Here is a 57,671-nt window from a genome sequence, read left to right as displayed (position 1 = left end):
CACAATTGTGATGGGAATGGGGCTAACGTGGCAAGAAGGCTTAGCCGTCGTATTTGTATCTGGGATCTTATTTACTCTGATCGCATTTACTAAGCTTTCTGTCATTATTTCAGAATCTATTCCTCTTTCATTAAAAGAGGCGATTACGGTTGGTATTGGATTCTTTTTAACATTTATTGGATTGCAAAAGGGTGGAATTGTTGTTCTAAATAGTGAGACCTTTGTGGCGTTAGGTGATTTTAGCCAGCCCTCGGTTATTGTAACACTTTTGACATTAATTGTTACAGTTGGCTTATTTACAAGACAAGTACCTGGGAATTTTCTAATCAGTATTTTGGTTGGAACTGTTTTGGCTGCTTTCTTTGGTTTACTTGAATTCGATTTTTCCACTAAACCACTCGATGCTTTTACTGTATACAAGGATGTATTTTTCGCTATGTCCTTTAACCGTATAATGGATCTTGCATTTTGGACAGCGACATTCTCGTTGACGATGGTCATTGTATTTGAAAATATCGGACTTGTATTTGGTCAGGTTCATATGATTAATCGGCCTGAACGATATAATCGTTCTTTTCAAGCCAATGCCCTATCAACCATAACATCAGGGATTTTTGGCTCAAGTCCTACTGTTAGTACGGTTGAAACAGCTGCTGGAATAACTGCAGGTGGAAGAACGGGTTTAACGTCAATTACAACTGGTCTACTCTTTTTAAGCTCATTATTGTTTCTACCTATAATTAAAGTAATACCAGACAGTGCTATCGCACCAATTCTTATCTTAATTGGCAGTTTAATGATCCAAAATATTCAACATATTGATTTAAATGATTTTAGTGAAAGCTTCCCAGCTTTTCTTATCATTGCTTTAATTCCATTTACTTATAGTATTGTGGATGGTATGGCATTTGGTTTTATTATGTACCCAATATTAAAAGTTATCTTAAAAAGAAAACATGAAGTAAAACCTGCGCTCTATATCATCGCTTTGTTATTTTTATTAAATTTTGTTTTTCATACTCTTCATTAAGGCAGACAATCGTCTGCCTTTTCTTCTTGCATTGTTGCCTTCAACCTAAATATCTTTTGTATAAAATTCATTCTTTTTCACAAAATAAAGTTACTGTAAATATGCATAGTAGAGGTGAAATATGAAAAAGTATGCGATGTTCTTCTTTACATTGTACCTATTAACTGCATGTAATATCGTGGATGAGGATGAAGCAACAAATATAAACCAAGAAGAAGAGGGTTTACTTCAAACAGGGAATGATCACGTAAGAACAAATGATGATGTACTTGTAGAAGCACGGGAAGAGGTGAATTTTGACCAGGACCGTGAACCACTTCACCCCACACAAGCAGAAGAGTTAGTAAAAGAAAAACTGGGCGTAAAAAGAGATGAAAATACAATTGTGCAATATGATCATGTGGAAGATGGACATTATATCGTACATGTCTATTCACTTGAAGGAAATAGGGAAAAGAGTGAGGCATGGTATATGGTAGATTTACAAACAAAAACTGTTGAGACACTTATTCGTTAACATTTAATTATAAAGAACAGCTCTATTCACTGAGTTGTTCTTTTTTATGCAGCGTTCAAAACTTTAGAAAACCTATACATACAGGTAATCCTTAAATTAAATATGGACATTCACCTATTAAGAACATTTGCATAAAGTAAACGTGAAGGTTTTATGAGAGGAGATTTTACATGTATCCATATCCATACCATCGTCAGTTTACAATTCAAATACCGGGATTTCCGCCATTTGGTCCTCCTAGCGGCGGAGGTGATCAACCTCCATTCGGACCTCCAGGAGGAATTGGAGCTCCAGGTCAAGCTGGTCCGCCACTAGGACCACCACCAAGTGAGATTCCTCCCCTCCAATCTCAAAGTCAGATAGGAATATTTGCAGTTGATCCTGGAGGAATTCGTCCATGCCTATACCGCTTTACGTACATTCGCTTAAACAATGGCCGCAGCTTCTGGTATTATCCAATATTCGTTGGCCGTAATTCTATTGCGGGATATCGTTGGAGAAGACGTCAATTTCGTTGGGTTTACTTTGGTATTGACCTCAATGAAATCCGCTCATTTAGCTGCTATTAAAAAATTAAGAAGGAAAAAATTGTGAAAATAAGTATAGTTGCAAGACAAAAAAATGAACTAGGAGGTCATTGATATGACAAAACGTAATATTAAAACAAAATCTGGACTTCAAACAGCTAAAGCAATTACAGATCCTGAGATTTCTAAAGATCTTACATCGATTAATAAAAAAGCAAAAAAAACTCGTCCGCGAAATCAATAAATATTCGATGTAATAAGAGTATTAAAGGTAAATAAAGAGGTTCTCATTGACTTTTGTCTTGAGAACCCCTCTTTATTATAATTCATACACATGTTTTGTTAGAAACGCTTGTCTTCGTTTCGCTTGTGAAATAATTGTTTGAATTTCATTTTTATAGAATTTAATATGTGCGCTTGTAAGAGCAAATAGCATTTCACTTTCAAGCTTATCAATAAGCTCTTGTTCTTCTTTGGTTAATAATGGTTTTACTTCACTCATTATTATCACCTCAATAGTCTTAAAGTATTATATTAATACCTTTCGAAAGTTAGATAACATTTATGACCGTAATGATCATATATTCCCAATCTTATATCCAGGCTAGTCTTTTTACAGAAGGACAACGCAATATACGTCAGATTGATTTTAGAAAAAAAGATGACATGTTCTATAAAAATGGTAAAATTACTCCTATATGTTTATTTTAAGCTCATTTTAACATTTTAAAAATCGAAATGTTCAAAAGCAAATAGTTACATTTCGTACAATCATAGGAGGGCTTTAGCGATGGAACATTTAGTTAATTCTAAAGTAAAAGAAATAGAACTTTCAGGAATTAGAAAGTTCTTTAACCTTGTGGCAGATTATGATGATGTGATATCTCTTACAATTGGACAACCGGATTTTACAACACCTGATCATGTGAAAGAAGCAGGGATGAAGGCAATTGAAGATAATTTCACCACCTATACTCATAATGCTGGATTTATTGAATTACGAGAGGCTGCCAGCCAATTTGTGAATAAAAAATATGGACTTACTTATTCTCCAGTAAATGAAATCATTACGACAGTTGGTGCGAGTCAAGCAATTGACTGTACATTCCGTACAATATTAGAGGCTGGTAGTGAAGTGATCTTACCAAGTCCTGTTTACCCTGGATATGAGCCTCTAATTAAGCTTGCGGGAGGTGTTCCTGTCTATGTGGATACAACAAAAACTGATTTTAAGCTGACTGCTGAACTACTTGCTTCATACATAACTGAAAAGACGAGATGTATTGTTCTTCCTTACCCTTCCAACCCAACTGGTGTAACACTTAATAATGATGAATTAAGTGACATAGCAGATCTTGTAAGAGGAAAAGATATATTTATTTTATCAGATGAAATATATAGTGAGTTAGTTTATGAAGGAACCCATCATTCTATTGCTACACATTTAAGAGAACAAACAATTGTAATCAATGGCTTATCAAAATCGCATAGTATGACAGGTTGGAGGGTCGGCTTCCTATTTGCACCAGAGGTTATTGCCAAACATCTATTAAAAGTCCATCAATACAATGTCTCTTGTGCGACATCTATTTCTCAAAAAGCAGCTTTAGAAGCTTTAACAAATGGAATAAACGATGCCAATAATATGAAATCTTCCTATAAAGAACGATTAGATTATGTGTATGACCGATTAATTAAAATCGGATTTGAAGTGGTTAAACCAAATGGAGCCTTTTATTTATTTCCTAGCATCAGCCAATTTAATCAGACTTCTTTTGATTTTGCTTTGTCTCTAGTAAAAAATGCAGGTGTTGCTTTAGTACCAGGGGGTGCTTTTTCAGAATATGGAGAAGGTTATGTCCGATTATCATATGCTTACTCAATGGAGCAGTTAAAAGAAGCCATGGATCGAATTGAAAACTACATCATGAATCAAAAATGAATATGACTTTATCAATTCGTTAACACTCTGAAACAGCGGCATTAGCCGTTGTTCCAGTTTAACGATGATCTACTCACAAGGAAGTATGATTGTAAATGTACTTCCTTTTCCTACTTCACTTTCCACACACATATGACCTCTATGGTTTTCAATAATTTTATATGTGATCATTAAACCTAATCCATTCCCATTTTCTTTTGTCGTTATGAAAGGTTCACCAATTTTCTCCATAAATTCAGGAGGAATTCCTTCTCCTTCATCCTTTACAGTAATCTTAACTGATTGGTTAACTTGTTCTGTTTGCACAGTTACTTTCCCGCCATTAGGCATAGCATCTATTGCATTTTTGAATAAATTGATAAACACTTGTTTTAATTGGTTTTCATCACAGTTAACTTGTAGATCTGAAAAAGTATGTTCTTGTATTATCGAAACATTGTTCATATTTCCTTGCGTTTCCAAAAGGATCGCCACATCATTGAGTAATGTCACCATATTGGTTTTCCTAAATTTTGTTTCCTGCGGCTTTGCTAACATGAGAAGCTCACTTAAGATCAATTCTATTCTGTTTAGTTCAGAGAAAATGATATGAAAATATTGACTATGATTGGAAAGCTCTGGTTGCATGATTTGCAAAAATCCTTTGATTGCTGTTAATGGATTACGTATTTCATGTGCTATACCAGCAGCAAGTTGTCCAGCAATAGATAATTTTTCAGACTTTAGCATTAACTCTTCCGTGTTTTTACGGTATGAAATGTCTCGTAGAATTACCTGAACTGCTTTTTCCCCATAGTAAGTTGTTGGAATACAAACCATTTCTGTAAAAATTTTCGTGTTTTTAGAAATTATCCAAGATTGCTTTGTAAGCTGTACGTCTGAAGTCCCATCCAAAATACTTTTCAATGACTTTCTCATTGTTTGATGATCACCTGGATGTAAAAATTCATAAATATTTCGGCCTAACATTTCCGGATAATCCTCTGCCTTAAAAAGCTTTACACCTGATTCGTTCATAAACACCCATTTATCCTTATGAATAACCGCGATTGTATCGATAGAATTGTCGATAAGCCTTTGGTATCTTTCCCTGCTTTTTTGAAGTATTTTTTGAAAATTCCTTCTCGAAGAAATGTCATTCAAAACGACTAACTCTGCTGGCTCCCCTTTATATTTCGTCAATGCGGCCGTAATTTCCAAACTGATTTCACGACCATCGAGTGTGTGCCATATTTCTTCAATAATGCCGATTTTTTCCCCTTGATATAAACGGTATTCTCTATTTTTAATGACGTCATGAAATCCTTTATCAGTAAATTCAAAGGTATGTTTCCCTAGTAGTTGTTCTTTTGTATTTGCTCCTAATAATTCCTGAAATGCTTGATTGACAAAACAAAGCTTTCCTTTTTTAGAAATAAAAACTGGTGTTGGTAAATCTTCTAGGAGTGAACTTTCCTGAGGCTCAAATGCCGTTTCACTATTTAATGTTACTGTACCATCTTGTTCTCTTTCACTAGTGCTTGTAGATGATGCCTTTGTTAGTAATCTCATTTTGAGAATGATTTCTTGTTCAGTTTTTTTAACATTGCTTCGAATAAAGTCTAGATCAGCTTCAAACCAAACATATCGTCCTGATTTTGTAAAAAACCGGAATGAGCAAGGATGAAGGTGATGCTCATTATAAAAATAGCTTTCTACTAAAAATATATCCTCGATATGGATAAAATCCTTCATGAACTTCCCAATTAATTCAGAGCTTGAGTAGCCTATTAATTCTAATGAATTGGACGAAATATATTGAAAGCGGCCATTTGAAGAGACAACAGCATATAGTTCTAGAGACTGACTCACTTCCTTTTGACTTATTAAGCCTCTTTCCATTAGTTTCCCACCTTTTCCATGACCTCTATACTAGTTCATTAGTTTTATATAACGAACATATAAATCGTTTATTCTTAACTTAACCTATTCTATCAATATGGTAAAAAATCCTTTTTCTGATGAATATTTCTTTAAAATAAGTGTACCTTGTTATAAAAGTTTGTCAATCTATCAAATTTCATTATTCTAAACTGTTTTTACTTTTATTGATAAAAAATCAGATTCTCAAAAATTAACTTTAGTTTATCATTTTAAAAAAACTTGGCTTATCCGCCAAGTTTTATCCTTTATATTCTCCATTATTTTTAGATGCTTTTTCTTTTTTTGCCTTATCTTTATGGACTTTATTTGCTGCTGCACTTCCAAATTCATGACTGAATTCTGAATCAATGACACTTGAATCAAAGCCTTTTTTATTTTTTTGCTGAGGATCATTTTTTTTCGTACGTTTTGCCATTTACATCACTCCTTAAAGATGATCACCTTTATTTTGTGATGAGAGCAATGAATTATGTAATGAATCATTTAGCAGAAATAGACAAAAAAGAAGAGGCAATTATTCCTCTTCTTTTGATGTTTTTTCTTGATCAATTTCAGTTGTTGTAACATATTTCTTTTGAAGATCAATATAAGCTTTCACGATTCTGTTTGCGATATATTTATTTACCGCATCTGAGTCATTGCTTGCCCATGGCACGACAACACTAAATGCGATTTCTGGATTTTCGGATGGATAATATCCTACAAAGTTTAAGTTATTTGTTTGCTTACCCCAATATTCACGTTTTGGACCATAGTAATTTGTTTGTGATGTACCTGTTTTACCTGCTACATCATAATTAATGTATCTTGATGCAGTTCCACGAGCAGTTTGAACAACCATTTTAAATCCTTGTTGAACACGTTCAATCTCTTCAGGTGTATTATTTATACGGTTTAGCACTACTGGTGATTTATCTACTGCAATTGGTCCCAGCGTATTATCCTCTACAGGTGTATGAATGCTTGTTACAATTCTTGGTTGAACACGCGAACCGCCATTTGCAATAACAGAAACATATTGCGCTAATTGAAGCGGTGTATATGTGTCAAACTGCCCGATTGCAATGTCCAAAATTTTACCTGCTGTATCAGGTGTACTTTGTAAACCTGATGATTCCTGTGGTAAATCGATACCAGTTGGAACACCAAGACCAAATTGAGCAAAATAATTACGAAGCTTTTGGAAATCTTCTGTTGACACATTTAATGGTCCATTTTTCACATATGTTACATCAGCAATTTTTAAGGCAACATGAAACATATACACATTTGATGAAAGTTGTAAGGCGCTTAAATCTGTCATATAACCGAGATTTTTATAAGACCCTTTCGGAGGAGTACCTTTAAAATATAGCTTAGTATCATAAAATCCTTTCCCAATTGGCAAGCCATCTTGATAGCCTGAGAGGACGGTCGCTCCCTTTACGGTTGAACCTGCTTCATATTGAGTTGCAAAGGTTCCATAGGCAAAATCAAGCATTTCACCGTTTCGATTTTCAGGATCCAGCATCTTTCCAACCATTGTTAAAACGTCACCTTGATAAGGGTCCATCATCACAACAAAGGCACGGTCCATAAGGAAATGACTTCTAGATGCTTTTCGAAGTTCTTCTTCAACAATTTTTTCGACTTCCATTTGTAATTCCATATCAAACGATAGCTTTAGATCATATCCTCTTTGTCCCTCATCAACGACCTGCTCTGAAACAATGTTTCCACTTTTGTCTGAAATGTACTCCACTTTTGCTTTTCTAGGATTTAAATAGTCTTCATATTGATATTCGAGGTAACTTTTTCCAACTCGTTCATTTCTAGCATAACCTCTGGCACTGTAGTAATCCTGACGTGACTGGAGAATCCCTTGCTCAGGTGATGTCACCCCGCCAAAAATGGATTGAAGTGAATCATACGGATATTCACGTCCCCAATCAGTAATCACATCAACTCCAGGTAACTGTTCTAGATGCTCTGCAACTAGAGCAACCTCTTCATCTGTTAAATTTAATGATTTGACAACCTGTGGTTCATATTGGTAACCAGACGAAAAACGTGTATAAATATAAGCTAATTCCATTTCTTCCAAGCTATTTTGTATTTTTTTAATTTCAGCTTCCGGAACACGCTCTACTTGCAATTTATAGGTTTCAGATGGCTCTAAAGTCAATTCACTTTCAGATAATAGTTCTTTTGCTTCTGTCGGATTTGAAGCTAACCAATAATCTCGAATATCACGTTCCTTTAGCTCTTCTTCTAAGTATTCACGTTCATAGCTAATGTACTCCGCAAGCTTGATAGCCGTGTTGATTTTGTCTTCAGCTTTTGTCGTTTTATCTACGGTATAGGTAATCGCTGGTACCCTTTTGTTATCAACGACAACACGGTTATAACGGTCATACATTTTTCCCCTTGGAGCTGGGAGGCTTGCATAATCTGATTCCGTCCTAGAGACTTCCTTCGAAAATTCTTCCCCCTGAACAATTTGTACAACTCCTAACCGAACGATTAGAGCAACAAATAATAGAAAAACAACAAAAAAGAACACATTGGTCCTAATATATCTTGATTTTCTAAGCTTTCGCTGCTCTGATTTATTTGTATTACGTTCTGTCAAAGAACTCCCTCCTATCTACTGTTTTTTCTATATGAAAAATCATGATTATTTTAGGCTACCCTTTATTTTACCACTATTATGACAGAAGAGATAGATTTCATTTGACATTCATGTGAAAAACGAGAGGAAAAAATAAAGAAAAGTAGCTGTCCTTTTTTATTGGACAGCCACTTATTATTAGACGTTTTTTCATAGAAAAAGTTGTAAAAAAATCAACTTTCTTGCCATAATTTCACTAATGCTTGAGTACCTTTTTCTTCATATCCTGCTTTTGCTAATTGCTCATATAATTTATATGCTAGTTCTAATCCTGGAGTGTAAAGCTCCATAGCATTTGATTCTTCAAGCGCTATCCCCATATCTTTAATGAAGTGTTTAATATAGAATCCTGGTTCAAAATCATCTGATAGCATACGTGGAGCAAGATTGCTTAAAGACCAGCTGCCTGCTGCACCTGTCGTTATACTCTTTAATACATTTGCAGGGTCTAAGCCTGATTTTTTGGCATAGGAAATCGCTTCACAAACCCCGATCATTCCTGCCGCAATAGCGATTTGGTTACACATTTTCGTATGTTGCCCTGAACCAGCTTCACCTTGATAGACGATGTTTTGTCCCATTATTTCAAACAAAGGAAGACAGTGATCAAAGGCGTCTTTATCACCGCCAACCATAATAGCTAGTCGAGCTTCTCTTGCACCAATGTCCCCGCCAGATACGGGTGCGTCAAGCGACTGAATATTTTTCAGCTTTGCTTGTTCATATATTTTTTTAGCTAATGAAGGTTGTGAGGTAGTCATATCGATCACATATGTACCTGGTTTTGCTGAAGAAATGATACCATTCTCGCCTAAGTATACGTCTTCGACATCTTTAGGGTAGCCAATCATTGTAATAATAAATTCACATTCTTTGGATAGCTCGCTTATTGAGTTAATCCAAGTAGCACCTAATTGTATCAAACCTTTTGCTTTTTCCTTTGTTCTTGTATAAACATATAATGGATAGCCTGCTTGTAGGATATGTTTTGCCATGCTTTGCCCCATTACACCTATTCCTATAAATCCAACCTTTTGTTTCATCGGTTACTCCTCCTAAAAATTTATTAGATAAATGATTGTAAGATTAAGCCTTTGCCTTAAATTGACTTGACCATTCCCCCGTCAATTAAGAATGTTTGACCTGTCATAAAGCTATTATGATCAGACAAGAGAAACGCAACATAATTTGCGAATTCCTCAGGTAAGCCATATCTGCCAAGCGGAATCGTTTTTCTCATCTTTTCTTCGATTTCTTCCTTCGAAATCCCTTGATTTTTTGCCGCTGTTTCATCCAAGAAGGCTACTCGATCTGTAGCAATCCGACCAGGTGCTACTGTATTAATTAATATTTGATAAGGTGCCAGCTCAGTAGCTAGTGTTTTTGACAAACCGACAATTCCTGTTCGAAATGTATTTGATAAAATAAGACCAGGTATTGGCTCTTTTACTGATGAAGAGGCAATATTGACGATTTTTCCACCCTTTTGTTTCATATGTGGCAGTACCTCTCTTATCATACGAATATAGCTAAGAAGGTTTAATTCAAATGCATGCTGCCAATCTTCATCTGTCATTTGTTCAAATGTGCCCGCAGGTGGTCCTCCTGCATTATTAACTAACAGATCAATAGAGCCTAGTTCAGCTACTGTCTCTGAGACTAACTTTTCAATTTCTTGCTTATTTTTTATATCACAGGTTTGAAAAAAAATACGACCATTTCCATTCGTACTCTCAAGTTCTGTTTTTATTTTTTCTAATTTTGCTTGGTCACGGCTAGAAATCATTACATTCGCACCCTGTTCAAACAATTTCTCTGCGATTGCTTTCCCTAATCCTTGGCTTGAAGCAACTACTAAAGCATTTTTACCTTTTAAGTTAAGATCCATATTATCCACCCCTTATGTATTAATAACTTATTTTACCATTATTTATCTTCTATGATAAAATAAAAAAACCCATCATTTGATGGGAGCTACCTTGTTACGTAAAATATTCAACTTTTGCAAAAGGGAAATAATGATGAACATAGTCTTCAAGCGTATTTCTTAGTTCTTGTTCTTGATCTTTTTGATAAATATATTTTCCAATTCCATATCTTCCCCATTTGTATCTTCTTTCTTCCTCATTTAACTCAAGCTTTGTTTTAGGGTAGTTTTTTTGTATGACTCTTTTTGCAGGCTTTGTAAATCGATGTTGAATCATCTCAAAAGTAATATCATCTCGAACATCGGTTGGTAGAGATGCATTTAGCTTTTTAAATAATTCTCTATATCCCTCTTGCCATCCATCGTGTATATAAATTGGTGCAATAATAAAACCCAATGGATACTTTGCCTTTGCAACTTTACCTGCCGCCTCAATACGTAGATCTAGAGGCGAAGTTCCTGGTTCAAAATTTTTAATAACGTAATCAGCATTAATACTGAAACGAAATCGAGTTTTTCCATTATGTTTTGCATCCAGGAGATGATCAACATGATGAAACTTTGTAACAAACCTTAATCTTCCCAAATCAATTTGACCAAAAAATTCAATTGCTGATTTTAGAGAATGTGTCAGATGGTCGATTCCGACAATATCTGAAGTACAGGATGCTTCAAAACGGGTAACTTCTGGAGCTCTCTGTTTGATATACGTTTGAGCTTGTTCAAAAATCTCTTCAATATTCACATATGTGCGAATATAAGGTTTACTTCCCATTGTAGTTTGTAAATAACAATAATGACAATGCCCCATACAACCTGTTGCTAGTGGAATTGCATATTCTGCAGATGGCTTTGATGTATCAAATTCTAATGTCTTTCTTACACCTACAACTAAGGTTGATTTAGCATTTCGGTATTGTTGTAAGTGATTTTTTCCAGGAATATTACGAACTTGGTTATGTGATGTGGTTTCTCTTATTTCCAACCCCATTTTTTCAAATTTTTCTTTTAATTCTACCCCACGAGGATATTCTAAAGCTCTCGGTTCTATATAAACTAGTTGTGGAACAAATGGTTTAATCATGATTGTACCTTCCTTTATTGATATCAATAATAAGTACTATACTTCATTACATTTTGCATTTCGTTCCACTAGTAGTCACATAAATAATTTCCTATTTACAAAAGGCTTACATGCAAAAAGGACAGGCTATGGGCCTGTCCTTTTAAAATTAATCTAGTTGAAATGTTTCTTTTACAAAAGCAACAACTTCTTCTGTAGTATCCATTGATAAAACAGTTTCTTTGATGCTTTGTGCTTGTTCTTTAGATAATCCTTTAATTTGTGTACGTGCTGGAAGAATTGACGTAGCACTCATAGAGAATTCATCAAGACCTAAACCAAGAAGTAATGGAATTGCGATTGGATCGCCAGCCATTTCTCCACACATACCAGCCCATTTTCCTTCTTTATGTGCTGCATCAATAACCATTGAAACAAGACGTAAAATTGCTGGATTGTATGGTTGATATAAATATGATACGCGCTCATTCATACGATCTGCTGCCATTGTGTATTGAATTAAGTCATTTGTTCCGATACTAAAGAAATCTACTTCTTTCGCAAATTGATCAGCCATAACTGCAGTTGATGGAATTTCAACCATCATACCAATTTCGATCGAATCTGATACTTGAGTACCATTTGCAACAAGCTTTTCTTTTTCTTCTAAAAGAATCGCCTTTGCTTCTCTAAATTCAGTAAGTGTCGCAATCATAGGGAACATGATTTTTAAATTACCGTAACTGCTTGCACGTAATAGAGCTCTTAATTGAGTACGGAAGATGTCTTGTTCTTCCAAGCATAAACGGATTGCTCTAAATCCAAGGAATGGATTCATTTCTTTTGGAAGATGTAAGTATGGTAATTCTTTATCTCCACCGATGTCTAATGTACGAACTACAACTGGCTTATCTCCCATTCTCTCAAGAACTGTTTTATAAGCTTCAAATTGCTCTTCCTCAGTTGGAAGTTGATCTCTTCCCATGTATAAGAATTCTGTACGGTATAGACCTACACCTTCACCGCCATTTTCTAATACACCTTTAACATCATCAGGAGTTCCGATGTTTGCTGCAAGCTCAACATGTTGGCCATCTTTAGATACAGTTGGCTCGTTTACAAGTTTAGCCCATTCAGCTTTTTGAGCTTCAAATTTTGCTTTCTTTTCTTCGTACTGTGCGATCACATCTGAAGATGGATTGATAATAACATCTCCATCAAGACCATCAACTATTACCATTACGCCATTTTCAATTGAAGCTGTCGCTTGCTTTGTACCAACAACTGCTGGAATCTCCATTGAACGAGCCATAATAGCTGAGTGAGAAGTACGTCCGCCAATATCTGTTGTAAAACCTTTAACAAATTGACGGTTTAATTGGGCTGTATCAGAAGGAGTTAAATCTTCAGCAATGATCACGACTTCTTCTGAAATTAGACTTGGGTTAGGAATTTGCACACCTAACAAATGAGCGATAACACGCTTAGTAACATCGCGGATATCTGCTGCACGTTCCTTCATGTATTCATTGTCCATGGATTCAAACATTGAAACGAACATGTCTGCTGTTTCTTTCATAGCGAATTCAGCATTAACACCTTCTGTTTCAATTTTATCTTTGACAGGATTTAATAATTCTGGATCACTTAGGACAAGTAAATGAGCTGCAAAGATTTCTGCTTTATCTGCACCTAATTCACGATTAGCGTGCTCTTTAATCTTTTCAAGTTCTGATTTAGAAGTGTTAATGGCTTCTACAAATCGATTTTTCTCAGCTTCTTTATCTGTTACTGTTTTTTGTTCTATCTTTAATTCTGGTTCCTCTAAACGGTATGCTTTTGCAATCGCAATACCTGCAGAAGCTCCAATCCCTTTTAGGTTACTCATTATTCGCCTAGCCCTTCATTTTTGAATGTTTCTGCTAAACCTGCAACTGCTTCATCAGCATCTGAACCTGCAGCAATAATTTTAATTTGAGATCCTTTTGGAATACCTAAAGACATAACACCCATAATTGATTTTAAGTTAACTGTTTTACCATTATATTCAAGGTTTACATCTGAATCATATTTACTTGCAGCTTGTACCAAAACTGTAGCTGGACGAGCGTGAATTCCTGAATCTGCCGTTACTGTAAAAGTTTTTTCTGCCATTTTTCATCAATCTCCTTTAAAATTCTACATTTTTCTCAAGTTTTTATTTTATCAGCCACACTAGTCAAATGACAAGTGCGGCAGCTTTTTTGTAATTAAATTAATCTTCAATCGAAATCACATCAGCATCTTTTGCAGCTACATTTCCTTGTGCTTGCAGTTTAACTGATTGTCCTTCTTTCAAGTTTGTAAATACAATCGGTGTTATAACAGATGGTGCATTTTCTCTTACGAAATCAAGGTTTACTTCAAGAAGTTTTTGACCTTGTTCAACAATGTCACCTTCTTGTACAAATGCTTCAAAGCCTTCACCTTTTAAATTTACTGTATCAATACCAAAGTGAATCAAAATTTCTTTTCCACCATCAGATTGAATACCAATCGCATGTTTAGTAGGGAAAACATTTAGAATTTTACCATTTACAGGTGAAACAACTGTTCCATTTGTAGGGAGTATAGCAAAACCATCACCCATCATTTTTCCAGAGAATACTTGGTCAGGAACTTCTGTGATTTCTTTAATTTCACCAGTAAGCGGTGCTACAAATGTTTCGTCTACAACTTCGTTTTTGATTCCGTCAGCCACAACATCTTCCACTTGTTCTTGAACTTCTTGTTCTTGAGAATGTGTTTGAGTTGCTGCCGGACGCTTTCCTGACATAACGTCCTGAATTTGAGTTTTTAAGTTATCAGATTTAGGACCGAAAATCGCTTGAATATTATTTCCAACTTCAAGGACACCTGAAGCTCCTAATTTTTTCAGACGATCTTTATCAACATTCTTACTATCGTTAACTGTTACACGTAAACGTGTAATACATGCATCTAAGTGCTTAATATTACCTGAACCGCCCAGTGACTCTAATACTTGTGATGGAAGATCTCCTCCAGATGCTTTTGCTTTTCCTTCATCTGCAGTTTCAACATCCGCATCTTCACGACCAGGTGTCGCTAGATTCCATTTACGGATAGCAAAACGGAATCCGAAGTAGTAAATAACTGCAAATACTAAACCTACAGGGATTACTAACCACCAGTTTGTTTGTGGGTTTAAAACTCCAAATAGTAAGAAGTCAATTAATCCACCAGAGAATGTCATCCCAATTTTTACATCTAGGATATGCATAATCATAAATGATAAACCTGCAAATACAGCATGAATACCAAATAGTACTGGTGCTACGAATAAGAATGAGAACTCAAGTGGTTCTGTAATACCTGTTAAGAAAGAAGTTAATGCAGCAGAACCCATTAAACCTGCAACAACTTTTTTGTTTTCCGGCTTTGCTTCATGATAAATAGCAAGAGCCGCAGCTGGTAAACCAAACATCATGAATGGGAATTTACCTGTCATAAATGTACCTGCTGTTAAATCCTGAACACCATCACGAATTTGTGAAAAGAAAATAGTTTGGTCACCACGTACAGTTTCACCAGCAGCATTTACATAGCTGCCGAACTCAAACCAGAATGGCGAGTAGAAAATATGATGTAAACCAAACGGAATTAATGAACGTTCAATGACACCAAAGATAAATGCTGCTAGCGTTCTATTAGCATCTAATAAGTTCGTTGAGAAAGCATTTAAACCTGTTTGGATTGGAGGCCAAACAAAGTACATCACAACCCCTAATAATACTGTTGCAGCTGCTGTAATGATTGGAACGAAACGTTTCCCTGCAAAGAATCCTAAGTATGATGGTAATTCAATTGTAAAGAATCTATTGTACATTGCAGCAGCAATAATACCAACGATAATTCCACCAAACACCCCTGTCTGAAGTGTTGGAATCCCTAAAACATTTCCATAGGCAGCACTATTGTTGGCTAAGAACTCAGTTAGTTCTGCCCCGCCTCCAGGAATAATGTCTAATCCTTTTAAAATACTGCTCATCGTTACATTCATTATAAGGTAACCAATTAAAGCAGCAATACCTGCAACTCCATCACCATTGGCTAGTCCAATAGCAACACCTACAGCGAATAATACAGGTAAATTCGAAAAGACAATGTTCCCTGCGTTCTCCATCACACTAGCAATTAGCACAACCCAATCACTTGTTAAAAATGGAGCTATATCAGTTAGTGTTTGGTTTTGAAGAGCATTCCCTAATGCAAGAAGCAAACCTGCTGCTGGTAATAATGCAACTGGTAACATCAGGGCACGTCCAACTTTTTGTAAGACGCCAAATGCATTTTTAAACATGATTACAACCTCCTATTTTGTTCCTTAATTCAAGTAATAAAAGTTTGTGAAGCTAAAAAACACCCTGTATTAACCGTTTTCAATAATCCATTAATGGGGGATTACACACAAAAAAGGCATGGTGAACATGGTTTTCCTCTGCTATTAGGTATAGTTCCCCAAAATAGCAAATAAAAACACCTTGTTCACTCATGCCTGATCGAATCAGTAACACGTGAATAATATCGGTTACAATTATTTATTTGTTAATCGGTATAAGTGCATTGTCAGATAAACTGCTTCAGCTTCATAAACAGGCTTTTTTAGGACCTGTTGCATGACTTTTATCATTTTCCAAGAAGTATTGTAGCATAATGGATATTCCTTTTTCAACAAAAAAGATAATTTTTCTGGTTCAGAAACGGATTCCCCAGAATTAACCCTCTCAATAGTATAACGAAGATGGCGAATTAACCTTAAATAATTGACGCTGTCCCGGTCAACCTTCACCTTTAAGGAATCTTCAATTACCTCCGTTAAACGACTGATTAGCTGAGAATACTGATTCACTTCTGATAATGGTTTATTTGATATAGAGCTGTGAATATGAAGAGCGATAAAGCCTATTTCACCTTCCGGCAACTCTACAGATAACGCATTATTTAATAGCTGAATAACTTCTGTAGCTAACTCATATTCAAAAGGGTAAAGAGATTTTGTCTCTAATAAAAAGGGATTCTTCAGATCCATCCCTTGTTGCAACCGCTTTAAAGCAAATGTTATATGATCAGTAAGTGCAATATGAATATGCTCATTAAGCGGCTTTTCAACCCGTTCAAATATATACCGTATAGCATCTTGAACAACGTCAAGCATTTCTTCATCAACATCAGATAATAACATTTTATATTGCTCTTGTTCTTTTCGATTTGTAAGCACAAACATTTTTTCATAGCTCTGTTCTTGAATAATGTCTCCATGTTTTTTCCCAAAGCTTATGCCTTTACCAATTAAAACCACTTCACCGTAGGATTCATGTGAAGCGATTAATACATTGTTATTTAATGTCTTTATTATTTTAAAGGACTCCTTCACGAAATCCACAGCTCCTTTACATTCAATCTAACATATCGTACAAAAGTTAAGCATGGACGTCAATAAATTTGTCGATTTTTGTAGTAAAAAGTATATTCATTTTATTTCAGTACTTAAGAATCAGTCTTCTGATATAACTTTAAATCTAAACAAACCTAAATATTACCAATCAATACTCTTCAAAGATTAGGGAAACATTTTTCGATTTAGGAATAAATTTTAAGGATAGGGAAGGCTATAAAAAGAGGTGATCTAACTTGAGGAAAGTAATAGTATTTACACACCTAATTCTTTTTACCGGTATTATGCATTTAAATCATGTTCATGCTAACGGACATCAGGAAATAAAAATTTTAGACATAGAATCAAACAATATTATTCATGAAAAAAATAGTTCAGCCATAATTGATCATGAAGTAAAAAAAGCATTAAAAAGTATTAAAAACATTACTGTTCAAGCAAACCCGCTACCTCAGAAGGGATACCTTATTAAAATCCCTTTAACAACGTCAATTCATGTAAAAAACAAATGGCTCGAGGAATATATTACGGAGGTTTTATTCGTTTACAATATAGAAGACAACAATCAGTCTAGACTTATTCTATATAATGATGAAAACACCCCCCTCTTTTTTGACATTCAGTTTGATTTCACAACATTATTTAATGAATTAAAATTTGAGATAAACGAGTAATGGCTGGTACACAGATACTGCTTCTTCTTTCTCTTTGTGATATAATAATAATCGATTGACCGTGGATGTTGCAGCATCCACAGTCTGCAGTTTTCATTCGGATCAACACATTTAACTTTTGCAGGCCTCAGTGTGGGGTCTATTTTTTTTGCGAGAATGCCAAAATAGCGATGATTAAAGAGGCAAACGAAAACATTGATACTAAACTTTCATATATGGTCAACAAGCATCACCTCCTTTCAGAAGGGGCTTGTTCGATCCAATGAAACTGCAACCTAATTGTACCACATCAAACCCAAAAATAGAACAAGTGTTCCTATTTTAGTTATATTAGCCTACTCCACTTCTTTACACTCTTTTGATCACAACTGTCGGCTTTTTTACTTGTTCGATTGTGTTTGAAGCAATTTTCACTTTTGCTAATATCCCTTTTAAAATCTCATCATCGTCTGCTTTCTTATTAATGTATAATTCCGAAAAATCATGTATTGCCCTGGCAAGTAATTCAACAGCCTTATCCTGGTCACTTACTTTTCTACCTTTAACATCCTTCACAGAGTGTTTTATCATTTCATTTGCTATCTCCTGGATCCACTTCGCCTTTTCTTTTTCTGTCATTTTCTTCTCCCCCCAATTTAATAAAAATCTGTCACAAGTTCTTTCTATCCATCATACGCTTTACAATGATGTTTTATGGCAAAAACAAAAACGAATGCTTGTTCATTTTTTAAAAAGGGATAAATATTTGTTTACAATAGTAAGATTTATAGATTGTCTATAGGTTTTACCCTATCTTTTTAGGGTAATACATAACTAAGCGCGCTGCGAATGACATCATACTAATACCAAAGCAAGACGCTTAATAAAGTGGCGCGGCCTAGGAGCCGCAACGATATAAGAGAGGCAGGGCTTATATCTTAAAGGCGTCAGTAAAAACCGAATATTAAAAAGTATTCCTTTACTTACATAAGGAATTTACGACAACAAAAAAAGAGGCTGGTCAGTACGATCCTATTAAGTACTGGCCAGCCTCCATCAATGTTTATTGATTTTATATTGACAGCTCTTTAGAAAGTGTGTATACATCTTCAGGAAGAGGATCACGCTTCTTTAAAAGTTCGATGATATCTTGATCAACAATTTCTTGTTTTTGCATCCCAATGGCTCGACTCGCTTTCCCTTCAATTAATAACTCTACGGCTCTAGCTCCTAATCTAGAAGCTAAAACACGATCAAAACAAGTTGGTGAACCGCCTCTTTGAATATGCCCAAGCACTGAAATTCTTGTTTCTAATTGGTAATCTTCCTTTAACTTTGCTGCCAGTTCACTTGCAGAACAAACACCTTCTGCCAAAACAATAATGGAATGTTTTTTTCCTCTAGCAATCCCTTTTTTCAGCTTATCAACTACATCATCGATCTCATACGGCTTCTCAGGTACGATAATTGTCTCTGCACCGACAGCTAACCCTGAAAACAAAGCAATATCCCCTGCATGACGCCCCATTACTTCAATAATAAATGTTCGATCATGTGATGTTGCAGTATCTCTGATTTTGTCAATACTGCTTATCACAGTATTTAATGCGGTATCATAGCCAATGGTATAGTCTGTTCCGGGAATATCATTATCAATGGTCCCTGGCAGACCCATACAAGGAAAACCCTTTTCCGTTAATTTTGCAGCACCTCGATATGACCCATCGCCACCGATCACAACAAGTCCTTCAATACCTAATTTTTTTAGCTGTTCAATTCCTTTGTATTGTGATTCATCTTTCTTGAATTCCTCAGATCTTGCAGAATATAAAATCGTTCCACCTCGATGGATGATATCTCCTACAGATCCTAATTCAAGCTTTTTTATATTTCCTTCCATTAATCCTGCATAACCTTGATAAACACCATATACATCTAATCCTTCATGTATGCCTTTTCTGACAACTGCACGGATTGCAGCATTCATTCCCGGTGAATCTCCCCCGCTTGTTAACACTGCTATTTTCTTCATAAAAACCATCCTCCTTTGTTACAAACCTCTTAATTTTTATGTCTAGGACGACAACGAATATGCTAATTAAGGTAAACCTTAAATTTTTGACACATTGGAAGAAATATTTTAAACAGTAAGTTTCAAAACAAAAGCTTTTCACCAAAAAATTCCTCCTTTATAGATTTGCCTAAATTTCTTATCCTAAACAGCTATTTATTCGTTGCTTTTGCTCACTCCAACAAAGATAAGCTAATCACTCATCATTTGACTTTCAGAAAAAATCTAAAAATAAAAAAAGGTGACATGAGCGTTTTTAAACACTCATATCACCTTTTATCCCACTCTTAACGGGCAGTAAGATCCCCACTAAAAGCTTCAGATTTTACCAAGAATGTAGGTAGAGGATTAATGTCGATTCGTTCAACTATCCATCAGCGGGGGATGATTCCTCCATTGATGGATGTTTAAACTTTATCTTTTCACTGCTCGATAGCCTGCTTCTTCCGCTTCTTTTTCGGTACAGAATATTTCTTCCGGCTTCGTAACCTTGTAGGAAGGAGATTGTTCAGTATGATAGATTTTTTCTCCTTTTGAATTTATGTTTCCTTTAATATTACAACTAGAATTAAAGGTTGCCTTATTTTCTGGATCTTCTTCTGTCCCTTGATCCTGAAAGCCATCATCGGTTGCATAGTTTTCAAGGCTCCATATTCCAATCTCTTTTTGTTGAGCTTGCTTTTGAATATCATAAAATTCATCAATATATTTTGTATTTGGCTCGAACACATATGCAACCCTTGCTAGCCCTTTTTCAAGCAATAGTTTATTAATCATCTGATCATGATGGTAGACATATGCGAGCAATCGTCCATATTTATCTCTTTCTCCTATCCCCAGTTCAACTTGAACCTCTTCTCCATTCACTTTTTCTTTCAAAAAGTCACTAGCTTCAGGTCCGAATGGTTGTACTGCCTTTGAGGGATGAACTGTTTCCGGTGTATCAACTAACAATAGGCGAATTGTTTCCTTCTTTCCATCGATTATGACTTGAAGTGTATCACCATCTACTACCTTTGTTACTTCTGCATTTAGTAGATTAGCTGTGTGATCGCGACCACAACCTGCTAAAAGGAATAACACGAAAAGAAGAAGTAAGTAATGGCTCCTTTTTTCAATTTTCATCATGATAAATACAATCCTCTAATTCTATTTTATAATCAAAAATTCTTTAGGAAACTTCGTTAATGTTTCATACCCGTCCTGAGTAATAACAACATCATCTTCTATTCTCACTCCGCCTATTGATGGTATATAGATTCCCGGTTCGATTGTGTAGACCATTCCTTCTGCTAAACATTCATCATTTGTAAAACTCATTGATGGATACTCATGAACATTAATACCTAATCCATGGCCAAGACGATGTGGAAAAAACTCACCATAACCAGCATCCTTTATGATATTTCTAGCTAGTGTATCTAAATCACCAATTCTTGTTCCCGTCTTACTTGCTTCCAATGCAGCCATTTGCGCCTGAAGAACTGTGTCATAGATTTGCTTTTGCTGGTCCGTTGCTTTTTTATAAACAACGGTTCTTGTAATATCCGAGCAATAACCATCCAAGACAACACCAAGGTCAAAAAGAACAAAATCACCTTCTTTTAATGTTCTCAGACCCGGGTTCCCATGAGGGTCACCAGATTTTTCACCGAATAATACCATGGTAGAAAAGGACATCTCACGGACTCCTTTTTTCTTTAATTCATATTCAATTGTTGCTAATACTTCCATTTCGGTAACACCTGTTTGAAGAGCATCTATACCGATTTGGACTCCAAAGTCTGCCAACTTTGCCGCTTCTCTCATGATTTGTATTTCATGATCATCTTTTATAACACGAAGATGATTTAATTTATCCTCGGCAGATATAATTTCTGGATGATCTGTTATCTTTAACAAAACCTCTGCGCGACTATAAGGTGTCACATCTTTTTCAATAGCAAGCCTTTGGACATAAACTTGACGTTGTTTCAATTCATGATCAATCAATTCCCAAGGATTTTCATGATCACTATATCCTATCACTTCATATGACCAACCCGCAGATTTTGCTTGGTTTACTTCCATGTTTGGACAAACTAAAAATGGATCTTGCTCCTTAAACAAAAAAATCCCCATCAATCGTTCATGTGGGTCTGTATAAAATTGTGTAAAATAGAAAACATTTTCCTTTGATTGGACAAAGCATAGATCGATATCTTGATCTTTCAGCCATCCCATTACTTTTTCTAGACGCTTTTTCATAATGTCACTACCCTTCAAAAAACTTACTATTTCATGATAACAATCAGCATTAGAAAGCACAATGCATCAAGCCAAAAACGGTTCTTATTGTCACCCTTCATTACTCTAAGATAAATAATCAACTCTCAAGTTATGAATTCTGTGTTCATGGATAGTATGAAAACCTATAATAATAACCAATTCAAGCAATAGGAAGAAAAATTATCATCAACCGTGTGTGGTTTGGTTTTATGACAAGGTATTAAAAAACAGTACCAACTAGGAAGATAAAAAAGATGAATACTGAAATCAAATCCTTAATAAGCTTGAACGAATGGGTGTAAAAGATCTAAGAATGAACTTAATTCTAAATATACCATTACCCCATTGAAAAATTGTATAGAGCAAACGGTGGATCTTTATAGGGAGTTGTCACGGATCGCAAGAGAAATGGCGGTTTTAAATTTCCAAGTAAAAGCACACTGCTAGAAAATTTATACTTTGTTAGCTGTCTGCACACCCTTTCTGAGGGTTTAATGGTCACTCTATCAGGTCAATTGACACTGAACTTATACTAGGAAAAGATATAAATTGAATCATGAAGAGAAAAAGTTAAATATGGATATAACGTCATTATTTAAAATCAACCAAAAGTAATATTTGTAATCTGTTTTTAATATTTCCTTGATACTACAAAGGTTCTTTTTCTTGTATAATGATCCTATAATGCAATCTTTCTTCCTATTAAGGAGTTGTTCGTTGTGCTTCAATGGGTAAAACGTCATTTGATTTTTGTACTTTGTATGATGGGAATTCTTGCCCCAATTGTAGGTATGCTTTTAATTGATACCTTTTACTATAGTACGATCTTCGGGTGGATCATTGGCTTTTGCTGCTTCGTCACATCATATATCATTGTTTGTAATCAACCGGATGAAGAAGAAGTTCCTGTCTCAACATCAGAAGAGACAATTAAAATGTAAAAGAACAAGCGCAAGCGCCTTGAACAGCCTAGAGCAAATAAAACGCAAATGAATAGAAGACGTTCTTTGTCTTCAATTCATTTGTTGTTAGACCCTAGAGGAGCTAGGCGCTGGCAGTCAAAAAACGCGACGTCAATCTCCTAGACTGCATTTGCACATCCTGTGCTTTGAAGATGGATGACGCGCGCTTATCCACAGTACAAGAATTTTATAATTTCCTATACCACAAAAAAGAGGGATTCCATCGTAAACAATCGGTGGTATCCCTCTTTTCATTTATATTCCTCTGAGCAATCGCAATCCATTTAAGATTACGAGAATTGTACTTCCTTCATGACCAATGACACCTAACGGCAGATCTAACACTTGAAAGAAGTTTGAGCAAATTAATAAAGCGATAACGGACATCGAAAACACAATGTTTTGCTTAACAATATGGTTCATTTTATTCGATAAAGTTAATGCGTCGGTTAACTTAGATAGTTCGTTTTTCATTAACACGATGTCAGCTGTTTCAAGAGCCGCATCTGTTCCTTCTCCCATTGCAATCCCTACATCTGCTGTTGCTAACGCAGGAGCATCATTTATCCCATCTCCGATCATTGTTACTGTACCATATTTTTCTTTTAATAATTTTATTTCTGTGGCCTTGTCTTCTGGCAAGCATTCTCCCTTAAATAGATCGATTTTAAGCTCTTTTGAAATTGCTTTTGCTGTTTCTAGACTATCACCCGTTAACATAACCGTCTTTACACCATTTTTTTGCAACTTTTGAATAGCTGCTTTTGCCTCATCTCTTACAACATCCTTTAATGCAATGAGTCCGATGATTTGCCCTTCACGTTGAACATACACAATTGTCTTCCCATCTTTCGAAAGAGTTGCATTGATGTCGTTTTGAAAAGAATCCGCTATATCTCTTCCCACAAAATCAGCTTTACCTATTTTCCAATGTACTCCATGAATATTTGCGCTCACACCATAACCTGATTTTTCCTCAACAGAGGTCATTTGTGCTACTTCAGCAGGAAAAACTTGATTAATTTTCGCGACAATTGCCCTCGCAAGTGGATGGTTTGATTGATTTTCGATTGATAGAACAGCCTCATAAAATTCTTTCGATTCCACATCATCTAACGTTAAAATATCCGTTACCTCTGGTTCTCCTTTTGTTAATGTACCTGTTTTATCAAAAACAACAACCTTTGTTTTACTTAATCTTTCTAAGTGGATGCCTCCTTTAAATAAAAGACCTTTTCTAGCACCATTTGAAATGGCAGAAAGAGTAGCAGGCATAATTGAGGCTACTAGTGCACAAGGAGAAGCAACTACCATAAGCACTAATGCACGGTATATCGTTTCATTCCAGCTCCACCCGAGTAAATAGTGTGGTAATACCATCATAATAGCAACCATGATTAACACTGCCTTGACATAGGTTCCCTCGAACCTTTCAATAAACTGTTGTGAAGGAGATTTTTCTGATTGTGCAGATTGAACAAGATCTAGAATTTTTTGGAACATCGTTTCAGTACTTTTTTTGGTAACTGATACAGTAATAGATCCACTGCCATTTACTGTTCCAGCATAAACTTCATCATTTATTTCTTTTTCAACAGGCATTGACTCTCCTGTTATCGGAGATTGATCAATTGACGTTCTTCCAGATAAGATATAACCGTCTGTAGCAATTCTTTCACCTGGCTTGACTAAAATTGTGTCACCGATTGTTAAGGAAGAAACATGTACCCGACGTTCTTTACCATTTGCAATAAGCAAAGCTTCTTCTGGCTGTAAGCTCATTAATGATGAGATTTCACGTTGACTCTTGTTCATTGTATAAGTCTCTAATGCGCCACTTAAAGCAAAAATGAAAATTAAAATGGCACCTTCAGCCCAATACCCAATAATAGCAGAACCTATTGCAGCAAAGATCATGAGCAGTTCCACGTTCAATGTTCGTTCCGCAATGGTTTCTTCGATTCCTTCTTTTGCCTTCGCAAATCCTCCTATTACAAATGCCAAGATAAATAATGGAATCGCTGCACTTTCATTTCCTTGTACATTAAAGTACCAACCAAACCCGATTAGAATTCCTGATATAACCGCATTGATTAATTCAATATGTTCGATCCATTTCATATAAAACCGATTTTTATTCGAATCAATTTGATGTTCTATTTGTGTAGCACTGTTGATTTGCATCCTACTTCACTCCCTAATTGAGAATAAGATTCATCATCACTTCCCAATATTTTTCTCTTTTTCTACCTTTATCACTCTAAATGCTTATAAATAATAATATAATACGATTATAACAAATACGAATTCTTTTTCAAGTAATAATTATTATAATTATTACTTTATAATAATTATTGATAACGATAATTCTTCTCACTATTTTATTCTTTCCCATTAGTATAGAGAATTTAACTTTTTGAGGTTCTTTCGAAGTAGTTTTTTCCTTTCCAAACGGATAAAAAAGAAACAGCCACACTGGCTGTTCCTTACAGTTGATCAATTTGTTTATGAAGCATCTCTGATGTAATTGGACCTAATATCTTTTTTTTGATATTACCCTTTTTATCAATAATAAACGTTGTTGGCAGACCAATGATTTTATATTGTTCTGCAACCTCACCTTTCACATCCAAAAGGACCGTAAAGGGAATGTTTGACTTTTTAATAAAGTGAAGGACACCTTGCTTACTTCGCTCTGATGAGGTAAGGTTAACAGCGATTAATTCCACGTTATCTCCTTTTTCTTCATAAAATGTTTGTAATTCTGCTAATTCCTCCTGACAATATGTACACCAGGTTGTCCAGAAGTTCAAGACAATCGTTTTTCCCTTTAGATCTTCCAAACGAATCGTTTGATTTTTATTAGTTTCAAGTCTAAAATCACTTGCCTCTTGACCTTCATTTAAGGCATTTACCTTCGATATATTGTTCATTTCGATACTAGTTAATAGAAAAATAAAAAGAAAGACCTTAAAAAATTTTGCTTTATTCATTTCAACCACCACCTTGTTATGCTTGTTATTACTATTACCAACAAGAAAAAAAGGTATGTATACAGACAACTATTTGCCTGCATACATACCTTTTAATACGTAAACTTCTTTCTAAGAAAATAAACACTCACACCCAGCTTTTTACAAATCGTTACATAATGCATAAGCATAAGAAGTACTGCTCCCATATTCATCCCAAGAATGATCCCCTTCATTTGAAGAGTTTCCATTGAGCCAAGTACATACATCATCCCGAAAGAGATAATATGTGACCAGACTGTATGAAAAAGGGCATCCTTTACTAAACCTAGACCAATTAAATAAGCTTGCATTGGAATAATGAAGAAGTGAAACAGAAAGTACGGCCATAGCAATTTTAAATAAATAGAAGCAGCTGATGATTCAAAGAACAGATGAGTTAATGGTTCAGCATAAAAATATATTGCTATCATGGCAATCCCACCATATAGCAATGTGATAATCATCGATTGCTGAAGCAATCGAATTAATTTATTATTTTCATTGTTTGCATATGCTTCAGATACGTTTGGAATTAACATAACCATTAAAGAATGTCCGATAAAAGCTGGGAAAAAGCCAATTGACATCGCAACACCAGCAAGCATACCATAATGCTCATTTGCCATAACCGTGGAAAAACCAGCTGCAATTAACGCTGCCTTTACTAAAAAAGGTTGAATCGCATGTGTAAAAGAATGAAAAAGCCTTAATCCTGTCGTCGGAAACGAAACAGCAAAAAGTGCTCGACGCACTTTGCTTCCTCTTATATATTTATTCTTTTCTTTACTAAGAATTTGAACTTCTATAAAATACATCGCGACTAAATATGTACAAACAAGAAGTTCACTGCCAATTAATGTAGCTAGTGCTATTAAAAGCGCTAATTCGATGTTGAATTGAAACGATTGATAAACCCAATAGAGTATGGCGAGTTGAACAAGTTTTTTAAAAAAATTAGAAACAGCTATTTTGCCCATATGCTGGACACCCATAAAATATCCTCTGGCGATGGAAGAAATCGATACAACAGGGATAAGTAAGGTAATAAGCCATTTCACATTTGGATGATATCCGTGAAAAACAGGAAGATACGGTAATACGATAACAGCACAGGCAAAAAACAAACAAGTGAAAATGAGCGTGAGAATTAACGTGTGCTTTAGCATATAAAAATGCGTTTCACGTTGTTTTTCCGCAATAAATTTTGAAATGGAAACAGGAAGTTCGAGGCTTGCAATGATCACCACAAAAAAGATAACCGGTAGAATGGACATGTACATTCCCATTCCTTCTTCTCCAAGCTCCCTAGCTAAAATCATATTAATAAAAAATTCTAAGCACTCTCCAAAAAATGCGGCGATGACAAGCAGCAATGTTCCTTTAACAAAAGTATTCATGATGTCTTAGTCCCCTTATCTTTTACAATTCCATTTCTAAAGGATATGAGACAAGGTTCCTAAATAAAACAAGCTTTTTATTAAATTTTACATTTTGTCAAAATTCTTTTTTCTAATTAATTAGTCTACAACACCAGATTCGGAAATGGTAATATCAGCATGAACATCCACCTGTAGCTCTGGTATTCGCTCTCTCCACTCCTCAATTTTAAAGGTCCGGATCTGTGAGCGAAGATCATCCCCTATTCCAATTGGATCTATTTTAAGCTCTTTAAATTTCTCGATTAAAGCCAACGTTTCTTTTTCCATTTCTTTCTCAAATGCTTGAATAATTTCTCCCTTTATTTTTGGGGTAATCTTTTCACCTGTATATTCATTTATATATCCTTTTAATTTTATATCAATTTTCACCTTAAGTGGTTGTTCAGAAATCACCTTTAGTTTTCTTGAGGATGACAAACTTTTCACAACCGCTGAGTCTTCTGAATCCGGGATATCTACGGTGTGAGAACCTTTTGAGTATTGATCAGTGAGTACTTTAAAAAACAGTAGTTTTTCATTGGGAAGTTCTGTTACAACTTTTTCATCATCCATTAACACAATCCCATCTATTTCTACATTTCCATTTTGTACATTTTTCTTTAAAATAGGCAGGAAAGGATCTTGACCTTGTGAGTAGTGTTGATATAAAAATAAATGTAAATTTGTTCTAGGCAAATCACGACTTTCAATATTATGTAAAATTAAGTTTGACATATATCTTGCTGCCCCAACTGTGGCAAAATCACCTTCCAACAGTGTCATTGCTTCATCCCTTGTAACAGCTAACAATAATCGTTCTCCAATTGATGCATCACGCTGTAATGTATCAACGATTTCTGATAATCCTTTCCTGGCTAACTTCTCGCCGAACAAGGCAACCTTCAGTTTCCCTATAACAAGAGGATCTTGAGATTTTTTTTGCATTTCCGACATTACATCTCGACTAAGCTTAGACTCACCAATAATTTGATAATCTCTCACAGGCTGATCCTTCATATATGTATTAACATCTGCCGTCCCGCGGATGTTTCCATTTTCTGTTAAATCGTATGCCACGGCAACAATTAAATTTACATCATCAATAACTTCTTTTTCTACACAACCTGAAAGGAGAAAGATTACAACGATTGTTAATAATAATTTAATCCTCATCTTTTTCTCCCCTTAACTTTTCTAAAGATAGAATTAATAATAAAGAGACACGGGATATAACCAAACATAATATAAAATCCAGTTTGTCCAACTAGATCATTTAACATATTAATATGCTCTCTTGTTTGTGTTAAGGAAATGACCATAAAAGATCCTAGCAATATGATCACAAGGATAATTTTTTGATTCACTTTAAAAGTATCTTTTAAACATCTGGTAGCACACCAAAATGATAAACAAACATTAGGAAGAATAATTAAACACCAATTGGCAATTCCTATATATTCAAAACGTTCAACAAATGGCATTTCAACGATCTTCCAAATAGTCAACGTGGCCCACACATTTTTCTGTAGCTGTTCTTCACTAAAATAAGCAAGAGAAACCATCATGATTAACGTATAGATTACAGTACTAAATGCAACACCCATATGTGCCCATTTTTTTGATTTGTCTGGATTTTTAATAAATGGATAAAAAACAAGTAATGCTTCAAATCCAATGATTGTTAATGACATACTTTTTGTAGATTGCGCCATTTCTTTTAATGAATGATTCAAAGGGGGAGCAAGATTATTCAACTCTGAAAATTCCAGTGGAAACAAAAAGGTAAACAACACATAGATTGGGAGGATTACCCCAAAGAAGGTAATACCAGTCACAACACGAAAGCCTCCAGAAATGATATAAAAGACAAGAAAAAGAAAAACGGACGTAAAAACCCATACATCCAAGTCTGGAAACATCCACACTTGGACAATTTCAATATACGTTCTTAGAACCGTTATAGCTAGTAAACAAAAATAGAGAGCTAAACAAGCACTTAATCCCCCTCCAATCCATTTACCCAAAATCTGTCTATGGACTGTGGTTACGTTACCGCCTGAGTTTTTTAAAATCTTGTATATCATCCATAATGAAATGTGAACCATGATCCCAGCAATAATAACTGAAATCCAAGCATCTCTTCCTACTTTTTCAGATACAATTCTTTGAAAGCCTAATACACCGACTCCAAATTGAAGGGAGTGAATTAAATAAAATACTAAAAAATGAGATACTTGAAATCGCTCAGCTATTTTGATCATGGTACTCACCTCGTTTACTCATCAATGTCTTTATTTTTTCTTGCTTTTTTAGATGAAAACCGAATTGGATCTTTTGGCCGCAATTGTTGCGGTCTTTTTGACATTAATGAAAATGGCAATCGAATTAATGCATCCTTCATGTCAACTGTTCTTGGAGGATAGATCGGTTCTAAAAACGGTCTTCCTAACGATGTTAACCTCAATAAATGTGTTGTTAAAAAGCAAAAACAAAGCACAATACCTAATAAACCAAACCACTCAGCAAATAGTAAAAATGGGAATCTAAGCATTCGAATCGTGTTACCCATTGCATAAATAGGTGTAGTAAATGAGGCAAGTGCTGCTAATGCAACAATAATAAGCAAAATATTACTTGTTAAACCTGCTTCTACCGAAGCTGTTCCGATAACAATTCCCCCAACGATACCGATTGTCTGACCAACCTTAGTAGGAAGTCGTGCTCCTGCCTCACGTAATAATTCAATCGTTAATTCTAAAAATAGCGCCTCTAATAATGGAGGTAATGGTACCTCTCGACGAGATGAAACCAGTGTATTTAATAAATCATTAGGTATTAATTCATAGTGATACGATAAAGTAGCGACATAGACAGGTGTAACCAAAATAGAAAATGCAACGGCAAATAATCGAACAAGTCGAATAAATGAAGCGTTTACCCAATTGTAAAAATAATCATCAAACGCTGAAAAGAATTCGACCAAGGTTGTTGGTCCTATCAAAACATGTGGAGAACCATCCACCATAACGCCTACTTTCCCTTCAGCAAGAATAGAAGCAACCCGATCAGGCCTCTCCGTATCCAAGAGCTGAGGAAATGGTGAGTTATGATTATCTGAAATCATCTGAGTAATAAACGAACTGTCACTAATTTGATCAAATTCAATTTCATTGATTCGCTGTACCACTGTACGAAAATTCTCTTCATCTACAATATCTTCAATACATAAAACAGCAACTTTTGTCTTAGAAAGTTTCCCAATTTGCAGCTCACGGATTCGTAATTTTTCATCAGGAATTCTTTTACGAATTAAATTTATATTTGTTTCAATTGCTTCTACAAACGCTTCCTTTGGACCTACAACACTAAACTCAACTTCCGGTAATGAAACATCACGAGCTTTATTAAGAGTAGCCTTGACTAGCAAACAATGGACACCATATTCCGTTAACGTAATAAGAATATATCCGTCAAGCAGCTTGTCTTTAATCGTATTTGTATCAGTTGTGAAAAGGACCTCTTCAATCGGAATTGTATTTTTCAACTCGATAAGAGACTGCCAATTATTATCTTTAAGTGCAGGAATCACCATCTTTTGAAGCGTCCCTGTATCAATTAATGTACGAAAATACGAGTACCAGTATTGAACATTGTTATTCTTATCGCTATATTGAATAAAATCAGAAGACATTTTAAATTTATTGACAACTTGTACAATTGATTCATTTACTAAATTATTTTCTGACGTTTTTTTACTCATTTAATTCCGCTGCACGCTCCAATTAAGTCATTTTTCTTAGGTTTCCAATTTTTGATAGAATTATGCAGATAGAAATACAAAAGGAGCACCCTCTGCAGGTGCTCCTTACTCAAGATATTTTTCTATTTCGCAAAACGATGATTACCAATTGTAATTGTTACTTCTCTAGAAAAAATCCAAGAGCTTTTTGCTGTCTTAGGATTATAAAAATATAAAGAACCTTTGCCCATTCCACGAAATGCTAATGCTTCTTTTACAGCTTTTTTTGCAGATAAATCAGCAGGTTGATCAATTGTTCCGTTTTGTACTGGTGTAAAGGCATAGTAACCTTGATCCTTTTGGTAAATAACATTTTTTATGTCATTCGGAAATAATGAACTATCTACACGATTTAATACAACAGATGCTACCGCAACTTTCCCGGCATACGGCTCGCCTTTTGCTTCAGCATGAACAAGTCTTGCTAACAGATCGATCTCAGCAGTTGTTACATTTTGAGGTATAACTAATTTTTCACCGACGAATAATAAATGTGATGATTTATTATTTGTTGACATAATCTTTTTTACAGGTACACCATATTTTTTACCAATTAACCAAAATGTATCACCTGATTTTACTTGATGTGTTGTTGCAGCATTAGCTTTTGATTGTGGTGCCGCTATCGCTATAAGCGAGAAAGCTAATGTTGAAACAGCAACAAGTTTTACTATCATTTTTTTCATAGATTTATAACCTCCTAAAGGTTGCCTTTTAAATCAATTTTCCATTTTTATCTGCTATTTTCCCGGCCACATACACAAGACTAACAGGAATCTACATCGATAGCACCCCTCAAAATATGGTAGACATGCCATATGTTTAATAAAGCTTAACGGGCAAAAATTCGAATAAAAAAGAGCCTAGAAGCTATAGTAATCTAACTTCTAGGCTCTTTTAAATAACGATAGACAACATGTCCACCTTGCTGTGCGATTCCTCGAAAATGCTTAAAATCCTCACGAGCAACAAGGACCTCTCTAAAGGATAAAAACTGCTCTTTTGTTACATGGTATTCATGTAATTCCCCATCTTTTAATTTATTTAAAATGTCATTGATCGTTTGCTTGTCCATCTTTCTTCCTCACTTTGTAAGAAATTTTCAGATTTTCATTATAGATAAAGGATTCTTTATTTGCAAGAAGATTGAGCAGGTTAATTGGTTGCCTTCAACCAATTTTCGAGACGCTTAAATTCCTTTTTAGCATCTTCAATACCAAGTGAATATAGCTCTTCTAATTTTCGTTGATTTCTCTCAATTCTTCCAACTTTCAATGCTGAGCTTGGTCTTATAACAAACACTTTTCCCTGTTTTTCTTGCTCTCTAATATGTGTGATCGTATCATTATACATTTTATGTCTCATTAAAATTGCTTCTATTAAATTAGGATACTGGCGATATGCCTTGTTTAATAACCATCTAATGTTTGATTTTTTCTTAAAATAAGAGGCTTCTCTTGTTAAAACAACAATATTTCTCTTATTTCCGTCCTCTTCTGCTTTTTTAATTGGAACGGAATCAGTAATGCCTCCATCAAGTAAATGTTTCCCTTTATATTCAATAACAGGTGCAATAAATGGTAATGAACTTGATGCCCGAATGACAGTTAACATATCATTTCCATAATCCTTTTTATTAAAATAAACCGGTAAACCTGTGTGACAATCCGTTGCTGTAATGACAAATTCCTCAGGGCCTTTATAAAAGGTTTCATAATCGAATGGTACAAGTGAGTTAGGAATTTCATCAAAGATAAAATCCATCCCAAATAATTGACGATGCCTCACATAGTTTTGAAGAGATAGATAGTTTGGATGTGTGACATAGTCTATATTTACTTTGCGATTCCTCCCTTTTTGCCTAGATAAATAGGAGGCTCCGAAGCATGCTCCAGCTGAAACGCCTATCACGTATGGAACATATAAATCCTGTTCCATAAAATACTCTAAAACACCAGCTGTATAAATCCCGCGCATACCGCCACCTTCTAGTACTAAACCTGTGTCTTTCATGCTGAACGCTCCTTTAACTAAACTATTTTTTAATATAACATAAATCACCATCATGATCAGTTTTCAAGTATTGCTTAAAAAGTCATTCTTCTTGATTACATGGAAACAAAATCGTTATTTGTCATTTATTTGAAAAAATTAATAAAAACGCTTTACTTACTAAAAAAAATAGTGTTAAATAATTCTAATAGGGGTTATCTATTTCATTAGAGCCTTTGGCTCACCGCATTAAGCGTATACGTAAATGATTAGAGAGAAAGAGAGAATATCTAATCGTAGAAGAATATGTAAAGGAGCGAGGCAATGAAGATCGCTAAAGTTGGCAGTATCATTGAATTCAAGGATGGTTTAACAGGTGTTGTTGAAAAAGTAAATGAAAATTCCGTTATCGTAGATTTAACGTATATGGATAATTTTCATGATTTAGACCTTGATAGACGCACCGTTGTTAATCATAAAAACTATAAAATTATTAAAGATTCATTTTCTTAATAGAAAATCAACAACGAGAAGGACAATATGTCCTTCTCGTTTTATTTTTGTTCCTTTCTACTATTTGGAGGTAAAAGACATGTTTGATCATCCTCTTTGTTTTGCCGCTAAATCTCTTGAATACATCGAAAGTTGATGAAAAAAATCTAATCGTAAATATATTTGAGGCATAGTAAATAGATATCCAAAATCAAAAATAACATTTAAAAATAGACAAAACTTTAAAACACTCTAATTTTTCACTGTAAATAACTAGAGATTTTCTTCGGATTAGGCGCAAATTAACGTTAGTTGCATAAATAATAAGTAATGATTTTGTGACAGGAGTGAAAAAGTAATGATTAGAATAACAAATCATAAAATGAAACCCTCGTCCCCTCTCCAAAAGTCTAGATCGGTTAGTATGACAAGAAATTCACATCCAACAAATGGACCAAAGATGAAACTTACGAAGATTCCCTTTTCAAGTTATATTCATATTGATTGTTTTCTTCATAAACCCATTTATGGAGATAAAATAAAGCACACTTTGCAACATACCGATAATAATAAACCTGACCAAGGCATTTACACACAGCAATTTATCACTTCTACCTACTACCAAGAACAACCTTTTTGCAAACTTGTACATTCCAACATCCATGTAATCACCAGTTTATACCAAAAAGACCCAACAAAACTGAATCAGAAAAAAGAAAATGAACCAAACAATTTTACTCCACTTTCTAAAGAACATTCTTCTTCAATTGATACGAATGATAACATTGAACACGAAAATAACAATACATTTCCAAAAGCTCAACTCCCCATTGTACTTGGTGACTATGAAACAGAAATAATTCTTAATAGATCGATCCCTTTTAAAAAAGGAATTTCTAACATTATTGATGTTTCCAAAGAATTAGTGTTAACTAATTGTCAATTTCTTCCCACTGGCTTTTCTCAAGAATCGAACAAAACCAAAAGGTATGCTTCAAAAGGAACCTTATTTATTGAGGGTTATATTGAAGAAACAATAGAATATATACCTGCCATTAACCATGAATTAATACCACCTCGAGCTTGGGTAAAAGCTATCAATTATCAAATCGATCAGAAGATTATTATCGAATTAAAGATCCTCTTACTACAATTACAGATTGTAAATTCTAGTAAATATATCTAGATAACCATAGTAATAAAAAAACCTATTCTTAAATTCCACTATAAAACTAGTAATATCATCCATTCATAATAGAACAAAATGAATAAGGTATTGTGTAAAGTTTAAATATTACTTTTTAGGAGGAATTATAATGGGTTTTTATCCAAAGAATTCAACTAGTAAAGCAAATTGTTTAAATGCTAAAAAGAATTGTGAAGTGAAGTCTCGTACAGAAACACAACTCCCGGTTTCTACTGGTCCTGCTGTTGTTAATCCAAATCTAGTTAGCCCACTAATCAAGGTGCCACTTGTTTTAGCTGAACCAACTATTCAAGTAGTTGTAGAAGCAGATATTCCGCTAAATCCGCCAGCAGCTGAAATTAAACGTGTTTTAAAAGATGTATTTTTAACTCAATGTAAACTTGTTCCTGTTGGTCCTTTTACAGAAATTGATGATACTGGATTCTTCACTACTGCTGGAGCTAAATTATTTGTAGAAGGATATATTCGTAAAAACATTGAATATGCAACAAATGACTGCAATGGTTCAATTCGCACAACTACAGCAAATGTTCCTTTCTCTGGTTTTGCTGATATTTCTGCAGAATTGTTAAATGAACCAATCTTTGGATTTGGCGAGCAAAGAAGAGCACAATTTATCGATCCTGTAGGTTTAGAATCTCCTCGATTAGATAAGTATTTCTTTGAGAACAGTGTACTTTACAATGAACAGCCTTTCTGTGAACTAATTGGAGCTGATTTCTTTGAATTAGATTTTTCTCCTCATAAAGCACACACACCTGCTAAGTGCTATAGCACATTACGAGAAAAAATTGTTATGGATCTAACATTAAAAGTATTACAACACCAACAAATTCCTTTAAATGGAAATGGAAATGGCGACGATCTAACAAGCTCTTGTTAATGAAAACAGATAAAATTATTCTGTCGATTGAAATAATCATAAATATGTATAAATCTATGAAATGATAAAATCCTTTCATATAAAAAAGAGGACTGAACCATAAAGTCTAATTATCTAGACTTTTTGGTCAGTCCCGTTTTCATTTTCATCCATACCTCCAAATGGACGAGAAAGAAATGTCTGTCCGCATACATTGCATGCAAAATCACCTGCATATTCTCCTAAAAATCGCTGTTCCACCTGTGGGTGATTACATACTTGATTTCCCTTTTTCTCCCATTCCTTTCGCAGGTTGGAAGCTTCATGAAATTCCATAATAGGCACCTCCTGGATAAGATCTTTTAATTTATTGTATTTTCATTTTCATTTTATATTAGCTATTTTTTTAATAGAGTACACTGGCATAATCAAATAATACAAAATGATAAATTAATATTTTATCAGTAAATTTATCAATTATATATAAGAAAAATAACTCACTGATTGAAGCTGGTTTTCTTAACCTATTTGCTTTTCCAAAATTTATCTGTTAAGATAAAGAAGAATTATTTTTGTTCGGTCTGTAAGGAAAGAATAGTGTTTAAACTTTTCGCCTTTGATATCTAATTGAGCAACTATAGTAATAATTTGTGGATTAAATCCACCCAGGAGGAAACAAGCATGCAAAACGGTACAGTAAAATGGTTTAACGCAGAAAAAGGTTTCGGATTCATCGAAGTTGAAGGTGGAGACGACGTATTCGTACATTTCTCAGCTATCCAAGGCGAAGGATTTAAATCTTTAGATGAAGGTCAAAAAGTTACATTCGACACTGAACAAGGTCAACGTGGACTTCAAGCTACTAACGTAAACAAAGCGTAATTATTAAAGGACTCTATATTAGAGTCCTTTTTTATTTCTCTATTTTTAGATACTAAAAATCCCCACTCAAAAATGAGTGGGGAAGGCAAACAAATTAAAAGGTATTCAAATGGTTAACTAGAGCATAACACACTATCTGTATAATACCTATCTAAATTAAAAATAGTTAAGAATTAGATCTTTAATCTGGATCACTGAGAAAAAACTCTGCAGTCAAGCCAGCAACAAGAAGTGTCATAACTTTTGCTATAACTACGTCCACTGAAAAGTGAAACACTGTGAAATTCCGTATGGATTGTCTTTATATATCACACTTATATCGTTCATTTACACCTTAAAATATCGTCACTGTGACATCACATTAAATCACTCATTCACAGTACAATATCACATGACTGCAAAATACATACTTCTTATCGATTATCCACTGTCTCAGGATACAAGTCATGATTCATTAAACGGTATTGTGCCATTTCTTCATATTTTGTTCCTGGTTTTCCGTAGTTTGTGTAAGGATCAATCGAAATGCCTCCACGTGGTGTGAATTTTCCCCATACTTCAATATAACGTGGATCCATTAGCTCAATAAGATCATTCATAATGATGTTCATACAGTCCTCATGGAAATCCCCATGGTTTCTGAAGCTAAAAAGATATAGCTTTAACGATTTACTTTCAACCATTTTTTTGTCAGGAATATAACTAATATAAATAGTCGCAAAATCTGGTTGGTTTGTAATTGGACATAGTGAAGTGAATTCCGGACAATTGAATTTCACAAAATAATCACGATTCGGATGTTTATTATCAAATGATTCTAAAATATCTGGGGAATATTCAAACAAATATTTGACCCCTTGATTTCCTAATAATGTTACGTCTTTTAATTCTTCGTTTTTTCTTCCTGCCATGATATGGCCTCCTTACCTTCTAAGATTACACGCCGCGTTTGTTTCCCCAAACTAATGTATGAAGCTGTGGTAAAACACGTACAGTATTTAATTCTGAGTCAGCAATAACTTGATCGATTAACCATTCATATTTCTTTAGTAGATGTTGAATAAGATGCTCTGTATCAGTACCATGAACGTCATCATTCCCTACTTGCATGTAGAATGGAATGTTTGGATAACGTTTATGAACATGTTTAGCATATTGAAGATCTTCTTCATTAAACACTACAACTTTTAGACTAATAGACTGGTTGTTTTCAACTATTGTTAACTCGTGAATTAAATGATCAAGCTTTTCAAAATCCGTCTTCATACCAGAGCTAGGTGGTTTTGGAGAAATTGTTAAATCATCAATTTGCTTTAACCATTCTTGATATCTGCTGCCCTGTGTTTCGATTGCTATCTTCATTCCCTTTTCGTGAAGCAAGGTAATAAGTTCTTGAAGATTTGCTAAAAGAGCTGGATTTCCTCCTGAAATGGTGACATGCGAAAAACAATCTCCACCTAATTCAACTAACTCTGTCCAAATATCGTCAGCAGTCATTTGTCTAATATCATCTTTTGCAGATCCATCCCAAGTGAATGCTGAATCACACCAACTGCATGAATAATCACATCCAGCAGTACGAACAAACATTGTTTTTTGACCAATTACCATCCCTTCACCTTGGATGGTTGGGCCGAAAATTTCTAAAACCGGTACTTTTTTCACGATAGTTCCTCCTTATGTTTTGGACGGAACACAACATAACTAGTTGGTGTTTCTCTTACAAAAACTTGAACACATTTAGGTTGATTTGGTTTTGTATCTAAGTCCTTTTGAATCACTTCATATATTGCTCGTGCGACACCTTCAGTTGTAGGAAAATAATTAGGATCTTTTTCAGAAAAAAGATCCGTATGATCATTTAATAAGGAGTGATCAAAACGGTTATGAATCAGTTTTTTTAATGATGCAAAATTCACTAAAAAGCCAGATTCATCAAGCTCATTCCCAGCAATAGTAATGTTGACAAAATACGTGTGACCATGGACTTTTTGACATTTCCCAGCATCTTCATGAGGAATATAATGCGCTGCTGCAATATGCATATCCTTGTTTAACTCAAACTGGTAAGGATGTTGTACTTGAGGATAAATTTGTTGCATCATTGCTCATTCACCTCTTTTTCAGCCAAGTATTCATTAAGTCCTTTTTGACGTAGGTCACATGCCGGACATTCACCACATCCCTCAGCAATAATTCCGTTATAGCATGTAAGTGTCTTATTCCGTACAAAGTCTAGAACACCAAGATCATCAGCCATTTTCCATGTTTCTGCTTTATTAATCCACATAAGTGGTGTATGGATGACAAATGGACGATCTAAAGCTAAATTTAATGTTACATTGCATGACTTTACAAAAGCATCCCGACAATCAGGATACCCGCTAAAATCAGTTTCACATACCCCTGTTACAATATGTTTTGCTCCAATTTGGTTGGCTAAGATCGTTGCGAACGAGAGAAACAGCAGGTTTCGACCTGGAACAAAGGTTGATGGAAGTTCTCCTTCCTTTTGTTCAATCTCTATATCTGCTCTAGTTAAAGCATTTGGAGCTAACTGGTTTAATAAGGACATATCCAGAATATGGTGTTGAACACCTAATTCCTCAGCAATTGATTTAGCCACTTCGATTTCTAAGCTATGTCGTTGATTATAATTGAACGTGACTGCTACAACTTCCTTAAACTGTTGTAACGCCCAAAACAAACAAGTTGTACTATCTTGTCCACCACTAAAAACAACAACTGCCTTTTCATTCTTCATCTAAACCGTTCCCTTCACTCTCTATTCCGTGTATAACAGCGAATAAATAACACAAACTGTTACATATTAGATTTATATTTTGAACTTACTGTCTCAGTTCTAAGTGAACTTTTATAAATTAAAAAAACACCTTCGAAATTTGGTTTCGAGGTGCCTGCTTTTTGTCCATCTATAATAAAACTTATATCAAAGATATCATAGTTTTTTATAGAGGGTTTAGCTAGAACCTCTCCCAATTTGTCAAAATCGGATTTCTGTGTAATTTTCAACTTAGAAAATATATCACGAATAAATTGTTTTTGCAATGAATTTATCAATGGAGGAGTTCAAATGTCAATCAAACAAATCATCATTCGTGTTCGAACTAGCTTCTGGTACTTACCTGCTGTTTATAGTGTCATCGCCTTTATTTCAGCTATTATCAGTATGATAGTTGACAGATATTTGATGACACAAGATTTTTCAGTATATATTCCAAATGTATTTTTATCAGATGTGAATCTTGCTCAGACTATTCTTAGCTCATTATCAACTTCATTATTAACAATGACCACTATTACATTTTCATCCATTTTAGTTGTTTTGACGACCTATTTATCTCAATTTTCACCAAGAACTCTTCAAAATTTCATTACAGATCATCATACACAGCGGGTTTTAGGCATTTTTATTGGTGGATTTATCTATACGATCATTTTATTGCTGCTCGTTCGAAATAATGACCATCCTACATTTTTTATTGTTCCAACATTTGCAATTATCGTCTCCATTATTTGTTTAGGGATGTTCGTCTTTTTTATTCACCATGTTACCACTTGGATTAAAGTTAGCAACCTGATTTTCCATATCACACAAAAAACCATCCAAACCATTCATAAGCATTTTGTTGATGAAAATGCCTATAAAGAGGATCCTCCCTGGGAAAGTTGGGAATTCGATGAAATTCAAACCATAGAACCTTATCTATTATACAGTAAGCAAGCGGGATATATTGAATATATCGAATTTGATAAACTGATGACACAAGCCACGGAGGACAATCTAATCATAAAGGTTGAACAGGATCTAGGGAAATATGTTGATGAAGATACACCGCTTTTTTCAATTTGGAGGCTTGAGAATAAAGATCTTGCAAAAGTCTACTTGTCTTTCATTACAATTTCATCTGATCAAGAACCTGTCCAAGATGTTCATTTTGGACTTCAAAAGCTCGTGGAAATTGCCTTAAGAGCAATTTCACCTGCTATAAATGATCCCTACACAGCCATAAATAGCATTAATCATCTGGCAAAAATTCTATCTTTACTCGGTAAAAAACATTTAGCAACACCATTTTATTATGATCGACATCGTCAATTAAGAGTAATTTTTGAAAAACCTAGTTTTGATGATTATTTATATGAATGTTTTTATCAAATCCGCCATTATGGTCGAGAAGATGTGTCGGTTATGACTTCCATTTTAAAGGCACTATCCTTTATTGCTCAAACAAATTCTCCCTTTATTAAACAAGCTGTCTGGGACTTTACCTATTATATTGCAGAAGGAATAAAAGAAGTGGGATGGTTATCAAAGGACCAAGCTTATCTTAATAAACATTTAACAGAAGTGGCTAAAGCTTGTCAAAAACCTAAAAAAGTAAAAGAAGTGTTACTAACTGAAAAAAGGTGAGGAATCCCCCACCTTTTTTCTTATTGATCTTCTTTTTTCCCTGCTTCTACTGCTAGCTGATCAAATGATTTTACTTTACCATGAGGGTTTTGTGATTGCTTTCGTACTGTCCACTGACGATCTTTTTGAGATTTAGATTGTGTCATGTTCAAAACACCCCTTGTGATAAATTTTCGCTTCAGTCACGAAGCATTTTTATATTTTCCACAAGAGGCACATACAATTCTTAAACATCCTTTGAAGTATGACGGTTTCTACCAAAAATAAGAAATAATCCAATAATAATTAATATAACCGGCCAAAAGGAAAGAATGTTAAATGTAAATAAATGTTGAATGAGAAAGATAAATCCTAAGCCAGATAAAATAAAAATAGGTATGATCAATCCAAACTCTCTTCCACCAAATAACCATAATTCAAATAAACCAAATGCAACAGCAAAGAGATAAAATGGCCATGTAAAATGTGAAAACGACCAATTTGTTACCTCTTCAAACATAAAAAGCAAGCTTAAAACAAATAATATCCCACCGGGCACTAATAGTCCTGCTTGCTGTTTTTTACCTCCAGTTAAAAAGAATCCTAAATGAAATCCGACTGAAACAAATAACAGTATAATCGGCCACGAAAGATTCCACATATCTCCAATTAGTCCTAAAGTTTGGAACAAAAAGAATAGGCCTAAACCTACTAAACAAACACCATAAAATATTTTACCTTTTTTCAATTTACTCCCTCCCCTCACTATGTTATGAGCTCCCTCTATAGTACGACCTAATGTTGGAAAAAGTTTCATAAATAAGAAAAAAGAACCTACAAATGTAAGTTCTTTTTTCTCATTTAATTATGAAGTTGCGACTTTCTTATCTAATAAACTTGTGGTTGCTACAACTTGAGGAACCGTTGTGATTTCCAGGGAACGAATATGATGGTTTTCCATTTCATGCACTTTAAACATATGGGAACCAAATTCGATAAAATCTCCCTTTTTTATATCATATTGTTTTGTTAAGACCCAACCGCCAATTGTATCAACGTCAGAATCATCTATATCTAACCCTAACAATTCATTTATTTCACTAACTAGAACTTTTCCGTCTATAATATATCTAGCATCGGATAATTTCTGAATTAACGGTACTTCATCCGCGTCAAACTCATCACGAATTTCTCCTACAATTTCCTCTAAAATATCCTCAACAGTTACAAGTCCAGCTGTCCCTCCATATTCATCAATTAAGATAGCCATATGAATTCTTTCTCTTTGCATTTTTAGTAAAAGCTCATGAATTGGGATAGACTCTATTACTTGAATAATCGGCCGAACATATTTTTTAATCGAAAAAGCCTTTTGATTTTCGACATGTATCAGATCAGTAAAGATTTCTTTAATATTAACGATCCCTATAATATGATCTTTGTCTCCATCTACAATTGGGTATCGTGTGTATTTTTCATCTTTAATAATTTCAAGTTGTTCATGAATAGGTGCATCAATCGATAATGATACGATTTCAGTACGCGGTACCATAATTTCTTTGGCAATTCGATTATCGAATTCAAAGATTTTATTTACATACTTGAATTCAGATTGATTAATCTCTCCACTCTTATAGCTTTCTGAAAGAATAATTCTTAATTCTTCTTCACTATGTGCCAGTTCATGCTCCGATACAGGCTTGAATCCAAAAAGACCTGTAATAAATCGTGCTGAACCGTTTAAGATCCAAATAAATGGGTACATTATAAAATAAAAAGCCATTAATGGTTTGGCAAACCATAAACTAACAGCTTCAGCCTTTTGAATTGCAACTGTTTTAGGTGCTAATTCTCCTACAACTACATGTAAAAAGGTAATTGTAATAAAGGCGATCGAAAATGATAACACAGTCGCTACAGATGTAGGAAGAGCATACTGCTGAAACAATGGTTTTAGCATATGTTCAATGGTTGGTTCTCCGAGCCACCCTAAACCTAAAGCTGTTATAGTTATCCCTAACTGACAGGCTGACAAATATTCATCAAGATTATTGATGACTTTTTTTGCAGCACCTGCCTTTTTGTTTCCTTCTGCAATTAATTGGTCAATACGAGAGCTCCTTATTCTGATGATCGCAAATTCAGAAGCAACGAAAAAACCCGTAAGAGCGATTAAAATTGCAACAAGCAACAAATTCACTATGTCCAAATAAGCTTCCTTTCTCCGTTAATGACGGAAAAGGAGTCACCTCCTGAGAGTTAAGTCTTCCTTAAATAAATTTATGTCATTAACCTCTTTATTATCAGCGTCCGCTTGGAGTACAATAAGGGATGCGATAATTCTATTTATTTTTAACACTGCCCCATATTATCACCCCACAGTTTTAGTTAGAATTATCATAATACGAAAGAATCTCATCAGTCAAACGTTACACTTAGCCGATTTCTTAAATAAATATGTGATAATCCGTTTAAAAATACCTTTTACAAAGAAAAACAACATAATTTGACCAGAAATGAACCATTTTATCAATTTACCAAGATACTCCAATAGGAAATAAAAATAGCAACCATGATCATGATTGCTAAAATCTTACAATATCAAAAAAATTCTTATAAGAGTCTAAGTAAAAGTCCGCTCCTGGTGTTGGATTCTGAAAGAAGCAAGTTGATATCCCAATTTCCTTTGCTGGCAACAGGTCCAATAAGCGATCACCAATTGCTAAATCAAGAGTATATTTCTCATGAAGGTATCTGTATGAAGCAGAATCAGGTTTTCGAGGATATCCATCGTCTCCTGCAACAATTTCTTGAAAATATTCATTCCATTGATAATAATCTAAAATTACCTGTACTTCATCCCTCGGCTTATGAGTCATGATCACATTTATATTCGCTTTTTTGAGTATGTCCTCGACAAAAGGAAATGGTTTTTTCATTTCTGGTGAAAGTGATTTTTCTTTGCTCTTAAAAGTGTTAATTTCTTCTTCTGACAAATGAAAATGATTTGCTGCATGAGAAAAAGATACTTTAAGCTGCTTAAGGATTTCTTCCTCTGTCACACTTTCACCTATAAGCTCATGTAAAACAAGAGTAAATGCTGGATATGTATCAAATAAAGTTCCGTCAAAATCCCATAAAATGTTCACTCTTTTCACCCATTTCAATATCTATTTTTTTAATCCCCGATATGTTGCAGTTGTTAATTCTTTTATATACGGATCTATATCAGGCATATTGACATCATTTGCTAATTGTATTGCATAATGAATATCATATGGTACTCGAATAAATTGGATTGAAAAAGGGGCTTCCTCTTTTGACTTATATTCTCCTTCCAAAATAACATAAGCTGCAGAAGTATGATCAAGCGGATTTCCTACGCTACCCGTATTAAAAAGTGTTTTCCCATTTAGATGCTGAATAAAGGCATTATGAACATCACCATATCCAACTACATCTGGGTTAGACGGAGAATAGCCTGTTTGATCTGTGTTTTCAAACATACTGAGCCGTTTTTCAACAGAATCCCATGGTTGTATTCGCGTGTATAAACTAAAAGGTGATGCATGGAATAAACGGATGAATTTCCCGCTCATATAAAAATCAAGTGAAAACGCTAATGACTCCAAATAATTATTCTGCTCATCAGTTAATTGCTTTTGATGCCATTTTAATGTCTCAAATTCAGTTTCTTTTGTGATAAAGTCATCCCAATTCCCCTTCAATACCTGCTCACATGTTTGTTTGATTTTTTCTATCACCTCATATGAATTAGGTCCTTTCCCAACAAGATCTCCCAGGCAAAATATCCTTTTGATGCCTCGTTTTTCAATATCATCTAATACAGATTTAAGCGCTGGAATATTTCCATGTATATCAGAAATGATTGCAATTCGTTCCATAAAAAATAGCCTCCTTACTACTTCTAAAGCAGCTTGTCTTTTTATCACACTGAAGTGATATACTACTAATACTAATTGGTAAATCAAATCAGAATTTTTGAGATACTTTTTCTTTAGTGTAGCACAAGACAAAAATCATTCCGGTACTTTTTTTACTATTAATAAGACAAGCATTCCTAAGCAAACATAGCCGAAGATTGGATATAGGGATGAAATTAATGAACTATAGCCGATCTTACTGATAAATGCCGCAATACACAAGATTCCACAAATAATGACGATGCTTGGGATTTTTAGGAACGAAGAAATTTGTCTTTCTAATCCATATAAATTTCCAATAACAGATGTAAACACTTCACCATAAATAATGGCTATGTATATAAAATAGATGGCGTACATTGTTGATTTCATTACCTCTGCCATCGGAATATCAAAGTTTTCTACATTTGGTAAAGTAGAAAGTGCAATATGACTACTCACTAAAATAGCCGTGAGAAAAATCCCTCCAAGGATACCTCCTCTTTTCAACATTTTCTCATCATTTATTTCCTTTGCTAATGGAACAAGAACAGCTGCAGACATCGTTAAATTAAAGGCAGCATATGAGAAAGATGAAATGATCCATTTAAATGATGCAGAAGATTGTCCAGGGATATTAGAAAATGATTCAACAGAAAATGCTTGTACCCCTAAAAATAGACTAAAAAGAATTAACATAGGAACCACGATAAGATTCACACTAAAAAGCCCCTTTACTCCGAAACTCATAACTGCAATTGTTAATAATATCGTGATAACAACACCAAGTCGAACTGTAAGACCAAGTTGTTCCTTAAAAATAGCTCCTGCACCAGACAGCATGATTGATGTTAAACCTAGTAATACAATAAGCATAAATATATTTACAAATCTGCCAAATCTAGCCCCAAATAAATAAATCATAACATCTTGATAAGAAGTAGCTTGTAGCCTTTTTGATAGGATGAGCATTTTGGTACCAACAAACATAAAAAGAATCCCTGCTAACAGGATACCTGCAAGTCCGAACACACCATATTTTGTAAAAAATTCAACAATCTCTCTTCCTGTCGCAAAACCAGCCCCTACAACGGTCCCTACATAGACAGCCGCAATTTGAAAGGGCGCGATCCAAGATTTTCTCATCCAACACACCTCACTATAGTTATACAAGCTTGTATCATTATATGAGGGAAAAACAGGATGATTCTTTTTCGTTTGGAATACATTTTGGAAAAACTTTCATGAACAAAACAGTTGAAAGTCAAAAAAGGTCAAAGTATACTATAGTCAAAGAAGGTCAAATAACCGACCTTACTTTATTATCCCATTAGTCAAATTTGGTCAAGACTTCCGCCATCAATACTATTTTGAAAAGGAGTTTTGAAAAATGAAATGTGAAAAATGTCAAACAAAACAAGCATCAATTCATCTTAATATTCAAATTAATAAACAACTAAAACAACTAACTTTATGTCATGAATGTTATGAATCATATAAACAAGCCATTCCTACTGGATTAACCGGGGGATTTTCATCTTTTCCTTTTGATCAATTTTTCAAAGGTTTCCAGCAACATTCGGCAGCAATGGAACAACCGCAAACACAGGTCCAACAAGGTGGAGGCGGCATCCTTGATCAATTAGGTCGTAATTTAACATCTGCTGCACGTGCAGGTCTTATTGACCCTGTCATTGGACGCGAGGATGAAGTAGATCGAGTCATTGAGATTTTAAACCGTCGTAATAAAAATAATCCTGTTCTAATTGGAGAGCCAGGCGTCGGAAAAACAGCAATTGTGGAAGGTCTTGCACTAAAAATTGTTAATGGGACTGTACCTGCTAAGCTTGCAAACAAAGAGGTTTATTTATTAGACGTTGCTTCACTTGTAGCAAACACAGGTATTAGAGGTCAATTTGAAGAAAGAATGAAAAAGTTAATTGAAGATTTGCAAAAACGTAAAAATATTATTTTATTCATCGATGAGATCCACCAGGTAGTAGGTGCAGGATCTGCTGAAGGATCAATGGATGCTGGTAATATCTTAAAACCAGCTTTAGCTAGAGGTGAATTACAATTAGTTGGAGCAACTACCTTAAAGGAATATCGTCAAATTGAAAAAGACGCAGCTTTAGAAAGACGCTTCCAACCAGTAATGGTTCATGAACCATCGCTTGAAAAAGCGATTGAGATCATTAAAGGTATTCAAGAAAAGTATGAAAACTATCATCACGTCACATATACCGATGAAGTGATCCAAGCTTGCGTAAATCTCTCACACCGCTACATTCAGGACAGATATCTTCCTGATAAAGCGATTGATTTACTTGATGAGGCAGGCTCGAAAAAGAATTTAATGCAAAGCTCATCTTCTCATGATGAAATTGAAAAACGTTTAGTTCAACTTAAAAAAGAAAAGCAAGAGGCAACAAATGCAGAAAACTATGAGTTAGCTGCAAAACTACGTGATGAAGAAAACCGTTTAAAAGCGCAATTAAATCAAAATGAAACTACTGCTGAAAAACTAACTGTTACTATTGAAGATATTCAAGCTATTATTGAAACGAAAACAGGTATTCCAGTTGGCAAGCTTCAGCAACATGAACAATCACAAATGAAGCATTTAGAACAAAATCTTTCAAATAAAGTGATTGGTCAAGAAGATGCTGTTAAAAAGGTTGCAAAAGCTATTAGACGAAGCAGAGCAGGCTTAAAATCAAAAACAAGACCAATTGGCTCCTTCCTATTTGTTGGTCCTACTGGTGTTGGTAAAACCGAGCTTACTAAATCATTGGCTGAAGAATTATTCGGATCAAAAGATGCGATGATTCGCCTTGATATGAGTGAATATATGGAGAAACATGCTGTATCAAAAATTATTGGTTCACCACCTGGTTATGTAGGACACGATGAAGCGGGACAATTAACCGAAAAAGTTCGTCGAAACCCATATAGCATCATTTTATTAGACGAAATTGAAAAAGCTCATCCTGATGTTCAGCATATGTTTTTACAAATATTAGAAGACGGGCGATTAACTGATAGTCAAGGGCGTACAGTCAGCTTCAAAGATACTGTCATTATTATGACAAGTAATGCAGGTGTTGGTGAAAAACGTGTGACTGTCGGCTTTGAAACGTCTTCAAACACAGCTGTTGAAGAAAGCAAACTATTAGAATCATTAGGTTCATTCTTTAAGCCAGAATTTCTAAATCGATTTGATAACATTATTGAGTTTTCTTCATTAGAAAAAGAAGATCTCTTAAAAATTGTAACACTGATGATTGATGAGCTCGCTGTGTCTTTAGCAGAACAACAGATTTCCATTACTGTTTCTGATAAAGCAAAAGAAAAGTTAGCATCCCTCGGATATCATCCTGCATTCGGTGCCCGCCCACTACGTAGGGTTATCCAAGAGCAAGTAGAAGATAAGATCACAGATCTCTTATTAGATCAACAAGAAATAAAACAAATTGATATTGATGTAGAAAATGATGACATTATTGTAAAATAAATTCTGAAGGGATTGTCTTAATTGGACAATCCCTTTTTTAATCATATCTAAAAAAAGCCTTCTATTTATGTTAATATTTTCATAGTGTGTTTATTTTTCAACTATTCTAAACAGGGAGGGATAAAACTTGTTTTTGATTCGATTTTTCCTAAAAGCTCTACAAATGAACAACTGGGTACTTATTTTCTCTACATTAACACTTGTTCTTTCAAGCAGTTATATTATTTATTATATTGAACCAGAAACGTTTACCAGCCCGTTTGAAGGACTATGGTGGACAATGACAACCGTTGCTACTGTTGGATATGGCGATGTTTCACCGACAACGGTAGGTGGAAAAATCTTTGCTATGCTTCTATACATTGTCGGCATTGGACTCATGAGTATTTTCATCGGGAAAGTGATCGACTTCTTTAGCATACGAAAACGATTAAAGGAGGAAGGGAAATTGACTATTGCAACGAAAAATCACATTCTATTAATTAATTGGACAAAAAAGGCCTCTATTACACTCGACGAGCTCTTAAAAGCATTCGAACATATCCGAGTTGTCATCGTCGATGAACATTTACCTAAAACGCCGATTCAGCATGACAGAGTTGAGTTTGTAAAAGGAAATCCAGCAAATATCTCTGTCCTTGAACAAGCCAATATTCTCCACTCTAAATCAGTCATGGTCTTTTCACCAGATGATTTACAGACTGCATCTCAAGCAGATGGTCACACATTATTAATTGCTTCAATGATAAAAGGAATTGAAAAGGAGAAGAATACAGATATTTACACTCTTTGTGAGGTCACAAATTCTGCTCATATTAATGCATTTGCACATGTAAATGTCAATGAATACATAACAGCTAACGACACAGCAGCACATCTCGCCGCACGTTCAATTCTCTTTAATGGATCAAGTGAAGTCATTCGTCAGCTCACAAGCAATGAAGGATATGACTTATACTCTATTTCGAAAAAACCTGAATGGAAAACATATGAAGATGCTAGGACAGCTCTTTCAGTAAAGGGAGCACTTCTTGTTTCAAATGGTAATGACCTATCTATTATTAATCGTCTACAGGAACCAATCCCTGAAGACGCTAATTTATTTATTATTTGTAATGATGATAGTTATATGGATATTGTTTCTTAAGAATTCAAAAACAAGTAAGACTGTAGGCTTTGAATCCTATTTTCTCACTTGTTTTTTATTTTATAATATTTATCCTAAGTTACCACCATACGTTGTCATGGCATGTCTGCATTGTACATATACATGCAATGAGGTGTTGTTCATGATAAAAAGCTCTACAATATTTTTATTTATTTCTTTCATATTTCTTTTTTTAAATGGATCCGCCATTAGCTTCATCTTCTTTCAAGTACGATTAGGAGAAGCTTTTGGAATTGCATTATTTTGCGGTACAAGTCTATTTGGCGCTTTATTAGCATCCATTGCATACGAGAAAAATTCAAACTATTACTCTCGTTTGTTTTTCTACAGCAATTTAGTCGTTACTTTTCTCCCCTTCTATTACTACGGAGTTTCTAATCTTTTAAGTTGATTATCCTAAGTCAAAAGAATGAAAAAACTCCAACACTTTGATGACCTCTTTTTCCATCCTGTTGCTGACGTCATTTTTTCATATCTCCTATATGATGTGATTAACAAGATCATTCATAGGAGATGAAAAAATGTTTTTTAATGAATATACTCATAAACAACTGTATGAATTTTTTTTATACGAACTTGAAATTGAACTAACTCAACGATACGACAATATTAACCAGAATGATGAAATGTTAGAAACAGCAACTACAAAAAAATCCAAACAAGTTTATTAAAAAAGCAATATGACAAAGGCAAACCCTTTGTCATATTACTTTTAAAAACTTCTTTTCATAAACCCTAAATTTTTTCCTATTTCCTCCGATATAATACATAAGAAAATAATGAGGAATTTGGTGATTTACAATGGATAAAACGTCATTAATTGGTTTGTTTCTAGCAATTATTGCAGTAGGTGTTGGAATGTTCTTAAAAGGAGTTAGCCCGTCTGTCCTTTTAAACCCTGCTGCATTATTAATCATTGTTTTAGGGACCATCGCAGCAGTGGTTATCGCATTTCCAACGAGTGAAATTAAAAAAGTTCCAAAACTATTTGGAATTATCTTTAAAGATCAAAAAACGTTAACAATACAAGAATTAATACCGTTATTCTCAGAATGGGCTCAAGTAGCCCGCAAAGAGGGTTTACTTGCACTTGAAGCAAAATTATCAGAAGTTGAAGATCCTTTTTTACATAGTGGATTACTTATGGCTGTTGATGGGCAAAATGCAGAGTTTATTCGCGATGTTATGACAGAAGAAATTGAAGCAATGGAAGAGCGGCATCAGGCATCCGCAACCATTTTTACCCAGGCAGGGACTTATGCCCCGACCCTAGGTGTTCTTGGAGCTGTTGTCGGATTGATTGCGGCCCTTTCTGATATGAGTAATACAGATGAATTAGGTCATGCCATTAGTGCAGCATTCGTTGCTACAATGCTAGGGATTTTTACCGGATATGTTCTGTGGCATCCATTTGCAAACAAATTAAAACGCAAATCAAAGCAAGAAGCACAAGTAAAGCAAGTCATGATTGAAGGTGTACTATCTGTTTTAGAAGGACAGGCTCCAAAAGCGATTGAACAGAAGTTAGCAACATACCTTCCAGTGGCTGAAAGAAACAAACTACATGCTGCTGTCACCGGGGGAGAGAGCATAGATGGCTAAGAAGAAAAAACATAAGCACCATGATGAACATATGGATGAGTCATGGCTTGTTCCTTACGCTGATTTATTAACACTTGTTCTTGCCCTCTTCATTGTATTATTTTCAATGAGCTCAGTTGATGCACAAAAATTTCAACAAATAGCAAGGTCGCTAAATGCTGCTTTTACAGGTGGAACCGGTGTATTAGAATATCCAAGCCCAACACCTGAAGCACAAATGGAGCAGCTTAATATGGGAAAAGAGCAATCTGAAGAAAATATAGAAGAAGCTCAAAAACGATTAGAGCAGCAGAATTTACAAAAGATACAGGAAAAAATTAATACTTATATTAAAAACAATAATCTTGAAACAAAGTTACAGACTACTTTAACTGACGAAGGATTAATGATTACGATTTTAAATGATATTTTTTTTGATTCGGGAAGTGCGGATATTCGCTCAAAAGATGTCCAGTTAGCAAGAGAAATATCAGGATTACTAGTTATGAATCCCCCTCGCAATATTATTGTAAGCGGACATACAGACAATGTACCAATCAACAACTCAGATTTTGATTCTAACTGGCATTTAAGTGTAATGCGTGCAGTTAATTTCATGAAAATATTAATTGAAAATGATAAGCTTGATGCCAAAGCATTTAGTGCAAAGGGATTTGGTGAATACAAACCTGTTGAAAGCAATGATACAAAAGAAGGGAGACAGAAAAACCGAAGAGTTGAAGTTCTAGTTTTACCCCATGAGCAAAAAGAATGAACTTATAGATGAAAAGGATCATCCTAATTTTTGGATGATCCTCTTTACTAATTTTCTATAATTACTCGCCCTTCATTAAATCGTTGGCATGAAAACCGACCTTTTTAAGGAGCTCAGTGACAAGCTTTTTCTCTTCATCTGTTAAAACACTAACAATTTCATTTATTTTCTCTTGATGCGGCGGAAAGATTTCTTCAATTAATTGCTGCCCTTTGTCAGTGATTTGGGCATGTGTTACACGACGGTCATTAGGACATGCTCTTCTTTCCAATAATCCTTTTTTCTCTAATTTATCGACTACATATGTGATGCTTCCACTTGCAAGGAGTATTTTCCCACCTATTTGCTGCAATGGTTGAGCACCCTTATGATAAAGAAGCTCAAGTACGGCAAATTCAGTTGGATTTAAATTAAAAGTCGATATATGTTTATTCACGACATCGTTAAAAGCTCTATGTGCTCGTGAAAGAACGATAAAAAACTTTAATGAATCTTCTATATTATTTGTTTTTGCCATTTTTCTCAACCCTTTAAAATTATCTTGAATTCAAAATAATGAATCAGCATAATAATAGACTATGTAAATCAGAATGTCAAACTCTTAGGAATGTTCATCGTTTAAACTATATCTTACACAAGTTCTTGATTTGTAGCAATACTTCAGGGCATTCCATATTTAAAGATCCATTATCACACCAAGCCCATTTCATCATATACTTACATAGAGTCATGGTTACTCAATGTATGAATGTTACAAATTTTTATGAATTCTTTGTTCTAAGATCGTTAGATTTCCTTTTATATGATTATTTTAAACGAATTTGTTTCTAGATATTAAAGGATTCAGCTATAATAGTGCTAAGTAACGTTTTGGAAACAAAGGGTATCCATTATTAAAAGGAGAAAACTCATATGTCTGATGTATTATTAGGTAGTATTTTATCAGCCCTATCAACAGGATTAGGAGCCATTCCTATTCTTTTTTTACAAAAAACCATTACTCATCGCTGGAGAGACATTTTATTAGCCTTTACAGCTGGTATCATGATGACTGCTGCGATGTTAGGCTTAATACCAGAATCATTAAAATTTGGTGGGTTGTTAGAGGTAAGCATCGGATTATTCCTAGGAGTATTGGTCCTTACTTCTCTGGAGAGAGCGATCCCTCATATGGATTTAAATCATACTAGAAGTGGAATAAAGTTTGATGAAAAGGCATTGCTCATTATCGCAGCTATTACGTTGCATAATATACCAGAAGGATTATCTGTTGGGGTAAGTTACGCGTCAGCAGGAAATGAAAATGAAACTGGTAACTTAATTGCATTTGCGATTGGCTTGCAAAATGCTCCAGAAGGTTTTTTAGTTGCCCTGTTTTTAATCAACCAAAGTATTAAAAGGGGAAAAGCATTTTTAATTGCAACCGCGACTGGAGCTGTAGAAATTGTAGCTTCATTACTAGGGTTTTATTTAATAAGATATGTAGAATTTCTTGTCCCGTATGGATTAGCCTTTGCGGCGGGGGCAATGTTATTTATAATCTACAAGGAACTTATTCCTGAGTCTCACGGTGATGGAAACGAACAGTTTGCCACCTACTCCTTTATTACTGGGATATTATGTATGGTCATTCTGATCAATAGCTTTTAAGTGACAAAATGAAAAAATACAGTGCTTGTACACTGTATTTTTTATTTACTTTATATGTTAATAAGAATACGTACCTTGAATCGAAAACATATTCATCTTTGGAACAAACTGCGTAAATGGTCCTCGTGTTGGTTTCTTTTCATCTAAAAGGATTTGTTGGTACTCATTTAAAAGCACGTCCAAATCTTGGCTGCATTTAACCGCTAGTTCACTTGTATAACCTTCTCTATTTGCTGTTTCAATCATTTCTTTTCTTTTATGGTTTATTAATTCAAGTAATCTTAATTTCATATGATCAGTATCCATCATATTGCCTCCTAGTCATTCATTTTCTACGAGAATCTAGGACTTCATAAGAGCATGCATTATCAAAATCCGTTTTACTATGACAAAAATTATTACAGAATTTTTCAAATCTGTAAAGACTAACGCATATTTAGACATCTTTTGCATGACTAAATATGACAATATTTCAAACTTCCTCAATTTCGCTTGCTTTTATTGAACTTTATTCCCACTTTATGTAATCTTTAAACTTCCCTTTCATCTTTCACTGCATTCTCATTTTACACATCATTTTTTTCTTACAGGTTAAAATAGTAGGAAGTCTTATCTAATAGTGAAGGCAAATTCTAATAAAGGAGTATCACATATGAGAATATTATTGATATTGGCTGTTCTTTTTTTCATGTTTGTACCTTCCACCCTTTCTGAAGCTCCTAATACCCAAAATCGTAAGCATGTTGCCATTGTCATTGATGATTTTGGAAATGATATGAAAGGAACTGATGAGATTCTTTCCTTACCTATTCCCCTCACTGTTGCCGTTATGCCTTTTTTATCAACTACTAAAAAAGATGCAGAGCTTGCTCACAAAAAGGGACATGAAGTTATTCTTCATCTTCCGATGGAACCATTACATGGGAAGAAAAGCTGGCTTGGACCTGGAGCAATTTCAAGTAATTTATCAAATAAGGAAGTACGAGAAAGAGTCATAAAAGCTATAGAAGATGTTCCTTACGCTGTAGGTATGAATAATCATATGGGGTCTAAAATCACCTCAGATCCGCGGATTATGAGAATTATTTTGGAGGTATGTCAGGAGAAAGGATTATATTATTTAGATAGTAAAACAACCGGAAAAAGTGTTGTGGAAAAATTGGCTAATGAATTAGGTGTACCATACCTAGAAAACGAATTATTTATTGATGAACAATATACAACAAGTCATATTGTAAAACAGGCCAATTTATTATTAAGCCGTATCGAAAATGATACGGATATTATTGCGATCGGTCATGTTGGCATTGCAGGAGAAAAAACAGCTTCTGTTTTAAAACAATATGTACCAAAGGTAAAAGAAAAGGCACAGCCTGTTACATTATCTGAATTATTTATTCATCCAGAAGATGTGACAAATTTTCAATAATAGTACATCATAGGGACTGTTCTAATTTTCCCCATAACTAGACAGTCCCCTATCCGCATTAATTTGTTTTTTCGATACGATCGATAGCTGTAATTCGAAAATCCTTATCTTCTAATTTCTTCACAATTTTTTGAAGCTTTTGATCTGATAAATTATCAGAAAGATTGATGATAATTCTTCTTATGTATTTGTCACCATTATCTAAGGTTAACAAACCTTCAATATTGATATCCTTTACTGCTGTTACTAAATCCTTTATTGCACCTTTATGCTCCTTTGTTCCAACCGTTAAAAGCACTCCCCCTGTTTTCATACCGAAGGAATCTTCCAATACATCCATAATGTTTGAATGTGTAATAATACCGGAAAATTCATTTTGTTCATTAATAACGGCTAAAAAAGGTAAACGACGGATAGTTAAAAATGTTTTAAAAAAGAGTCCTCTTCAAATATATAGGCATCCCGATTTTGAATAAAAGGTTCAATAGGATCTGTTTCCTTTCCACTATTTTCTACGAAATGCTCTAATAAGTGAACTTTATAGATAAAACCAACAAATGTTTTCCCCTCATCCTTTAAAACAGGTATTGATCTATATCCTGTTTCTTTTAAATAATCGTATGCCTCTTTAACTGTCCACTGACTATCACAATATTTAACCTCTGCTTTTTTTACGTAATGATAGCGAACTTTCATTAAACTACCTCCTTGTAGTTTTCTTGATAAAAATTTATTCTAGCCCTATTTTATAGCAAAGAACATATAATAATAACAGTTTTGAGCCTTTACATAAAAAAAACTTGAAAGCTGTTGCAATTTCCCCTTTGGTAACATATAATTTATTGTAACAAAATGGAAAGGGTGAATGTTGATACAATGAAGTTCTAATCTTTTTTTCAGGCTATTATTATTCATTTATATTTTGAATCTTAATATTACCTAGAGAAATTGGATTAGTCTGCATTCTTCAACATTATACATCCTTATAATGAAATAAATGTGATCTGTTTTTGCAGATACATTGTTTTATCATGATTATGTATATTTTTTTAGAATGATCTCTCTAGGTTAGGGAGGTTTTTTTATGCTTACTGTACGAAATATTCATAAACATTATGGAGATCGACAGATTTTAAACGATGTTTCATTTGAGATAAAAAAACAAGATCGAATCGGTCTTGTAGGAATTAATGGTGCAGGGAAGTCAACTCTTGCTAACTTGATTTACGGTAAGCTGGAGCCTGATGCTGGATCGATTGTAAAAAATCCTGCACTTAGAATCGGTTATCTACAACAGTCCGTTGATTATCAAATATCCAATAACTCAAATTTATCAGGTGAATTTCTTGAGAAGACAAGTGAATTAGGACTTTCAAAATATCAATCCTGGGACAATGATCGCTTCTCACATTTAAGCGGTGGTGAAAAACTTAAAATTGCATTAGCTGAGGTTTGGTCAAATCATCCGCATATTCTTCTTCTTGATGAACCAACGAATCATCTTGATTATCAAGGGATCCATTGGTTGATAGAGCAGCTTGATTCCTTCAAAGGTGCTGTAATCGTTATATCTCATGACCGTTACTTTTTAGATCAAACTGTTCAGCAAATATTTGACCTGGAAAACGGGAAGCTCACAGCCTATGAAGGAAATTATTCTGCCTTTTATGAGAAAAAGAAAAAAAATCGGGAAGTTCAATTACACCATTATCAAAATCAACAAAAAGATATTGCAAAAGTTGAAGGGCAAATGGAGCAATTACAACAGTGGGCAGGAAAAGCCCATCGAACAATGCGGGATCAAGAAGGAATGAAAGAATTCCATGGTGTTAAAGCAAAAAAAATCGACCGAGCAATAAAATCAAAAATGAAAAGATTAAATAACGAATTAGAAAAAAACAAGGTTGAAAAACCTACTGAGGATAAAAACATCGCCTTTCAATTTAAAGGAAACGAAAAAAGAGGCAAGCGAATCATCGAGGCAAAAGACCTTACTAAGAGATTTCCGAATAGAATGCTGTTTCATCAAAGTCATTTCTTTATAAAACATGGAGAAAAAATTGGAATCTATGGACCAAATGGTTCTGGGAAAACAACATTATTAAACATGTTTAGAGGTGAAGAATCGAGAACAGCTGGTAATCTAACTATTAGCCCCTCACTTAAAATCGCAAGCTTAAGCCAAGATGTTGCTGATATGGATATCTCACAGACCGGTTTAGAAGCGTTACAACTTTCAGATCGAGATCAGATATTGAAGGCAAGGACTATCCTCGCAAATATGGGTATGAACGCAAAAACGCTAAGTCAGTGTGTTGGAACTTTAAGTCTAGGAGAACGGACGAGAATTAAATTAACAAACATGCTTTTAAATGAATACGATATGCTGATTCTTGATGAACCGACGAATCATTTAGATTTAGCAAGCCGACATCAATTGGAAAAAACTTTGAAGGATTATTCTGGTACAATCCTCGTTGTTTCCCATGATGTCTATTTCCTCCAGCATGTTTGTGATAAGCTTCTTGTATTCGAAGATCAAAAAATTAAGCGGGTAGAAATG

General features: G+C 34.5%; 58 protein-coding genes and 1 pseudogene (2 of these 59 running past the window's edge). 19 read left to right on the top strand and 40 right to left on the bottom strand.

Annotated features, from left to right (window positions below; genetic code table 11):
* From AC4GZ8_RS12185 to AC4GZ8_RS12170, 4 genes are all read left to right on the top strand, one after another.
* Positions 1–1,030: the 3' portion of an NCS2 family permease gene (locus tag AC4GZ8_RS12185; RefSeq protein WP_491082116.1), read on the top strand. Its footprint begins 257 nt before the window's first position; the window shows 1,030 of its 1,287 coding nt (coding positions 258–1,287); its start codon lies beyond the left edge, outside the window; it ends in the stop codon at positions 1,028–1,030.
* A 121-nt stretch (positions 1,031–1,151) separates the two neighbouring features.
* Positions 1,152–1,547, top strand: coding sequence for a hypothetical protein (locus AC4GZ8_RS12180; RefSeq protein ID WP_491082115.1), 396 nt, complete (start codon positions 1,152–1,154; stop codon positions 1,545–1,547).
* 170 nt (positions 1,548–1,717) lie between these two features.
* Entirely contained in the window at positions 1,718–2,116 is a 399-nt protein-coding gene (locus AC4GZ8_RS12175; protein ID WP_491082114.1) for a transporter, read from the top strand.
* A gap of 73 nt (positions 2,117–2,189) precedes the next feature.
* Positions 2,190–2,318: a hypothetical protein gene (locus AC4GZ8_RS12170; RefSeq protein ID WP_491082113.1), complete on the top strand. Its 129-nt coding sequence runs from the start codon at positions 2,190–2,192 to the stop codon at positions 2,316–2,318.
* 75 nt (positions 2,319–2,393) lie between these two features.
* Here the strand turns inward: AC4GZ8_RS12170 and AC4GZ8_RS12165 are convergent, their stop codons facing one another.
* Entirely contained in the window at positions 2,394–2,576 is a 183-nt protein-coding gene (locus AC4GZ8_RS12165; RefSeq protein ID WP_491082112.1) for a hypothetical protein, read from the bottom strand.
* A gap of 288 nt (positions 2,577–2,864) precedes the next feature.
* Here AC4GZ8_RS12165 and AC4GZ8_RS12160 point away from each other — a divergent pair, with 288 nt between their 5' ends.
* Positions 2,865–4,016 (top strand): aminotransferase A, encoded by a 1,152-nt coding sequence (locus AC4GZ8_RS12160; protein WP_491082111.1) that lies wholly within the window; start codon positions 2,865–2,867, stop codon positions 4,014–4,016.
* Between the two features lie 69 nt (positions 4,017–4,085).
* On the opposite strand, the gene AC4GZ8_RS12155 is transcribed toward AC4GZ8_RS12160, so the two are convergent.
* From AC4GZ8_RS12155 to glcT, 10 genes are all read right to left on the bottom strand, one after another.
* Positions 4,086–5,897 carry a PAS domain S-box protein gene (locus AC4GZ8_RS12155; RefSeq protein WP_491082110.1) on the bottom strand — a complete coding sequence of 604 codons (1,812 nt, stop codon included), beginning with the start codon at positions 5,895–5,897 and terminating at the stop codon, positions 4,086–4,088.
* A gap of 280 nt (positions 5,898–6,177) precedes the next feature.
* On the bottom strand, positions 6,178–6,354 hold the full coding sequence (locus AC4GZ8_RS12150) for a hypothetical protein (protein WP_175638793.1): 177 nt from the start codon (positions 6,352–6,354) through the stop codon (positions 6,178–6,180).
* Positions 6,355–6,453: 99 nt separating this feature from the next.
* Positions 6,454–8,550 carry a peptidoglycan D,D-transpeptidase FtsI family protein gene (locus AC4GZ8_RS12145; protein WP_491082109.1) on the bottom strand — a complete coding sequence of 699 codons (2,097 nt, stop codon included), beginning with the start codon at positions 8,548–8,550 and terminating at the stop codon, positions 6,454–6,456.
* 212 nt (positions 8,551–8,762) lie between these two features.
* Positions 8,763–9,632: an NAD(P)-dependent oxidoreductase gene (locus AC4GZ8_RS12140; protein WP_491082108.1), complete on the bottom strand. Its 870-nt coding sequence runs from the start codon at positions 9,630–9,632 to the stop codon at positions 8,763–8,765.
* A 56-nt stretch (positions 9,633–9,688) separates the two neighbouring features.
* Positions 9,689–10,477 (bottom strand): SDR family oxidoreductase, encoded by a 789-nt coding sequence (locus tag AC4GZ8_RS12135; protein WP_491082107.1) that lies wholly within the window; start codon positions 10,475–10,477, stop codon positions 9,689–9,691.
* Positions 10,478–10,571: 94 nt separating this feature from the next.
* Positions 10,572–11,600 (bottom strand): spore photoproduct lyase, encoded by a 1,029-nt coding sequence (gene splB / locus AC4GZ8_RS12130; protein ID WP_491082106.1) that lies wholly within the window; start codon positions 11,598–11,600, stop codon positions 10,572–10,574.
* 148 nt (positions 11,601–11,748) lie between these two features.
* Positions 11,749–13,467, bottom strand: a complete 1,719-nt coding sequence (ptsP, locus tag AC4GZ8_RS12125; protein ID WP_491082105.1) for a phosphoenolpyruvate--protein phosphotransferase — start codon at positions 13,465–13,467, stop codon at positions 11,749–11,751.
* On the bottom strand, positions 13,467–13,733 hold the full coding sequence (locus AC4GZ8_RS12120) for a phosphocarrier protein HPr (protein WP_491082104.1): 267 nt from the start codon (positions 13,731–13,733) through the stop codon (positions 13,467–13,469). The genes ptsP and AC4GZ8_RS12120 overlap by 1 nt, the downstream gene beginning before the upstream one ends.
* A gap of 100 nt (positions 13,734–13,833) precedes the next feature.
* Positions 13,834–15,939, bottom strand: a complete 2,106-nt coding sequence (gene ptsG, locus AC4GZ8_RS12115; RefSeq protein ID WP_491082103.1) for a glucose-specific PTS transporter subunit IIBC — start codon at positions 15,937–15,939, stop codon at positions 13,834–13,836.
* A 234-nt stretch (positions 15,940–16,173) separates the two neighbouring features.
* A complete protein-coding gene (gene glcT / locus AC4GZ8_RS12110) occupies positions 16,174–17,013 on the bottom strand; it encodes a glucose PTS transporter transcription antiterminator GlcT (RefSeq protein ID WP_491082102.1) in 840 nt (279 codons plus the stop codon).
* 257 nt (positions 17,014–17,270) lie between these two features.
* Between glcT and AC4GZ8_RS12105 the strand changes: the two genes are divergently transcribed.
* A complete protein-coding gene (locus AC4GZ8_RS12105) occupies positions 17,271–17,708 on the top strand; it encodes a hypothetical protein (RefSeq protein WP_491082101.1) in 438 nt (145 codons plus the stop codon).
* 139 nt (positions 17,709–17,847) lie between these two features.
* On the opposite strand, the gene AC4GZ8_RS12100 is transcribed toward AC4GZ8_RS12105, so the two are convergent.
* The 5 genes from AC4GZ8_RS12100 to AC4GZ8_RS12080 form a co-directional block, all read right to left on the bottom strand.
* Positions 17,848–17,931 carry a putative holin-like toxin gene (locus AC4GZ8_RS12100; protein WP_491082231.1) on the bottom strand — a complete coding sequence of 28 codons (84 nt, stop codon included), beginning with the start codon at positions 17,929–17,931 and terminating at the stop codon, positions 17,848–17,850.
* Between the two features lie 125 nt (positions 17,932–18,056).
* Positions 18,057–18,326, bottom strand: coding sequence for a hypothetical protein (locus tag AC4GZ8_RS12095; protein WP_491082100.1), 270 nt, complete (start codon positions 18,324–18,326; stop codon positions 18,057–18,059).
* A 433-nt stretch (positions 18,327–18,759) separates the two neighbouring features.
* A complete protein-coding gene (gene pfkA / locus AC4GZ8_RS12090; RefSeq protein ID WP_491082099.1) occupies positions 18,760–19,719 on the bottom strand; it encodes a 6-phosphofructokinase in 960 nt (319 codons plus the stop codon).
* Between the two features lie 453 nt (positions 19,720–20,172).
* Positions 20,173–20,886, bottom strand: coding sequence for a thermonuclease family protein (locus AC4GZ8_RS12085; protein WP_491082098.1), 714 nt, complete (start codon positions 20,884–20,886; stop codon positions 20,173–20,175).
* A gap of 21 nt (positions 20,887–20,907) precedes the next feature.
* Complete coding sequence (locus tag AC4GZ8_RS12080; protein WP_491082097.1) at positions 20,908–22,005, bottom strand: M24 family metallopeptidase; 1,098 nt, start codon at positions 22,003–22,005, stop codon at positions 20,908–20,910.
* 740 nt (positions 22,006–22,745) lie between these two features.
* Here AC4GZ8_RS12080 and AC4GZ8_RS12075 point away from each other — a divergent pair.
* Positions 22,746–22,967, top strand: a complete 222-nt coding sequence (locus AC4GZ8_RS12075) for a hypothetical protein (protein WP_491082096.1) — start codon at positions 22,746–22,748, stop codon at positions 22,965–22,967.
* 276 nt (positions 22,968–23,243) lie between these two features.
* Here the strand turns inward: AC4GZ8_RS12075 and AC4GZ8_RS12070 are convergent, their stop codons facing one another.
* The 9 genes from AC4GZ8_RS12070 to AC4GZ8_RS12030 form a co-directional block, all read right to left on the bottom strand.
* Complete coding sequence (locus AC4GZ8_RS12070) at positions 23,244–25,172, bottom strand: heavy metal translocating P-type ATPase (protein WP_491082095.1); 1,929 nt, start codon at positions 25,170–25,172, stop codon at positions 23,244–23,246.
* Between the two features lie 302 nt (positions 25,173–25,474).
* The gene (locus AC4GZ8_RS12065) at positions 25,475–25,981 is read right to left on the bottom strand and encodes a TlpA family protein disulfide reductase (RefSeq protein ID WP_491082094.1); all 507 of its coding nucleotides are present in this window, start codon (positions 25,979–25,981) and stop codon (positions 25,475–25,477) included.
* A gap of 92 nt (positions 25,982–26,073) precedes the next feature.
* On the bottom strand, positions 26,074–27,399 hold the full coding sequence (locus tag AC4GZ8_RS12060) for a polysaccharide biosynthesis protein (RefSeq protein ID WP_491082093.1): 1,326 nt from the start codon (positions 27,397–27,399) through the stop codon (positions 26,074–26,076).
* A 120-nt stretch (positions 27,400–27,519) separates the two neighbouring features.
* Positions 27,520–28,593, bottom strand: coding sequence for a Ger(x)C family spore germination protein (locus AC4GZ8_RS12055; RefSeq protein ID WP_491082092.1), 1,074 nt, complete (start codon positions 28,591–28,593; stop codon positions 27,520–27,522).
* Positions 28,590–29,681: a GerAB/ArcD/ProY family transporter gene (locus AC4GZ8_RS12050; RefSeq protein ID WP_491082091.1), complete on the bottom strand. Its 1,092-nt coding sequence runs from the start codon at positions 29,679–29,681 to the stop codon at positions 28,590–28,592. The genes AC4GZ8_RS12055 and AC4GZ8_RS12050 overlap by 4 nt, the downstream gene beginning before the upstream one ends.
* Positions 29,682–29,695: 14 nt before the next feature.
* The gene (locus AC4GZ8_RS12045) at positions 29,696–31,180 is read right to left on the bottom strand and encodes a spore germination protein (RefSeq protein ID WP_491082090.1); all 1,485 of its coding nucleotides are present in this window, start codon (positions 31,178–31,180) and stop codon (positions 29,696–29,698) included.
* A 122-nt stretch (positions 31,181–31,302) separates the two neighbouring features.
* Positions 31,303–31,905 carry a cell wall hydrolase gene (locus AC4GZ8_RS12040; RefSeq protein WP_491082089.1) on the bottom strand — a complete coding sequence of 201 codons (603 nt, stop codon included), beginning with the start codon at positions 31,903–31,905 and terminating at the stop codon, positions 31,303–31,305.
* Between the two features lie 194 nt (positions 31,906–32,099).
* Positions 32,100–32,294 carry a protein YkzS gene (ykzS, locus tag AC4GZ8_RS12035; protein ID WP_491082088.1) on the bottom strand — a complete coding sequence of 65 codons (195 nt, stop codon included), beginning with the start codon at positions 32,292–32,294 and terminating at the stop codon, positions 32,100–32,102.
* 80 nt (positions 32,295–32,374) lie between these two features.
* The gene (locus AC4GZ8_RS12030) at positions 32,375–33,232 is read right to left on the bottom strand and encodes a patatin-like phospholipase family protein (protein ID WP_491082087.1); all 858 of its coding nucleotides are present in this window, start codon (positions 33,230–33,232) and stop codon (positions 32,375–32,377) included.
* 303 nt (positions 33,233–33,535) lie between these two features.
* On the opposite strand from AC4GZ8_RS12030, the gene AC4GZ8_RS12025 reads away from it, so the two are divergent.
* The 3 genes from AC4GZ8_RS12025 to AC4GZ8_RS12015 all read left to right on the top strand — a co-directional run bounded on the left by AC4GZ8_RS12025 (position 33,536) and on the right by AC4GZ8_RS12015 (position 35,793).
* The gene (locus AC4GZ8_RS12025; RefSeq protein ID WP_491082086.1) at positions 33,536–33,724 is read left to right on the top strand and encodes a YkvS family protein; all 189 of its coding nucleotides are present in this window, start codon (positions 33,536–33,538) and stop codon (positions 33,722–33,724) included.
* Between the two features lie 337 nt (positions 33,725–34,061).
* Positions 34,062–34,889 carry a BC_2427 family protein gene (locus AC4GZ8_RS12020; RefSeq protein ID WP_491082085.1) on the top strand — a complete coding sequence of 276 codons (828 nt, stop codon included), beginning with the start codon at positions 34,062–34,064 and terminating at the stop codon, positions 34,887–34,889.
* Positions 34,890–35,019: 130 nt separating this feature from the next.
* Positions 35,020–35,793, top strand: a complete 774-nt coding sequence (locus AC4GZ8_RS12015) for a CsxC family protein (protein ID WP_491082084.1) — start codon at positions 35,020–35,022, stop codon at positions 35,791–35,793.
* Positions 35,794–35,907: 114 nt separating this feature from the next.
* Here AC4GZ8_RS12015 and AC4GZ8_RS12010 read toward each other — a convergent pair whose 3' ends face one another.
* Positions 35,908–36,108 carry a hypothetical protein gene (locus tag AC4GZ8_RS12010; protein ID WP_491082083.1) on the bottom strand — a complete coding sequence of 67 codons (201 nt, stop codon included), beginning with the start codon at positions 36,106–36,108 and terminating at the stop codon, positions 35,908–35,910.
* A 345-nt stretch (positions 36,109–36,453) separates the two neighbouring features.
* Here AC4GZ8_RS12010 and AC4GZ8_RS12005 point away from each other — a divergent pair, with 345 nt between their 5' ends.
* Positions 36,454–36,654, top strand: a complete 201-nt coding sequence (locus AC4GZ8_RS12005) for a cold-shock protein (RefSeq protein WP_491082082.1) — start codon at positions 36,454–36,456, stop codon at positions 36,652–36,654.
* Between the two features lie 413 nt (positions 36,655–37,067).
* On the opposite strand, the gene queF is transcribed toward AC4GZ8_RS12005, so the two are convergent.
* Genes queF through queC form a run of 4 tightly spaced genes read right to left on the bottom strand, consistent with a single transcriptional unit; the run spans position 37,068 to position 39,418 of the window.
* Positions 37,068–37,565: a preQ(1) synthase gene (queF, locus tag AC4GZ8_RS12000; protein WP_216772943.1), complete on the bottom strand. Its 498-nt coding sequence runs from the start codon at positions 37,563–37,565 to the stop codon at positions 37,068–37,070.
* 25 nt (positions 37,566–37,590) lie between these two features.
* Positions 37,591–38,319 (bottom strand): 7-carboxy-7-deazaguanine synthase QueE, encoded by a 729-nt coding sequence (gene queE / locus AC4GZ8_RS11995; protein ID WP_491082081.1) that lies wholly within the window; start codon positions 38,317–38,319, stop codon positions 37,591–37,593.
* On the bottom strand, positions 38,316–38,759 hold the full coding sequence (gene queD, locus AC4GZ8_RS11990) for a 6-carboxytetrahydropterin synthase QueD (protein WP_491082080.1): 444 nt from the start codon (positions 38,757–38,759) through the stop codon (positions 38,316–38,318). The genes queE and queD overlap by 4 nt, the downstream gene beginning before the upstream one ends.
* Positions 38,756–39,418: a 7-cyano-7-deazaguanine synthase QueC gene (gene queC, locus AC4GZ8_RS11985; protein ID WP_491082079.1), complete on the bottom strand. Its 663-nt coding sequence runs from the start codon at positions 39,416–39,418 to the stop codon at positions 38,756–38,758. The genes queD and queC overlap by 4 nt, the downstream gene beginning before the upstream one ends.
* 330 nt (positions 39,419–39,748) lie before the next feature.
* Here queC and AC4GZ8_RS11980 point away from each other — a divergent pair, with 330 nt between their 5' ends.
* Positions 39,749–41,089 carry a DUF2254 domain-containing protein gene (locus tag AC4GZ8_RS11980; RefSeq protein WP_491082078.1) on the top strand — a complete coding sequence of 447 codons (1,341 nt, stop codon included), beginning with the start codon at positions 39,749–39,751 and terminating at the stop codon, positions 41,087–41,089.
* A gap of 20 nt (positions 41,090–41,109) precedes the next feature.
* Here the strand turns inward: AC4GZ8_RS11980 and AC4GZ8_RS11975 are convergent, their stop codons facing one another.
* The 6 genes from AC4GZ8_RS11975 to AC4GZ8_RS11950 all read right to left on the bottom strand — a co-directional run bounded on the left by AC4GZ8_RS11975 (position 41,110) and on the right by AC4GZ8_RS11950 (position 46,137).
* A complete protein-coding gene (locus AC4GZ8_RS11975; protein ID WP_491082077.1) occupies positions 41,110–41,235 on the bottom strand; it encodes a DUF6254 family protein in 126 nt (41 codons plus the stop codon).
* 80 nt (positions 41,236–41,315) lie between these two features.
* Positions 41,316–41,816 (bottom strand): LiaI-LiaF-like domain-containing protein, encoded by a 501-nt coding sequence (locus tag AC4GZ8_RS11970; RefSeq protein ID WP_491082076.1) that lies wholly within the window; start codon positions 41,814–41,816, stop codon positions 41,316–41,318.
* Between the two features lie 117 nt (positions 41,817–41,933).
* Positions 41,934–43,277, bottom strand: a complete 1,344-nt coding sequence (locus AC4GZ8_RS11965) for a hemolysin family protein (protein ID WP_491082075.1) — start codon at positions 43,275–43,277, stop codon at positions 41,934–41,936.
* Between the two features lie 376 nt (positions 43,278–43,653).
* Positions 43,654–44,217 (bottom strand): HAD-IA family hydrolase, encoded by a 564-nt coding sequence (locus AC4GZ8_RS11960; RefSeq protein ID WP_491082074.1) that lies wholly within the window; start codon positions 44,215–44,217, stop codon positions 43,654–43,656.
* A 21-nt stretch (positions 44,218–44,238) separates the two neighbouring features.
* Positions 44,239–44,973: a metallophosphoesterase family protein gene (locus AC4GZ8_RS11955; RefSeq protein WP_491082073.1), complete on the bottom strand. Its 735-nt coding sequence runs from the start codon at positions 44,971–44,973 to the stop codon at positions 44,239–44,241.
* A 135-nt stretch (positions 44,974–45,108) separates the two neighbouring features.
* Positions 45,109–46,137, bottom strand: a complete 1,029-nt coding sequence (locus tag AC4GZ8_RS11950) for a YkvI family membrane protein (RefSeq protein ID WP_491082072.1) — start codon at positions 46,135–46,137, stop codon at positions 45,109–45,111.
* 244 nt (positions 46,138–46,381) lie between these two features.
* Between AC4GZ8_RS11950 and AC4GZ8_RS11945 the strand changes: the two genes are divergently transcribed.
* Together AC4GZ8_RS11945 and AC4GZ8_RS11940 are read left to right on the top strand one after the other, a co-directional pair.
* Positions 46,382–48,505, top strand: a complete 2,124-nt coding sequence (locus tag AC4GZ8_RS11945) for an ATP-dependent Clp protease ATP-binding subunit (RefSeq protein WP_491082071.1) — start codon at positions 46,382–46,384, stop codon at positions 48,503–48,505.
* Positions 48,506–48,632: 127 nt separating this feature from the next.
* Entirely contained in the window at positions 48,633–49,652 is a 1,020-nt protein-coding gene (locus tag AC4GZ8_RS11940; protein WP_491082070.1) for a potassium channel family protein, read from the top strand.
* Between the two features lie 69 nt (positions 49,653–49,721).
* On the opposite strand, the gene AC4GZ8_RS11935 is transcribed toward AC4GZ8_RS11940, so the two are convergent.
* Positions 49,722–49,862 (bottom strand): hypothetical protein, encoded by a 141-nt coding sequence (locus tag AC4GZ8_RS11935; RefSeq protein ID WP_491082069.1) that lies wholly within the window; start codon positions 49,860–49,862, stop codon positions 49,722–49,724.
* A 612-nt stretch (positions 49,863–50,474) separates the two neighbouring features.
* Between AC4GZ8_RS11935 and motA the strand changes: the two genes are divergently transcribed.
* Together motA and motB are read left to right on the top strand one after the other, a co-directional pair.
* Complete coding sequence (motA, locus tag AC4GZ8_RS11930; RefSeq protein ID WP_491082068.1) at positions 50,475–51,275, top strand: flagellar motor stator protein MotA; 801 nt, start codon at positions 50,475–50,477, stop codon at positions 51,273–51,275.
* Positions 51,268–52,029, top strand: a complete 762-nt coding sequence (gene motB / locus AC4GZ8_RS11925; protein ID WP_491082067.1) for a flagellar motor protein MotB — start codon at positions 51,268–51,270, stop codon at positions 52,027–52,029. Before motA ends, motB begins: the two co-directional genes overlap by 8 nt.
* Before the next feature lie 61 nt (positions 52,030–52,090).
* On the opposite strand, the gene AC4GZ8_RS11920 is transcribed toward motB, so the two are convergent.
* Positions 52,091–52,546 (bottom strand): MarR family winged helix-turn-helix transcriptional regulator, encoded by a 456-nt coding sequence (locus AC4GZ8_RS11920; protein WP_491082066.1) that lies wholly within the window; start codon positions 52,544–52,546, stop codon positions 52,091–52,093.
* A gap of 395 nt (positions 52,547–52,941) precedes the next feature.
* Between AC4GZ8_RS11920 and AC4GZ8_RS11915 the strand changes: the two genes are divergently transcribed.
* Positions 52,942–53,679: a ZIP family metal transporter gene (locus AC4GZ8_RS11915; RefSeq protein WP_491082065.1), complete on the top strand. Its 738-nt coding sequence runs from the start codon at positions 52,942–52,944 to the stop codon at positions 53,677–53,679.
* Between the two features lie 57 nt (positions 53,680–53,736).
* Here AC4GZ8_RS11915 and AC4GZ8_RS11910 read toward each other — a convergent pair whose 3' ends face one another.
* Positions 53,737–53,985 (bottom strand): Spo0E family sporulation regulatory protein-aspartic acid phosphatase, encoded by a 249-nt coding sequence (locus AC4GZ8_RS11910; RefSeq protein WP_491082064.1) that lies wholly within the window; start codon positions 53,983–53,985, stop codon positions 53,737–53,739.
* 346 nt (positions 53,986–54,331) lie between these two features.
* Between AC4GZ8_RS11910 and AC4GZ8_RS11905 the strand changes: the two genes are divergently transcribed.
* Positions 54,332–55,108: a divergent polysaccharide deacetylase family protein gene (locus AC4GZ8_RS11905; RefSeq protein WP_491082063.1), complete on the top strand. Its 777-nt coding sequence runs from the start codon at positions 54,332–54,334 to the stop codon at positions 55,106–55,108.
* 58 nt (positions 55,109–55,166) lie between these two features.
* On the opposite strand, the pseudogene cbpA reads toward AC4GZ8_RS11905, so the two are convergent.
* Positions 55,167–55,804 (bottom strand): annotated as a pseudogene (gene cbpA / locus AC4GZ8_RS11900) (cyclic di-AMP binding protein CbpA).
* A 388-nt stretch (positions 55,805–56,192) separates the two neighbouring features.
* Here cbpA and abc-f point away from each other — a divergent pair.
* Positions 56,193–57,671 carry the 5' portion of a ribosomal protection-like ABC-F family protein gene (gene abc-f, locus AC4GZ8_RS11895; protein WP_491082062.1) on the top strand. 225 nt of this gene lie beyond the right edge of the window, so 1,479 of the gene's 1,704 nt are visible here — the first part of the coding sequence; its start codon is at positions 56,193–56,195; its stop codon lies off the right edge, out of view.

The sequence above is a fragment of the Metabacillus sp. RB-C-LZQ-3-1 genome (assembly GCF_058315175.1).
The sequence above is the reverse complement of the archived record's forward strand: the minus strand, read 5'-3'. Positions and strand labels throughout refer to the sequence as shown.

Excerpts from the sequence above, each read along its gene's own strand:
- AC4GZ8_RS12180 (WP_491082115.1), top strand. The coding sequence starts at position 1,152 with ATGAAAAAGTATGCGATGTTCTTCTTTACATTGTACCTATTAACTGCA.
- AC4GZ8_RS12175 (WP_491082114.1), top strand. The coding sequence starts at position 1,718 with ATGTATCCATATCCATACCATCGTCAGTTTACAATTCAAATACCGGGA.
- AC4GZ8_RS12170 (WP_491082113.1), top strand. The coding sequence starts at position 2,190 with ATGACAAAACGTAATATTAAAACAAAATCTGGACTTCAAACAGCTAAA.
- AC4GZ8_RS12165 (WP_491082112.1), bottom strand. The coding sequence starts at position 2,576 with ATGAGTGAAGTAAAACCATTATTAACCAAAGAAGAACAAGAGCTTATT.
- AC4GZ8_RS12160 (WP_491082111.1), top strand. The coding sequence starts at position 2,865 with ATGGAACATTTAGTTAATTCTAAAGTAAAAGAAATAGAACTTTCAGGA.
- AC4GZ8_RS12155 (WP_491082110.1), bottom strand. The coding sequence starts at position 5,897 with ATGGAAAGAGGCTTAATAAGTCAAAAGGAAGTGAGTCAGTCTCTAGAA.
- AC4GZ8_RS12150 (WP_175638793.1), bottom strand. The coding sequence starts at position 6,354 with ATGGCAAAACGTACGAAAAAAAATGATCCTCAGCAAAAAAATAAAAAA.
- AC4GZ8_RS12140 (WP_491082108.1), bottom strand. The coding sequence starts at position 9,632 with ATGAAACAAAAGGTTGGATTTATAGGAATAGGTGTAATGGGGCAAAGC.
- AC4GZ8_RS12135 (WP_491082107.1), bottom strand. The coding sequence starts at position 10,477 with ATGGATCTTAACTTAAAAGGTAAAAATGCTTTAGTAGTTGCTTCAAGC.
- splB (WP_491082106.1), bottom strand. The coding sequence starts at position 11,600 with ATGATTAAACCATTTGTTCCACAACTAGTTTATATAGAACCGAGAGCT.
- ptsP (WP_491082105.1), bottom strand. The coding sequence starts at position 13,467 with ATGAGTAACCTAAAAGGGATTGGAGCTTCTGCAGGTATTGCGATTGCA.
- AC4GZ8_RS12120 (WP_491082104.1), bottom strand. The coding sequence starts at position 13,733 with ATGGCAGAAAAAACTTTTACAGTAACGGCAGATTCAGGAATTCACGCT.
- ptsG (WP_491082103.1), bottom strand. The coding sequence starts at position 15,939 with ATGTTTAAAAATGCATTTGGCGTCTTACAAAAAGTTGGACGTGCCCTG.
- AC4GZ8_RS12095 (WP_491082100.1), bottom strand. The coding sequence starts at position 18,326 with ATGACAGAAAAAGAAAAGGCGAAGTGGATCCAGGAGATAGCAAATGAA.
- pfkA (WP_491082099.1), bottom strand. The coding sequence starts at position 19,719 with ATGAAGAAAATAGCAGTGTTAACAAGCGGGGGAGATTCACCGGGAATG.
- AC4GZ8_RS12085 (WP_491082098.1), bottom strand. The coding sequence starts at position 20,886 with ATGATGAAAATTGAAAAAAGGAGCCATTACTTACTTCTTCTTTTCGTG.
- AC4GZ8_RS12080 (WP_491082097.1), bottom strand. The coding sequence starts at position 22,005 with ATGAAAAAGCGTCTAGAAAAAGTAATGGGATGGCTGAAAGATCAAGAT.
- AC4GZ8_RS12070 (WP_491082095.1), bottom strand. The coding sequence starts at position 25,172 with ATGCAAATCAACAGTGCTACACAAATAGAACATCAAATTGATTCGAAT.
- AC4GZ8_RS12065 (WP_491082094.1), bottom strand. The coding sequence starts at position 25,981 with ATGAATAAAGCAAAATTTTTTAAGGTCTTTCTTTTTATTTTTCTATTA.
- AC4GZ8_RS12060 (WP_491082093.1), bottom strand. The coding sequence starts at position 27,399 with ATGAATACTTTTGTTAAAGGAACATTGCTGCTTGTCATCGCCGCATTT.
- AC4GZ8_RS12055 (WP_491082092.1), bottom strand. The coding sequence starts at position 28,593 with ATGAGGATTAAATTATTATTAACAATCGTTGTAATCTTTCTCCTTTCA.
- AC4GZ8_RS12050 (WP_491082091.1), bottom strand. The coding sequence starts at position 29,681 with ATGATCAAAATAGCTGAGCGATTTCAAGTATCTCATTTTTTAGTATTT.
- AC4GZ8_RS12045 (WP_491082090.1), bottom strand. The coding sequence starts at position 31,180 with ATGAGTAAAAAAACGTCAGAAAATAATTTAGTAAATGAATCAATTGTA.
- AC4GZ8_RS12040 (WP_491082089.1), bottom strand. The coding sequence starts at position 31,905 with ATGAAAAAAATGATAGTAAAACTTGTTGCTGTTTCAACATTAGCTTTC.
- ykzS (WP_491082088.1), bottom strand. The coding sequence starts at position 32,294 with ATGGACAAGCAAACGATCAATGACATTTTAAATAAATTAAAAGATGGG.
- AC4GZ8_RS12030 (WP_491082087.1), bottom strand. The coding sequence starts at position 33,232 with ATGAAAGACACAGGTTTAGTACTAGAAGGTGGCGGTATGCGCGGGATT.
- AC4GZ8_RS12025 (WP_491082086.1), top strand. The coding sequence starts at position 33,536 with ATGAAGATCGCTAAAGTTGGCAGTATCATTGAATTCAAGGATGGTTTA.
- AC4GZ8_RS12020 (WP_491082085.1), top strand. The coding sequence starts at position 34,062 with ATGATTAGAATAACAAATCATAAAATGAAACCCTCGTCCCCTCTCCAA.
- AC4GZ8_RS12015 (WP_491082084.1), top strand. The coding sequence starts at position 35,020 with ATGGGTTTTTATCCAAAGAATTCAACTAGTAAAGCAAATTGTTTAAAT.
- AC4GZ8_RS12010 (WP_491082083.1), bottom strand. The coding sequence starts at position 36,108 with ATGGAATTTCATGAAGCTTCCAACCTGCGAAAGGAATGGGAGAAAAAG.
- AC4GZ8_RS12005 (WP_491082082.1), top strand. The coding sequence starts at position 36,454 with ATGCAAAACGGTACAGTAAAATGGTTTAACGCAGAAAAAGGTTTCGGA.
- queF (WP_216772943.1), bottom strand. The coding sequence starts at position 37,565 with ATGGCAGGAAGAAAAAACGAAGAATTAAAAGACGTAACATTATTAGGA.
- queD (WP_491082080.1), bottom strand. The coding sequence starts at position 38,759 with ATGATGCAACAAATTTATCCTCAAGTACAACATCCTTACCAGTTTGAG.
- queC (WP_491082079.1), bottom strand. The coding sequence starts at position 39,418 with ATGAAGAATGAAAAGGCAGTTGTTGTTTTTAGTGGTGGACAAGATAGT.
- AC4GZ8_RS11980 (WP_491082078.1), top strand. The coding sequence starts at position 39,749 with ATGTCAATCAAACAAATCATCATTCGTGTTCGAACTAGCTTCTGGTAC.
- AC4GZ8_RS11975 (WP_491082077.1), bottom strand. The coding sequence starts at position 41,235 with ATGACACAATCTAAATCTCAAAAAGATCGTCAGTGGACAGTACGAAAG.
- AC4GZ8_RS11955 (WP_491082073.1), bottom strand. The coding sequence starts at position 44,973 with ATGGAACGAATTGCAATCATTTCTGATATACATGGAAATATTCCAGCG.
- AC4GZ8_RS11950 (WP_491082072.1), bottom strand. The coding sequence starts at position 46,137 with ATGAGAAAATCTTGGATCGCGCCCTTTCAAATTGCGGCTGTCTATGTA.
- AC4GZ8_RS11945 (WP_491082071.1), top strand. The coding sequence starts at position 46,382 with ATGAAATGTGAAAAATGTCAAACAAAACAAGCATCAATTCATCTTAAT.
- AC4GZ8_RS11935 (WP_491082069.1), bottom strand. The coding sequence starts at position 49,862 with ATGGCGGATCCATTTAAAAAAAGAAATATGAAAGAAATAAATAAAAAT.
- motA (WP_491082068.1), top strand. The coding sequence starts at position 50,475 with ATGGATAAAACGTCATTAATTGGTTTGTTTCTAGCAATTATTGCAGTA.
- motB (WP_491082067.1), top strand. The coding sequence starts at position 51,268 with ATGGCTAAGAAGAAAAAACATAAGCACCATGATGAACATATGGATGAG.
- AC4GZ8_RS11920 (WP_491082066.1), bottom strand. The coding sequence starts at position 52,546 with ATGGCAAAAACAAATAATATAGAAGATTCATTAAAGTTTTTTATCGTT.
- AC4GZ8_RS11915 (WP_491082065.1), top strand. The coding sequence starts at position 52,942 with ATGTCTGATGTATTATTAGGTAGTATTTTATCAGCCCTATCAACAGGA.
- AC4GZ8_RS11910 (WP_491082064.1), bottom strand. The coding sequence starts at position 53,985 with ATGGATACTGATCATATGAAATTAAGATTACTTGAATTAATAAACCAT.
- AC4GZ8_RS11905 (WP_491082063.1), top strand. The coding sequence starts at position 54,332 with ATGAGAATATTATTGATATTGGCTGTTCTTTTTTTCATGTTTGTACCT.